50 protein-coding genes and 1 riboswitch (1 of these 51 running past the window's edge) are annotated in these 57,671 nt (G+C 72.3%); of the genes, 38 read left to right on the forward strand and 12 right to left on the reverse strand.

The genetic code is table 11. The features are described 5' to 3' along the window. Positions 1–58 precede the first annotated feature (58 nt). Entirely contained in the window at positions 59–559 is a 501-nt protein-coding gene (gene bldD, locus ABD236_RS28580; protein ID WP_067155757.1) for a transcriptional regulator BldD, read from the reverse strand. A gap of 227 nt (positions 560–786) precedes the next feature. On the opposite strand from bldD, the gene pyrR reads away from it, so the two are divergent. The 14 genes from pyrR to ABD236_RS28650 all read left to right on the forward strand — a co-directional run bounded on the left by pyrR (position 787) and on the right by ABD236_RS28650 (position 17,276). Beyond that, a complete protein-coding gene (pyrR, locus tag ABD236_RS28585) occupies positions 787–1,362 on the forward strand; it encodes a bifunctional pyr operon transcriptional regulator/uracil phosphoribosyltransferase PyrR (protein WP_344078505.1) in 576 nt (191 codons plus the stop codon). Between the two features lie 95 nt (positions 1,363–1,457). Beyond that, positions 1,458–2,444 carry an aspartate carbamoyltransferase catalytic subunit gene (locus ABD236_RS28590; RefSeq protein ID WP_344078507.1) on the forward strand — a complete coding sequence of 329 codons (987 nt, stop codon included), beginning with the start codon at positions 1,458–1,460 and terminating at the stop codon, positions 2,442–2,444. A gap of 2 nt (positions 2,445–2,446) precedes the next feature. Then, positions 2,447–3,733: a dihydroorotase gene (locus ABD236_RS28595; protein WP_344078509.1), complete on the forward strand. Its 1,287-nt coding sequence runs from the start codon at positions 2,447–2,449 to the stop codon at positions 3,731–3,733. After that, the gene (locus ABD236_RS28600) at positions 3,730–4,320 is read left to right on the forward strand and encodes a PH-like domain-containing protein (protein ID WP_344078511.1); all 591 of its coding nucleotides are present in this window, start codon (positions 3,730–3,732) and stop codon (positions 4,318–4,320) included. Before ABD236_RS28595 ends, ABD236_RS28600 begins: the two co-directional genes overlap by 4 nt. Further along, positions 4,317–5,456, forward strand: coding sequence for a glutamine-hydrolyzing carbamoyl-phosphate synthase small subunit (gene carA / locus ABD236_RS28605; protein WP_344078513.1), 1,140 nt, complete (start codon positions 4,317–4,319; stop codon positions 5,454–5,456). The genes ABD236_RS28600 and carA overlap by 4 nt, the downstream gene beginning before the upstream one ends. Then, the gene (gene carB, locus ABD236_RS28610; protein WP_344078515.1) at positions 5,449–8,757 is read left to right on the forward strand and encodes a carbamoyl-phosphate synthase large subunit; all 3,309 of its coding nucleotides are present in this window, start codon (positions 5,449–5,451) and stop codon (positions 8,755–8,757) included. The genes carA and carB overlap by 8 nt, the downstream gene beginning before the upstream one ends. 57 nt (positions 8,758–8,814) lie before the next feature. Further along, on the forward strand, positions 8,815–9,924 hold the full coding sequence (locus ABD236_RS28615; protein ID WP_344078518.1) for a quinone-dependent dihydroorotate dehydrogenase: 1,110 nt from the start codon (positions 8,815–8,817) through the stop codon (positions 9,922–9,924). Beyond that, on the forward strand, positions 9,921–10,760 hold the full coding sequence (gene pyrF, locus ABD236_RS28620) for an orotidine-5'-phosphate decarboxylase (protein ID WP_344078520.1): 840 nt from the start codon (positions 9,921–9,923) through the stop codon (positions 10,758–10,760). The genes ABD236_RS28615 and pyrF overlap by 4 nt, the downstream gene beginning before the upstream one ends. Before the next feature lie 275 nt (positions 10,761–11,035). Continuing rightward, positions 11,036–11,359, forward strand: coding sequence for an integration host factor (locus tag ABD236_RS28625; RefSeq protein ID WP_016638838.1), 324 nt, complete (start codon positions 11,036–11,038; stop codon positions 11,357–11,359). Positions 11,360–11,397: 38 nt separating this feature from the next. Then, complete coding sequence (gene gmk / locus ABD236_RS28630) at positions 11,398–11,991, forward strand: guanylate kinase (RefSeq protein WP_190089523.1); 594 nt, start codon at positions 11,398–11,400, stop codon at positions 11,989–11,991. Positions 11,992–12,017: 26 nt separating this feature from the next. Further along, entirely contained in the window at positions 12,018–12,290 is a 273-nt protein-coding gene (gene rpoZ, locus ABD236_RS28635) for a DNA-directed RNA polymerase subunit omega (protein WP_003970369.1), read from the forward strand. Between the two features lie 78 nt (positions 12,291–12,368). After that, the gene (coaBC, locus tag ABD236_RS28640) at positions 12,369–13,586 is read left to right on the forward strand and encodes a bifunctional phosphopantothenoylcysteine decarboxylase/phosphopantothenate--cysteine ligase CoaBC (protein ID WP_344078526.1); all 1,218 of its coding nucleotides are present in this window, start codon (positions 12,369–12,371) and stop codon (positions 13,584–13,586) included. A gap of 241 nt (positions 13,587–13,827) precedes the next feature. Further along, positions 13,828–15,036 carry a methionine adenosyltransferase gene (metK, locus tag ABD236_RS28645; RefSeq protein ID WP_344078528.1) on the forward strand — a complete coding sequence of 403 codons (1,209 nt, stop codon included), beginning with the start codon at positions 13,828–13,830 and terminating at the stop codon, positions 15,034–15,036. A gap of 98 nt (positions 15,037–15,134) precedes the next feature. Next, on the forward strand, positions 15,135–17,276 hold the full coding sequence (locus ABD236_RS28650; protein ID WP_344078530.1) for a primosomal protein N': 2,142 nt from the start codon (positions 15,135–15,137) through the stop codon (positions 17,274–17,276). 344 nt (positions 17,277–17,620) lie between these two features. Here the strand turns inward: ABD236_RS28650 and ABD236_RS28655 are convergent, their stop codons facing one another. Beyond that, positions 17,621–18,151, reverse strand: a complete 531-nt coding sequence (locus tag ABD236_RS28655; protein ID WP_344078532.1) for a hypothetical protein — start codon at positions 18,149–18,151, stop codon at positions 17,621–17,623. Positions 18,152–18,442: 291 nt separating this feature from the next. Here ABD236_RS28655 and fmt point away from each other — a divergent pair, with 291 nt between their 5' ends. Beyond that, the gene (gene fmt / locus ABD236_RS28660) at positions 18,443–19,372 is read left to right on the forward strand and encodes a methionyl-tRNA formyltransferase (RefSeq protein ID WP_344078534.1); all 930 of its coding nucleotides are present in this window, start codon (positions 18,443–18,445) and stop codon (positions 19,370–19,372) included. Positions 19,373–19,483: 111 nt separating this feature from the next. Further along, the gene (locus tag ABD236_RS28665; RefSeq protein ID WP_344078536.1) at positions 19,484–20,941 is read left to right on the forward strand and encodes an RsmB/NOP family class I SAM-dependent RNA methyltransferase; all 1,458 of its coding nucleotides are present in this window, start codon (positions 19,484–19,486) and stop codon (positions 20,939–20,941) included. Here ABD236_RS28665 and ABD236_RS28670 read toward each other — a convergent pair. Next, a complete protein-coding gene (locus ABD236_RS28670; protein ID WP_344078538.1) occupies positions 20,938–23,121 on the reverse strand; it encodes an MMPL family transporter in 2,184 nt (727 codons plus the stop codon). The two genes, ABD236_RS28665 and ABD236_RS28670, sit on opposite strands and share 4 nt — an antisense overlap. 180 nt (positions 23,122–23,301) lie before the next feature. On the opposite strand from ABD236_RS28670, the gene rpe reads away from it, so the two are divergent. Together rpe and ABD236_RS28680 are read left to right on the forward strand one after the other, a co-directional pair. Beyond that, positions 23,302–23,985, forward strand: coding sequence for a ribulose-phosphate 3-epimerase (gene rpe, locus ABD236_RS28675; protein ID WP_344078540.1), 684 nt, complete (start codon positions 23,302–23,304; stop codon positions 23,983–23,985). A gap of 79 nt (positions 23,986–24,064) precedes the next feature. Next, a complete protein-coding gene (locus ABD236_RS28680; protein WP_079125786.1) occupies positions 24,065–25,117 on the forward strand; it encodes a sugar-binding transcriptional regulator in 1,053 nt (350 codons plus the stop codon). Positions 25,118–25,261: 144 nt separating this feature from the next. Here ABD236_RS28680 and ABD236_RS28685 read toward each other — a convergent pair whose 3' ends face one another. Genes ABD236_RS28685 through ABD236_RS28695 form a run of 3 tightly spaced genes read right to left on the reverse strand, consistent with a single transcriptional unit; the run spans position 25,262 to position 29,340 of the window. Next, entirely contained in the window at positions 25,262–26,461 is a 1,200-nt protein-coding gene (locus tag ABD236_RS28685) for an amidohydrolase family protein (protein WP_344078543.1), read from the reverse strand. Position 26,462: 1 nt separating this feature from the next. Further along, entirely contained in the window at positions 26,463–27,791 is a 1,329-nt protein-coding gene (locus tag ABD236_RS28690) for a type I glutamate--ammonia ligase (protein ID WP_344078545.1), read from the reverse strand. A gap of 4 nt (positions 27,792–27,795) precedes the next feature. Next, complete coding sequence (locus ABD236_RS28695; protein WP_344078547.1) at positions 27,796–29,340, reverse strand: ATP-dependent DNA ligase; 1,545 nt, start codon at positions 29,338–29,340, stop codon at positions 27,796–27,798. Positions 29,341–29,398: 58 nt separating this feature from the next. Here ABD236_RS28695 and ABD236_RS28700 point away from each other — a divergent pair, with 58 nt between their 5' ends. The 3 genes from ABD236_RS28700 (at position 29,399) to ABD236_RS28710 (ending at position 31,781) form a co-directional block, all read left to right on the forward strand. After that, positions 29,399–29,827, forward strand: a complete 429-nt coding sequence (locus tag ABD236_RS28700; RefSeq protein ID WP_344078549.1) for a guanyl-specific ribonuclease — start codon at positions 29,399–29,401, stop codon at positions 29,825–29,827. Next, positions 29,824–30,168, forward strand: coding sequence for a barstar family protein (locus ABD236_RS28705; protein WP_344078551.1), 345 nt, complete (start codon positions 29,824–29,826; stop codon positions 30,166–30,168). The genes ABD236_RS28700 and ABD236_RS28705 overlap by 4 nt, the downstream gene beginning before the upstream one ends. A gap of 131 nt (positions 30,169–30,299) precedes the next feature. Further along, on the forward strand, positions 30,300–31,781 hold the full coding sequence (locus tag ABD236_RS28710) for a GuaB1 family IMP dehydrogenase-related protein (protein WP_344078553.1): 1,482 nt from the start codon (positions 30,300–30,302) through the stop codon (positions 31,779–31,781). A 107-nt stretch (positions 31,782–31,888) separates the two neighbouring features. Here ABD236_RS28710 and ABD236_RS28715 read toward each other — a convergent pair whose 3' ends face one another. Then, entirely contained in the window at positions 31,889–32,872 is a 984-nt protein-coding gene (locus ABD236_RS28715; protein WP_344078556.1) for a GDSL-type esterase/lipase family protein, read from the reverse strand. 357 nt (positions 32,873–33,229) lie between these two features. Between ABD236_RS28715 and ABD236_RS28720 the strand changes: the two genes are divergently transcribed. From ABD236_RS28720 to ABD236_RS28735, 4 genes are all read left to right on the forward strand, one after another. Beyond that, positions 33,230–34,714 carry an amino acid permease gene (locus ABD236_RS28720; protein ID WP_425543983.1) on the forward strand — a complete coding sequence of 495 codons (1,485 nt, stop codon included), beginning with the start codon at positions 33,230–33,232 and terminating at the stop codon, positions 34,712–34,714. 10 nt (positions 34,715–34,724) lie between these two features. After that, positions 34,725–35,180 carry an Lrp/AsnC family transcriptional regulator gene (locus ABD236_RS28725; protein WP_101387350.1) on the forward strand — a complete coding sequence of 152 codons (456 nt, stop codon included), beginning with the start codon at positions 34,725–34,727 and terminating at the stop codon, positions 35,178–35,180. Between the two features lie 183 nt (positions 35,181–35,363). Next, complete coding sequence (locus ABD236_RS28730; protein ID WP_344078559.1) at positions 35,364–36,161, forward strand: carbon-nitrogen hydrolase family protein; 798 nt, start codon at positions 35,364–35,366, stop codon at positions 36,159–36,161. A gap of 59 nt (positions 36,162–36,220) precedes the next feature. Beyond that, a complete protein-coding gene (locus tag ABD236_RS28735) occupies positions 36,221–37,915 on the forward strand; it encodes a flavin monoamine oxidase family protein (RefSeq protein WP_344078561.1) in 1,695 nt (564 codons plus the stop codon). 72 nt (positions 37,916–37,987) lie between these two features. On the opposite strand, the gene ABD236_RS28740 is transcribed toward ABD236_RS28735, so the two are convergent. Together ABD236_RS28740 and ABD236_RS28745 are read right to left on the reverse strand one after the other, a co-directional pair. Continuing rightward, complete coding sequence (locus ABD236_RS28740) at positions 37,988–38,917, reverse strand: LLM class F420-dependent oxidoreductase (RefSeq protein ID WP_344078563.1); 930 nt, start codon at positions 38,915–38,917, stop codon at positions 37,988–37,990. Next, positions 38,881–39,648, reverse strand: a complete 768-nt coding sequence (locus tag ABD236_RS28745) for a DUF5995 family protein (RefSeq protein ID WP_344078565.1) — start codon at positions 39,646–39,648, stop codon at positions 38,881–38,883. Before ABD236_RS28745 ends, ABD236_RS28740 begins: the two co-directional genes overlap by 37 nt. 188 nt (positions 39,649–39,836) lie before the next feature. Here ABD236_RS28745 and ABD236_RS28750 point away from each other — a divergent pair, with 188 nt between their 5' ends. Beyond that, positions 39,837–40,940: a glycoside hydrolase family 6 protein gene (locus ABD236_RS28750; protein ID WP_344078567.1), complete on the forward strand. Its 1,104-nt coding sequence runs from the start codon at positions 39,837–39,839 to the stop codon at positions 40,938–40,940. Here the strand turns inward: ABD236_RS28750 and ABD236_RS28755 are convergent. Then, complete coding sequence (locus ABD236_RS28755; RefSeq protein ID WP_344078569.1) at positions 40,922–42,352, reverse strand: uracil-xanthine permease family protein; 1,431 nt, start codon at positions 42,350–42,352, stop codon at positions 40,922–40,924. The genes ABD236_RS28750 and ABD236_RS28755 overlap by 19 nt on opposite strands. Positions 42,353–42,540: 188 nt before the next feature. Here ABD236_RS28755 and ABD236_RS28760 point away from each other — a divergent pair, with 188 nt between their 5' ends. Then, positions 42,541–43,893, forward strand: a complete 1,353-nt coding sequence (locus ABD236_RS28760; RefSeq protein ID WP_344078571.1) for an alginate lyase family protein — start codon at positions 42,541–42,543, stop codon at positions 43,891–43,893. A 3-nt stretch (positions 43,894–43,896) separates the two neighbouring features. Here ABD236_RS28760 and ABD236_RS28765 read toward each other — a convergent pair whose 3' ends face one another. Next, positions 43,897–45,126, reverse strand: coding sequence for an MFS transporter (locus ABD236_RS28765; protein WP_344078573.1), 1,230 nt, complete (start codon positions 45,124–45,126; stop codon positions 43,897–43,899). A gap of 149 nt (positions 45,127–45,275) precedes the next feature. Here ABD236_RS28765 and ABD236_RS28770 point away from each other — a divergent pair, with 149 nt between their 5' ends. After that, on the forward strand, positions 45,276–46,409 hold the full coding sequence (locus tag ABD236_RS28770; RefSeq protein WP_344078575.1) for an ROK family transcriptional regulator: 1,134 nt from the start codon (positions 45,276–45,278) through the stop codon (positions 46,407–46,409). A gap of 162 nt (positions 46,410–46,571) precedes the next feature. On the opposite strand, the gene ABD236_RS28775 is transcribed toward ABD236_RS28770, so the two are convergent. Beyond that, on the reverse strand, positions 46,572–48,977 hold the full coding sequence (locus tag ABD236_RS28775; protein WP_344078577.1) for a chitinase C-terminal domain-containing protein: 2,406 nt from the start codon (positions 48,975–48,977) through the stop codon (positions 46,572–46,574). Between the two features lie 285 nt (positions 48,978–49,262). Next, positions 49,263–49,393: riboswitch (FMN riboswitch) on the forward strand. 160 nt (positions 49,394–49,553) lie between these two features. Between ABD236_RS28775 and ribD the strand changes: the two genes are divergently transcribed. The 10 genes from ribD to ABD236_RS28825 form a co-directional block, all read left to right on the forward strand. Next, positions 49,554–50,636 carry a bifunctional diaminohydroxyphosphoribosylaminopyrimidine deaminase/5-amino-6-(5-phosphoribosylamino)uracil reductase RibD gene (ribD, locus tag ABD236_RS28780; protein ID WP_344078579.1) on the forward strand — a complete coding sequence of 361 codons (1,083 nt, stop codon included), beginning with the start codon at positions 49,554–49,556 and terminating at the stop codon, positions 50,634–50,636. Positions 50,637–50,638: 2 nt separating this feature from the next. Then, entirely contained in the window at positions 50,639–51,247 is a 609-nt protein-coding gene (locus ABD236_RS28785) for a riboflavin synthase (protein WP_344078649.1), read from the forward strand. After that, positions 51,244–51,888 carry a nicotinamide mononucleotide transporter family protein gene (locus tag ABD236_RS28790; RefSeq protein ID WP_344078581.1) on the forward strand — a complete coding sequence of 215 codons (645 nt, stop codon included), beginning with the start codon at positions 51,244–51,246 and terminating at the stop codon, positions 51,886–51,888. Before ABD236_RS28785 ends, ABD236_RS28790 begins: the two co-directional genes overlap by 4 nt. Beyond that, the gene (locus ABD236_RS28795) at positions 51,885–53,174 is read left to right on the forward strand and encodes a bifunctional 3,4-dihydroxy-2-butanone-4-phosphate synthase/GTP cyclohydrolase II (RefSeq protein ID WP_344078584.1); all 1,290 of its coding nucleotides are present in this window, start codon (positions 51,885–51,887) and stop codon (positions 53,172–53,174) included. The genes ABD236_RS28790 and ABD236_RS28795 overlap by 4 nt, the downstream gene beginning before the upstream one ends. A gap of 52 nt (positions 53,175–53,226) precedes the next feature. After that, a complete protein-coding gene (ribH, locus tag ABD236_RS28800) occupies positions 53,227–53,712 on the forward strand; it encodes a 6,7-dimethyl-8-ribityllumazine synthase (RefSeq protein WP_344078586.1) in 486 nt (161 codons plus the stop codon). Between the two features lie 35 nt (positions 53,713–53,747). Then, positions 53,748–54,029 (forward strand): phosphoribosyl-ATP diphosphatase, encoded by a 282-nt coding sequence (locus tag ABD236_RS28805; RefSeq protein WP_188275085.1) that lies wholly within the window; start codon positions 53,748–53,750, stop codon positions 54,027–54,029. 43 nt (positions 54,030–54,072) lie between these two features. Then, entirely contained in the window at positions 54,073–54,921 is an 849-nt protein-coding gene (gene hisG / locus ABD236_RS28810; protein WP_344078590.1) for an ATP phosphoribosyltransferase, read from the forward strand. A 35-nt stretch (positions 54,922–54,956) separates the two neighbouring features. Continuing rightward, on the forward strand, positions 54,957–55,412 hold the full coding sequence (locus ABD236_RS28815; RefSeq protein WP_344078651.1) for a PH domain-containing protein: 456 nt from the start codon (positions 54,957–54,959) through the stop codon (positions 55,410–55,412). Between the two features lie 202 nt (positions 55,413–55,614). Beyond that, positions 55,615–57,030 carry a hemolysin family protein gene (locus ABD236_RS28820; protein WP_344078592.1) on the forward strand — a complete coding sequence of 472 codons (1,416 nt, stop codon included), beginning with the start codon at positions 55,615–55,617 and terminating at the stop codon, positions 57,028–57,030. Next, positions 57,027–57,671, forward strand: the 5' portion of a protein-coding gene (locus ABD236_RS28825; RefSeq protein ID WP_344078594.1) for a hemolysin family protein. It continues 420 nt past the right edge of the window; only the first 645 of its 1,065 coding nucleotides appear in the window; the start codon lies at positions 57,027–57,029; its stop codon lies off the right edge, out of view. Before ABD236_RS28820 ends, ABD236_RS28825 begins: the two co-directional genes overlap by 4 nt.

Genomic DNA, 57,671 nt, shown 5'->3' on the forward strand with positions numbered 1-57,671 from the left:
CCCCTGAAGGTCCCGGCCGGCCCGGCGGCGGCACGTTTCTGCTGAAGCGCCGAAGGCGTCAGTTGTCCTCGTGGGCGACCGCGCGGCGCGCGTCCGCGTCCAGGACGCCCCAGCTGATCAGCTGCTCGGTGAGGACCGAGGGCGACTGGTCGTAGATCACGGCGAGGGTGCGCAGGTCGTCCTGGCGGATCGACAGCACCTTGCCGTTGTAGTCGCCGCGCTGCGACTGGATCGTCGCCGCGTACCTCTGCAGCGGGCCCGCCTTCTCCGGCGGGACGTGCGCGAGGCGCTCCAGGTCGAGGACGAGCTTCGGCGGCGGCTCGGCGGCGCCGCCGGGCGTGGTGCCGGGCAGCAGCTCCTGCACCGGGACCCCGTAGAAGTCGGCCAGCTCGGCAAGGCGCTGCACGGTCACGGCGCGGTCACCGCGCTCGTACGACCCGACCACGACGGCCTTCCAGCGGCCCTGGGACTTCTCCTCCACACCATGGAGGGACAGACCCTGCTGGGTGCGGATGGCGCGGAGCTTGGCCCCGAGCTGTTTTGCGTATTCGCTGGACATATAGCTCCCCGGACGCTGGCAACGTGCGGACTCCGCCGCGTGGCTGGTAACTCACTGTGAGGTTACGCAGCGTTACTTGGCTGCGTCAAGCCGAATGGTCCATACCCCCACCCCAGACGGGTGACGGCCCCGTGTGGAGACGGCCGAAGGCCCTGGTACCGTGGACGATGTAATTCCGACGTCCTTTAAGGTCCGTCCCGTGAGGCGGAGAAGGAGGTCCGTTTCGTATGGACACGCAACAGCCCGATGCGGCGCGCCCGGTTCTCGAGGGCCCCGACATCGCGCGGGTACTGACCCGCATCGCCCACGAGATCGTCGAACGCGCCAAGGGCGCCGACGACGTGGTGCTCCTCGGCATTCCCACCCGTGGCGTCTTCCTCGCCCGCAGGCTCGCCGACAAGCTCGAAGAGATCACCGCCGGCAAGGTCCCGGTCGGCTCCCTCGACATCACCATGTACCGCGACGACCTGCGCATGCACCCGCCGCGCGCGCTGGCCCGCACCGAGATCCCCGGTGACGGCCTGGACGGCAAGCTGGTCGTCCTCGTCGACGACGTGCTCTTCTCCGGGCGCACCATCCGCGCCGCGCTCGACGCGCTGAACGACATCGGCCGCCCGCGCGCCGTACAGCTCGCGGTCCTGGTCGACCGCGGCCACCGCGAACTCCCGATCCGCGCCGACTACGTCGGCAAGAACCTCCCGACGTCGCTGCGGGAGACGGTCAAGGTCCTGCTCGCCGAGGAGGACGGCCGCGACGCCGTGCTGCTCGGTGCCAAGCGGACCGTCCCGGCCGGCGAGCAGTAAGTACACCTCCGTACGGGGCACGGGCCGCACCGGCCCGTGCGGTACTTCCGCGCGCCCGCACGCCCGAACCTCCACCCTCCTGGAGAAGAAACCAGATGAAGCGTCACCTCATCTCGGCCGCCGACCTCACCCGCGACGACGCCGTGCTCATCCTCGACACCGCCGAAGAGATGGCCCGGGTCGCCGACCGGCCGATCAAGAAGCTGCCCACCCTGCGCGGCCGTACCGTCGTCAACCTCTTCTTCGAGGACTCGACGCGCACTCGGATCTCCTTCGAGGCCGCCGAGAAGCGGCTGTCCGCGGACGTCATCAACTTCACCGCCAAGGGATCGAGCGTCTCCAAGGGCGAGTCCCTGAAGGACACCGCCCAGACCCTCGAAGCCATGGGCGTGGACGCCGTCGTCATCCGGCACGGCGCCTCCGGCGCGCCCTACCGGCTCGCCACCTCCGACTGGATCGACGCGGCCGTCATCAACGCCGGTGACGGCACCCACCAGCACCCCACCCAGGCCCTGCTCGACGCCTTCACCATGCGCCGCCGGCTGGTCGGCAAGGACGCGGGCCTGGGCCAGGACCTGGCCGGCAAGCGCATCACCCTGGTGGGCGACGTGCTGCACAGCCGGGTGGCCCGCTCCAACGTCGACCTGCTGCACACGCTGGGCGCCGAGGTCACCCTGGTGGCCCCGCCCACCCTGCTGCCGGTCGGCGTCGACCACTGGACCTGCGACGTCTCCTACGACCTCGACAGCGTGCTGCCGAAGTCGGACGCGGTGATGATGCTGCGTGTGCAGCGCGAGCGGATGAACGCCGCCTTCTTCCCGACCGAGCGCGAGTACTCGCGGCGGTACGGCCTGGACGGCGAGCGGATGGCGAGGATGCCCGAGCACGGCATCGTGATGCACCCCGGCCCGATGGTCCGGGGCATGGAGATCACCGCCGAGGTCGCCGACTCCGACCGCTGCACCGTCGTCGAGCAGGTCGCCAACGGCGTCCACACCCGTATGGCGGTCCTCTATCTGCTTCTGGGCGGCAACGAGCCCGCCGTCAGCCACGCCCGCCCCGTCGATTCGGAGACCAAGTAATCATGAGCAAGATCCTCATCCGTGGTGCGAAGGTGCTGGGCGGCGAGGTCCAGGACGTCCTGATCGACGGCGAGACGATCGCGGCCGTCGCCGCCGGGCTCTCCGCCGAGGGCGCCCGGGTGATCGAGGCCGACGGGCAGATCCTGCTCCCCGGCCTGGTCGACCTGCACACCCATCTGCGCGAGCCGGGCCGCGAGGACTCCGAGACGGTCCTCACCGGCACCCAGGCCGCCGCCCGCGGCGGCTACACCTCGGTGTTCGCCATGGCCAACACCTTCCCGGTGGCCGACACCGCAGGCGTCGTCGAGCAGGTCTGGCGGCTCGGCCGCGAGCACGGCTACTGCGACGTGCAGCCCATCGGCGCCGTCACCGTCGGCCTGGAGGGCAAGCAGCTCGCCGAGCTCGGCGCGATGCACGACTCGGCCGCGGGCGTCACCGTCTTCTCCGACGACGGCAAGTGCGTCGACGACGCGGTGATCATGCGCCGCGCCCTGGAGTACGTGAAGGCCTTCGGCGGCGTCGTCGCCCAGCACGCCCAGGAGCCCCGCCTGACCGAGGGCGCCCAGATGAACGAGGGCGTCGTCTCCGCGGAGCTGGGCCTCGGCGGCTGGCCCGCCGTCGCCGAGGAGTCGATCATCGCGCGCGATGTGCTGCTCGCCGAGCACGTCGGCTCCCGGGTGCACATCTGCCACCTCTCCACGGCCGGCTCGGTCGAGATCGTCCGCTGGGCCAAGTCGCGCGGCATCGACGTGACCGCCGAGGTCACCCCGCACCACCTGCTCCTCACCGACGAGCTGGTCCGCTCGTACAACCCGGTCTACAAGGTGAACCCGCCGCTGCGCACCGAGGCCGACGTGCTGGCGCTGCGCGAGGCGCTGGCGGACGGCACGATCGACATCGTCGCCACCGACCACGCCCCGCACCCGCACGAGGACAAGGACTGCGAGTGGGCCGCGGCCGCCATGGGCATGGTGGGCCTGGAGACCGCGCTCTCCGTCGTCCAGCACACCATGGTCGACTCCGGCCTGATGAACTGGGCGGACGTCGCCGAGCGGATGTCGTTCAAGCCCGCGCGGATCGGCGGCGCCGACGACCACGGCCGCCCCGTCTCGGCAGGCGAGCCCGCCAACCTGACGCTGGTGGATCCGGCATACCGTGGTCCCGTGAACCCCGCGGGCTTCGCCTCCCGCAGCCGCAACACCCCCTACGAGGGCCGCGAGCTGCCGGGTCGCGTCACCCACACCTTCCTGCGGGGCAGGGCGACGGTCGCGGACGGGAAGCTGGCATGACACCTGCACTCATCGATCTCGGCGGGGCGGCACTGGCCGCCGAGCAGAAGTCGGCCGAAGTGACGCACTGGGGGGCCCGGATCGCCTGGGTCGTCGGCGTGCTGATCTTCGTCGGGTTCGTCTACTGGCTGATGCGCCAGGGCTGGAAGTGGCGCGGCACCCTCCAGTCGGACCTGCCCGAGCTGCCCGCCGTGCCCAAGGCGACCGGCCCGGCGACACTGAGCATGAGCGGCCGCTACCACGGCTCCACCACCGCCGGGCAGTGGCTCGACCGGATCGTCGCGCACGGTCTGGGTGTGCGCAGCAAGGCCGAGCTCACCCTGACGGCCGAGGGAGTGAACGTCGTACGCCCCGGGGCGGACGACTTCTTCATCCCGGCCGCCGCACTGCGCGAGGCCCGGTCCGAGAAGGCCCTCGCCGGAAAGGTGCTCCCGGAGGGCGGCCTGCTGGTCGTCACCTGGGCCCACGGCGACAAGCTGATCGACTCCGGCTTCCGCTCCGACCGGGCGTCCGAGCACGCCGCCTGGATCGAGGCCATCAACTCCATGAACCACCCCACCACCACGACGGAAGGCGCCGCACGATGACGACCTCCACCAGAGGAGCCAAGGCTCCCGCAGTACTCGTCCTGGAGGACGGCCGTACGTTCCACGGCCGCGCCTACGGGGCCGTGGGGGTGACCTTCGGCGAGGCCGTGTTCTCCACCGGTATGACCGGCTACCAGGAGACCCTCACCGACCCGTCGTACCACCGCCAGGTCGTCGTGATGACCGCGCCGCACGTCGGCAACACGGGCGTCAACGACGAGGACCCCGAGTCCCAGCGGATCTGGGTCGCCGGCTACGTCGTGCGCGACCCCGCACGCGTGTCCTCCAACTGGCGCGCGAAGCGCTCCCTCGACGAGGAGCTGCGCGAGCAGGGCGTCGTCGGTATCTCCGGCATCGACACCCGCGCGCTCACCCGCCATCTGCGCGAGCGCGGCGCGATGCGCGTCGGCATCTTCTCCGGCAACGCGCTGCCCGACGCGGGCACCATGCTCGCCGAGGTCCGCCAGGCCCCCGAGATGTCGGGCGCCGACCTGTCCGCCGAGGTCGCCACCAAGGAGGCGTACGTCGTCCCCGCGATCGGTGAGAAGAAGTTCACCGTGGCCGCCGTCGACCTCGGCATCAAGGGCATGACCCCGCACCGGATGGCCGAGCGCGGCATCGAGGTGCATGTGCTGCCCGCGACCGCCACGGCCGAGGACGTCTACGCGGTCGACCCCGACGGCGTCTTCTTCTCCAACGGCCCCGGCGACCCGTCCACCGCCGACGGCCCGGTCTCCGTGATGAAGAGCGTCCTGGAGCGCAAGACCCCGCTGTTCGGCATCTGCTTCGGCAACCAGATCCTGGGCCGCGCGCTCGGCTTCGGCACGTACAAGCTGAAGTACGGCCACCGCGGCATCAACCAGCCCGTGCAGGACCGTACGACCGGCAAGGTCGAGGTCACCGCGCACAACCACGGATTCGCCGTCGACGCCCCCCTCGACAGGGTCTCCGACACCCCCTTCGGCCGCGCCGAGGTCTCCCACGTCTGCCTCAACGACGACGTGGTGGAGGGCCTCCAGCTGCTCGACCAGCCGGCCTTCAGCGTCCAGTACCACCCCGAAGCCGCCGCGGGTCCGCACGACGCCGCCTACCTCTTCGACCGCTTCGTCCAGCTCATGGAGGGCCAGCGTGCCTAAGCGCACCGATATCCAGTCCGTCCTGGTCATCGGCTCCGGCCCGATCGTCATCGGCCAGGCCGCGGAGTTCGACTACTCCGGCACCCAGGCCTGCCGTGTCCTGAAGGCCGAGGGCCTGCGGGTCATCCTGGTCAACTCCAACCCGGCCACGATCATGACCGACCCGGAGATCGCCGACGCCACGTACGTCGAGCCGATCACCCCGGAGTTCGTCGAGAAGATCATCGCCAAGGAGCGCCCGGACGCGCTGCTGCCCACCCTGGGCGGGCAGACCGCGCTCAACACCGCGATCTCCATGCACGAGCAGGGTGTGCTGGAGAAGTACGGCGTCGAGCTGATCGGCGCCAACGTCGAGGCGATCAACAAGGGCGAGGACCGCGACCTGTTCAAGGGCGTGGTGGAGGCCGTCAAGGCCAAGATCGGGTACGGCGAGTCCGCCCGCTCGGTGATCTGCCACTCCATGGACGACGTCCTCAAGGGTGTCGACACGCTGGGCGGCTACCCCGTCGTGGTGCGCCCCTCGTTCACGATGGGCGGCGCCGGTTCCGGCTTCGCGCACGACGAGGAGGAGCTGCGCCGTATCGCGGGGCAGGGCCTCACCCTCTCGCCGACCACCGAGGTGCTCCTGGAGGAGTCCATCCTGGGCTGGAAGGAGTACGAGCTGGAGCTGATGCGCGACAAGAACGACAACGTCGTGGTCGTCTGCTCCATCGAGAACTTCGACCCGATGGGTGTGCACACCGGTGACTCGATCACGGTGGCCCCGGCGATGACGCTGACCGACCGCGAGTACCAGCGCCTGCGGGACATCGGCATCGCGATCATCCGCGAGGTCGGGGTGGACACCGGCGGCTGCAACATCCAGTTCGCGATCGACCCGGACGACGGCCGGGTGATCGTCATCGAGATGAACCCGCGGGTCTCCCGCTCCTCCGCGCTGGCGTCGAAGGCCACCGGCTTCCCGATCGCGAAGATCGCCGCGAAGCTGGCCATCGGCTACACGCTGGACGAGGTCCCCAACGACATCACCGAGAAGACGCCGGCCTCCTTCGAGCCGACCCTCGACTACGTGGTGGTGAAGGCCCCCCGGTTCGCCTTCGAGAAGTTCCCCTCCGCCGACTCCACGCTGACGACCACCATGAAGTCGGTCGGCGAGGCCATGGCGATCGGCCGCAACTTCACCGAGGCCCTCCAGAAGGCGCTGCGCTCGCTGGAGAAGAAGGGCTCGCAGTTCACCTTCGTGGGCGAGCCCGGCGACAAGGACGTGCTGCTGCGCGAGGCGGTGCGCCCGACCGACGGCCGGATCAACACGGTCATGCAGGCCATCCGCGCGGGCGCCACGCCCGAGGAGGTCTTCGACGCCACCAGGATCGACCCGTGGTTCGTGGACCAGCTCTTCCTGATCAAGGAGATCGCGGACGAGCTCGCCGCCGCCGACAAGCTGGAGCCCCAGCTGCTCGCCGAGGCCAAGCGGCACGGCTTCTCGGACGCCCAGATCGCCGGGATCCGGGGCCTGCGCGAGGACGTGGTGCGCGAGGTGCGGCACGCGCTCGGCGTGCGCCCGGTCTACAAGACGGTCGACACCTGCGCGGCCGAGTTCGCCGCGAAGACCCCGTACTTCTACTCCTCCTACGACGAGGAGTCGGAGGTCGCGCCGCGCGAGAAGCCCGCGGTGATCATCCTGGGATCGGGTCCGAACCGTATCGGCCAGGGCATCGAGTTCGACTACTCCTGTGTCCACGCCTCCTTCGCGCTGAGCGACGCGGGCTACGAGACGGTGATGGTCAACTGCAACCCGGAGACCGTCTCCACCGACTACGACACCTCCGACCGCCTCTACTTCGAGCCGCTCACGCTCGAAGACGTACTGGAGATCGTCCACGCCGAGACGCTGGCCGGTCCGGTGGCCGGTGTGGTGGTGCAGCTCGGCGGTCAGACCCCGCTGGGTCTGTCGCAGGCGCTCAAGGACAACGGCGTCCCGGTCGTCGGCACCCCGCCGGAGGCCATTCACGCCGCCGAGGACCGCGGCGCCTTCGGCCAGGTGCTCGCCGAGGCCGGGCTGCCCGCGCCCAAGCACGGCACCGCCACCACCTTCGCGGGTGCGAAGGCGATCGCGGACGAGATCGGCTATCCGGTCCTGGTGCGCCCCTCGTACGTGCTGGGCGGGCGCGGGATGGAGATCGTCTACGACGAGGCCCGCCTCCAGTCGTACATCGCGGAGTCCACCGAGATCTCCCCGACCCGTCCGGTCCTGGTCGACCGCTTCCTCGACGACGCCATCGAGATCGACGTGGACGCGCTCTACGACGGCACCGAGCTCTACCTCGGCGGTGTCATGGAGCACATCGAGGAGGCCGGCATCCACTCCGGCGACTCGGCGTGCGCGCTGCCCCCGATCACGCTCGGCGGCTTCGACATCAAGCGTCTGCGCGCCTCCACCGAGGCCATCGCCAAGGGCGTCGGGGTGCGCGGCCTGATCAACATCCAGTTCGCGATGGCGGGTGACATCCTCTACGTCCTGGAGGCCAACCCGCGCGCCTCGCGTACCGTCCCCTTCACCTCGAAGGCGACCGCGGTGCCGCTCGCCAAGGCGGCCGCCCGTATCTCGCTGGGCGCCACCGTCGCCGAGCTGCGCGAGGAGGGCCTGCTGCCGAGGAACGGTGACGGCGGCACGCTGCCGCTGGACGCGCCGATCTCCGTCAAGGAGGCCGTGATGCCGTGGTCGCGCTTCCGCGACATCCACGGCCGCGGCGTCGACACCGTGCTGGGCCCGGAGATGCGCTCCACCGGCGAGGTCATGGGCATCGACTCGGTCTTCGGCACCGCCTACGCCAAGTCGCAGGCCGGTGCCTACGGCCCGCTGCCGACCAAGGGACGGGCGTTCATCTCGGTCGCCAACCGCGACAAGCGCTCGATGATCTTCCCGGCCCGCGAGCTCGTCGCCCACGGCTTCGAACTCCTCGCCACCTCCGGCACCGCCGAGGTCCTCAAGCGCAACGGCATCAACGCCACCGTCGTGCGCAAGCAGTCCGAGGGCGAGGGCCCGAACGGTGAGAAGACCATCGTCCAGCTCATCCACGACGGCCAGGTCGACCTCATCGTCAACACCCCGTACGGCACCGGCGGCCGCCTCGACGGCTACGAGATCCGTACGGCGGCGGTGGCGCGCAGCGTCCCCTGCCTGACCACGGTCCAGGCCCTGGCGGCCGCCGTACAGGGCATCGACGCGCTCAACCACGGCGACGTGGGCGTCCGTTCGCTCCAGGAACACGCGGAACACCTGACCGCGGCCCGCGACTAGCAAACGCCCGAGGGGGACACCGGAATCCGGTGTCCCCCTCCGCATGAGGACTCCGACATGTACAAGCTCTTCTTCCACCTGGTCTTCAAGCGCATGGACCCGGAGCAGGCCCACTACCTGGCCTTCCGCTGGATCCGCCTCGCCGCCCGCGTCCCCGTGCTGCGCACCTTCGTCGCGGCGGCCCTCGCGCCCCGCTACGAGGAGCTGCGCACCGAGGCCTTCGGCCTGCGGATGCACGGCCCGTTCGGCCTCGCCGCGGGCTTCGACAAGAACGCCGTGGCCATCGACGGCATGTCGATGCTCGGCTTCGACCACATCGAGATCGGCACGGTCACCGGCGAGGCCCAGCCCGGCAACCCCAAGAAGCGGCTGTTCCGGCTGGTCCAGGACCGCGCGCTGATCAACCGCATGGGCTTCAACAACGAGGGCTCGGCCGCCGTCGCCGAGCGCCTGGCGGCCCGCAAGGCCGTCTTCCGTACGACCGTCGGCGTCAACATCGGCAAGACCAAGGTCGTCGCCGAGGCGGACGCCGCCGCCGACTACGTGAAGTCGACCGAGCGGCTCGCCGCGCACGCCGACTACCTCGTGGTCAACGTGTCCTCGCCGAACACCCCCGGGCTGCGCAACCTCCAGGCGACCGAGTCGCTGCGGCCGCTGCTCACCGCGGTGCGCGAGGCCGCCGACCGCACGGTGACCTCCCGGCGGGTGCCGCTGCTCGTCAAGATCGCCCCGGACCTCGCGGACGAGGACGTCGACGCCGTCGCCGACCTCGCCGTAGAGCTCGGCCTGGACGGCATCATCGCCACCAACACCACCATCGCGCGCGAGGGCCTCGGCCTGAAGTCGGACCCGGCGCTGGTCAAGGAGACCGGCGGCCTCTCCGGCGCCCCCCTCAAGGAGCGCTCCCTGGAGGTCCTGAGCCGCCTCTACGCGCGCGTGGGCGACTCCCTCACCCTGGTGGGCGTCGGCGGCATCGAGACGGCCGAGGACGCCTGGCAGCGGATCCTGGCCGGGGCCACCCTGGTCCAGGGCTACAGCGCCTTCATCTACGAGGGCCCGTGCTACGCCCGCGCGATCCACAAGGGCCTCGCGGCCCGGCTCGCCGCCTCCCCGTACGCCACCCTCGCCGAGGCCGTCGGCGCCGAGACCCGAAAGGCCACCCAGTGACGCTTCCCTTCGGCGCCCGACTGCGCCACGCCATGGACGAGCGCGGGCCGCTCTGCGTCGGCATCGACCCGCACGCCTCGCTGCTCGCGGACTGGGGCCTGAACGACGACGTCGCGGGCGTGGAGCGGTTCTCCCGCTCGGTCGTGGAGGCGCTGGCCGAGCGGGTGGCCGTCTTCAAGCCGCAGGCGGCGTTCTTCGAGCGCTTCGGCTCGCGCGGCATCGCGGTCCTGGAGCGGACCGTCGCGGACGCCCGCGCGGCCGGCACGCTGGTCCTGATGGACGCCAAGCGCGGCGACATCGGCTCCACCATGGCCGCGTACGCCGAGACCTTCCTGCACAAGGACGCGCCGCTGTTCTCCGACGCGCTCACCGTCTCGCCCTACCTCGGCTACGGCTCCCTCAAGCCCGCCGTCGAGCTGGCCCGTGAGAGCGGCGCAGGTCTCTTCGTGCTCGCCCTGACCTCCAACCCGGAGGGCGCGGAGGTGCAGCGCGCGGTGCGCGAGGACGGCCGCACGATCGGCGCGACCATGCTGGCGCACCTGGCGGACGAGAACGCGGACGCGGCCCCGATGGGCTCCTTCGGCGCCGTGGTCGGTGCCACGCTCGGCGATCTGTCGGCCTTCGACCTCGACATCAACGGCCCGCTGCTCGCCCCGGGCATCGGGGCGCAGGGCGCGACGGCCGCGGATCTGCCCGCGGTGTTCGGCGCGGCCGTGCGCAACGTGGTCCCCAATGTGAGCCGGGGTGTTCTGCGTCACGGTCCCGATCTGACCGGACTGCGTGATTCCGCGACCCGTTTCGCGGACGAGATCCGTACGGCGGTGGCCTCGGCCTAGTCGGCCGCGGGTATTTCCCGGGAGTCCCTCGCGAGGAAGTTGACGCATTCCTTACCCAAAACCGGGGTGTTATGTCGCGAATGTCCTGGTCGGCAGAGGCTGACCAGGACTTTTCGTCTGTTCTCGCTGACTGGAGCGGTCTAGGCCGCTAGTCTCCGACGAGAGCAGAGACGAGCGAACGGGCATTGTGCGTCGCTCGTTGCTCGCCTGGTGTGGGGCGACTAGGTTCCTCACCGGTCCGTATCCGACAGTTCGACATCCGAGGTGACGTAGGCGTGGCTCTTCCGCCCCTTACCCCTGAACAGCGCGCAGCCGCGCTCGAAAAGGCCGCCGCGGCTCGCCGGGAGCGGGCCGAGGTCAAGAATCGACTCAAGCACTCCGGCGCCTCCCTCCACGAGGTCATCAAGCAGGGCCAGGAGAACGACGTCATCGGCAAGATGAAGGTCTCCGCCCTCCTTGAGTCCCTGCCCGGCGTGGGCAAGGTCCGGGCCAAGCAGATCATGGAGCGGCTGGGGATCTCCGAGAGCCGCCGAGTGCGGGGTCTCGGCTCCAACCAGATCGCATCCCTGGAGCGCGAGTTCGGCGGCTCCGGGGCCTGACGTCCCGGGCACCCCCGGGAAGCTGGAATAATCGGTGCATGGCAGCTTCACCCCGGGGGTCATCCCCCGTACCCCCGGACGCACGTCCGCGGCTGACCGTGCTCTCCGGCCCCTCCGGGGTCGGCAAGAGCACGGTCGTCGCTCATATGCGCAAGGTCCACCCCGAGGTCTGGCTCTCGGTGTCGGCGACGACCCGCAAGCCGCGCCCCGGCGAACGCCACGGCGTCCACTACTTCTTCGTGGACGACGAGGAGTTCGACAAGCTGGTCGCCAATGGCGAACTGCTGGAGTGGGCCGAGTTCGCGGGCAACCGCTACGGCACGCCGCGCCGCGCCGTCCTGGACCGCCTGGAGGCCGGTGAGCCGGTCCTCCTGGAGATCGACCTCCAGGGCGCCCGGCTGGTCCGCGAGTCGATGCCGGAGGCCCAGCTGGTCTTCCTGGCCCCGCCGAGCTGGGACGAGCTGGTCCGCCGGCTCACCGGCCGCGGCACCGAGGCGCCCGAGGTCATCGAGCGCCGGCTCGCCGCCGCGAAGATCGAACTGGCCGCCGAGGCGGAGTTCGATACGACCCTGGTCAACACCTCCGTCGAGGACGTAGCACGCGAGCTGCTAGCCTTGATGAAAGTTGCTTGATCTTTATCCCCCTTCGGAAGGCAGACGTGTCCTCTTCCATCACCACGCCCGAGGGCATCATCAACCCGCCGATTGATGAGCTGCTCGAAGCGACCGACTCGAAGTACAGCCTCGTGATCTACGCGGCCAAGCGCGCCCGCCAGATCAACGCGTACTACTCGCAGCTCGGTGAGGGCCTGCTGGAGTACGTCGGCCCGCTGGTGGACACCCACGTCCACGAGAAGCCGCTCTCCATCGCGCTTCGCGAGATCAACGCGGGTCTGCTGACCTCCGAGGCCATCGAGGGCCCGGCCCAGTAAGGCCTCCGTTCGTGTGACCACAGGCCCGGCAGAGCGACTGCCGGGCCTGTGGTGTGTCATAGGGGAGTACGTATCCGAATGCGGGGAGACGCGGTGGACAGGCCGAAGGTCGTTCTGGGGGTCAGCGGCGGGATCGCCGCCTACAAGGCGTGTGAGCTGCTGCGCAGGCTGACCGAGTCCGGGCACGACACCCGTGTGGTGCCGACCGCGTCCGCGCTGCACTTCGTGGGCGCGGCCACCTGGTCCGCGCTCTCCGGGCACCCGGTCTCCACCGAGGTCTGGAACGACGTCCACGAGGTGCCGCATGTGCGCATCGGCCAGCAGGCCGACCTCGTGGTGGTGGCCCCCGCCACCGCCGACATGCTCGCCAAGGCGGCCCACGGCCTCGCCGACGACCTGCTCACCAACACCCTGCTCACCGCGCGATGTCCGGTGGTCTTCGCCCCCGCGATGCACACCGAGATGTGGGAGCACCCCGCCACCCAGGAGAACGTGGCCACCCTGCGCCGCCGCGGCGCGGTCGTCATCGAGCCCGCGGTCGGCCGTCTGACCGGCGTCGACACGGGCAAGGGGCGGCTGCCCGACCCCGCCGAGATCTTCGAGGTCTGCCGCCGGGTGCTCGCGCGGGGCACCGCCGAGCGGGATCTCCAGGGCCGCCACGTGGTGGTCAGCGCGGGCGGCACGCGCGAGCCGCTGGACCCGGTCCGCTATCTGGGGAACCGTTCCTCCGGGAAGCAGGGGTACGCCCTGGCGCGCACCGCCGTGGCCCGCGGGGCCCGGGTCACCCTGATCGAGGCCAACACCGGGCTGCCCGACCCGGCCGGGGTGGACGTGGTCCGGGTGGGTACCGCTGTGCAACTGCGGGAGGCCGTTCTGAAGGCCGCCTCCGAGGCGGACGCGGTGGTCATGGCGGCCGCCGTCGCCGATTTCCGGCCGGAGTCGTACGCCGCCGGAAAGATCAAGAAGAAGGACGGCCAGGAGCCCGCGCCGCTCGCGCTGGTCCGCAATCCCGACATCCTCGCCGAGCTCTCCGCCGACCGGCCGCGCCCGGGCCAGGTGGTCGTCGGGTTCGCCGCCGAGACCGACGACGTCCTCGCCAACGGCCGTCAGAAGTTGCGGCGAAAGGGCTGTGACCTGCTGGTCGTCAATGAGGTGGGGGAGCGCAAGACCTTCGGCTCGGAGGAGAACGAGGCGGTCGTGCTGGCCGCCGACGGAGCCGAGACGCCGGTTCCGTACGGGCCCAAGGAAGCACTCGCGGACGTGGTGTGGGATCTCGTCGTTCCGCGTTTCGCATAAATTCACGTTCGCTCCGACGGCGGCTTCAAACCCGCCAAATTCCGGTCCACAAGCCTCTGGTGGAGCCAGATCTTCGTACCGCAGAATGCGGTGTCGCAGGTCACAGAGCTTTCAATGTGCGAGACAAGTGGCCCGGTGACCGGTGCCGACCGATAAACTGGTGGTGGAACGACGCCGGGCGCAGCCCCCGGCCCGTCCCACCCATGATCAGCCAGCAGCCGCTGCAACCCCAGGGAGCGTTGTGTCCCGTCGTCTGTTCACCTCGGAGTCCGTGACCGAGGGTCACCCCGACAAGATCGCTGACCAGATCAGCGACACGATCCTCGACGCGCTCCTGCGCGAGGACCCGACGTCCCGTGTCGCCGTGGAGACCCTGATCACCACGGGTCTGGTCCACGTCGCGGGCGAGGTCACGACCAAGGCGTATGCGCCGATCGCCCAGCTCGTCCGGGACAAGATCCTGGAGATCGGGTACGACTCGTCCAAGAAGGGCTTCGACGGCGCCTCCTGCGGCGTCTCGGTCTCCATCGGCGCGCAGTCCCCGGACATCGCGCAGGGCGTCGACACCGCGTACGAGAAGCGGGTCGAGGGCGACGAGGACGAGCTCGACAAGCAGGGCGCCGGCGACCAGGGCCTGATGTTCGGCTACGCGTGCGACGAGACGCCCGAGCTGATGCCGCTCCCGATCCACCTGGCGCACCGCCTCTCGCGGCGCCTGTCCGAGGTGCGCAAGAACGGGACCATCCCCTACCTGCGCCCCGACGGCAAGACCCAGGTCACCATCGAGTACGACGGCGACAAGGCCGTCCGCCTCGACACGGTCGTCGTCTCCTCGCAGCACGCGTCCGACATCGACCTGGACTCGCTGCTCGCGCCGGACATCCGCGAGTTCGTCGTCGAGCACGTGCTCAAGCAGCTCGTCGAGGACGGCATCAAGCTGGACACCGACGGCTACCGCCTGCTGGTCAACCCGACCGGCCGCTTCGAGATCGGCGGCCCGATGGGCGACGCCGGCCTCACCGGCCGCAAGATCATCATCGACACCTACGGCGGCATGGCCCGCCACGGCGGCGGCGCCTTCTCGGGCAAGGACCCGTCCAAGGTCGACCGCTCCGCCGCGTACGCGATGCGCTGGGTGGCCAAGAACGTCGTCGCCGCCGGCCTCGCGGCCCGCTGCGAGGTCCAGGTCGCGTACGCGATCGGCAAGGCCGAGCCGGTCGGCCTCTTCGTCGAGACCTTCGGCACCGCCACGATCGACACGGACAAGATCGAGCACGCCATCGCCGAGGTCTTCGACCTCCGCCCGGCCGCGATCATCCGCGACCTCGACCTGCTCCGCCCGATCTACGCCCAGACCGCCGCGTACGGCCACTTCGGCCGCGAACTCCCCGACTTCACGTGGGAGCGCACGGACCGGGTGGACGCGCTGCGGGCGGCGGCGGGTCTGTAACCGACCCGGCTTCCCGACGGCCCCGGACCTCTGCGGTCCGGGGCCGCCGTGCGTCCTGGCCCGCGCCGCTGTCAGTCCCGTCTGGTAGGAATTTGGCTGTGAGCAGCGAGAACGAGAAGTCGGGCGGGGGTGCCGAGGGGGGCGAGCAGCTCGCGCTGATTCGGGAGACCGTGCGGAAGGCCAAGGTGCCCAAGGCCAAGCCGCGGACCTGGCGGGGGGCCGCGCTGGCCAAGGGGCTGCCCGTGGCGCGGGTCGTGGTGGACAAAGGTGGCGTCCACCTCGACCGGTACTTCGACTACGCCGTGCCGGAGGAGCTGGACGCGGACGCGCAGCCGGGCGTGCGGGTGCGGGTGCGGTTCGGGGCCGGGGCGCGCAATGTCCAGGGCGGGCGCCGGGAGGGCGGCGGCCTGATCGACGGGTTCCTGGTCGAGCGGCTCGCCGCGTCCGACTACACGGGACCCCTCGCCGCGCTCGCTGACGTCGTCTCGCCGGAGCGGGTGCTCAGCCCCGAGATGCTGGCCCTGGCCCGCGCGGTCGCCGACCGGTACGCGGGGAGCCTGGCGGACGTCCTCCAGCTCGCGGTGCCGCCCAGGAACGCGCGGGCCGAGGCCAAGCCCTCGCCCGAGCCCGCGTCCCCGCCGCCGGTGCCGGACGCGGGGAGCTGGGTGCGGTACGGGAACGGGGGCGCGTTCCTGCGGGCGCTCGCCTCGGGCAGCGCGCCGCGCGCGGTGTGGACCGCGCTGCCCGGCCCGTCCTGGGCCGACGAGATCGCCCGGGCCGTCGCGGCCACGCTCGCGGGCGGGCGCGGCGCGCTGGTCGTGGTGCCCGACGGGCGCAGCGCCGGGCGGGTCGACGCCGCCCTCACCGCACTGCTCGGCGAGGGGCGGCACGCGCTGCTCACCGCCGAGTCCGGCCCCGAGAAGCGGTACCGGCAGTGGCTCGCCGTGCGGCGCGGCTCGGTGCGGGCCGTGGTCGGGACCCGGGCCGCGATGTTCGCGCCCGTCGAGAAGCTCGGCCTGGTGGTCGTCTGGGAGGACGGCGACTCCAGCCACAGCGACGACCACGCGCCCTTCCCCCATGTCCGCGAGGTCCTCGAACTGCGCGCCACCCACGACAAGTGCGCGTTCCTGCTGGGGAGTACGAGCTGTACGGTCGAGGCCGCGCAGCTCGTCGAGAGCGGCTGGGCGGCGCCGCTGGTGGCGGATCGCGCCACCGTACGGGCGGCGGCGCCGCTGGTGCGTACCGTCGGCGACGGCGAGCTCGCCCGCGACGAGGCCGCCCGGGCCGCCCGGCTGCCCAGCCTCGCCTGGCAGGCCGTCCGGGACGGGCTCAAGAGCGGCCCCGTCCTGGTCCAGGTGCCCCGGCGGGGCTATGTGCCCCGGCTCTCCTGCGAGCGGTGCCGTACGCCCGCCCGGTGCCGGCACTGCTCGGGCCCCCTGGAGGCACCGGACGAGCGGGACCTGCGGTGCGGGTGGTGCGGGCGGGGCGAGCCGCAATGGCACTGCGCGGAGTGCGGCGGCGTCCGGCTCAGGGCGCGGGTGGTGGGGGCGCGCCGGACCGCCGAGGAGCTGGGCCGGGCCTTCCCGGCCGTGCCGGTGCGGACCTCCGGGCGCGACCATGTGCTGGACAGCGTGCCCGGCCGGCCCGCGCTCGTCGTCTCCACCCCCGGCGCCGAGCCGGTCGCCGAGGGCGGTTACGCGGCGGCGCTGCTCCTGGACGGCTGGGCGATGCTGGGGCGGCCCGATCTGCGGGCCGGTGAGGAGGCGCTGCGGCGCTGGATCGGCGCGGCCTCGCTGGTGCGCGGCCAGGACGAGGGCGGCACGGTGGTGGTGGTCGCCGAGCCGACCCTGCGGCCGGTCCAGGCCCTGGTCCGCTGGGACCCGGTGGGCCACGCCCTGCGCGAGCTGGCCGAGCGGGCCGAGCTGGGCTTCCCGCCGGTGTCCCGGATGGCCGAGGTCATCGGCCGGGCGGAGGCCGTGGAGACGTTCCTGACGAACGCTCAGCTACCGCCCGACGCCCAGGTTCTGGGCCCGGTCCTGATGCGCCCCAGCGAGCCGGGCCGGGCCCGGCGCCCCGGTGACCCGCCGGTGGGGGAGACCTGGGAGCGGGCCCTGCTGAGGGTTCCCCCGGGCAGCGGCGCGGCCCTGGCCGCCGCACTGAAGACCGCCCAGGCGGGGCGGCTGGCGCGCGGGGGCGGCGATCCGGTGCGGATCAGGGTGGATCCGCCGGAGATCGGCTGACGGAACGCTGCGCGGCGCGGGTGCGGGGAGGGGCTGCCAGGGCGGTGCCCCCCGGCGCCCCGCAGGCGGGCGCCCTCGATGGCGGCCCGGGGTGGCACGCCGTGTACGCGCGGGGGCCGTGGCTCGTTCATGCGAGGCGCTGCGGCCCCGCAGGTCCGGGGCCGCCCCCGGCGAGCGCGGGTACCGGGCCTACGCGGCACCGGCCGCGCCGACGGCCTCGGCGCCCCCGGCACGCGCGAGCCGCCAGGCCCGCGAACGCGGGGCGCCCGACCCGTACACCCGCCCAGAAAGGTGCCCCCGGCGCACCACCAGCTGCGGCGAGGGCACGGAAGAGGAGCGGGCCGTCAGCCGTTGCGTGGGCCCGGGAACGCCGTTGTGCGGGCCTCCTCGCGCAGCGACTGCGAGGTCGCCGTCGGCTGGGGCGGCATCGAGCGCGCGGCCGGCACCGCGGGGATCCCGGCGGGCACCGGCAGGGTGCGCGTCACGGCCGCCTCGGCCGGGCGCTCGGCCTCGGCGGTCTGCGCGGCGGCCCGCCGCGCCCCGTAACGCCGGTGCACGGCCTGCTTGGTGACCCCGAGCGCCGAACCCACCGCGTCCCACGAGAAGCCCAGGGAGCGGTCGAAGTCCACCGCGGCGGTGACCAGGGTCTCCACGCTGTCCCGCAGCTCCTGGGCGAGCCGGACGGTGGGGGCGGGCGCCCTGCCGTAGACGACGAAGCCCGTGGACGGGCCGGAGCGGCGCGGACGGTAGACGTTGCCGAGCTGGGCGGTGAGGGTGCGCAGCGCGTCCACCTGCCGGCGGACCCGCTCGATGTCCCGCACCAACAGGTGCAGACTGGCCCGTGCCTGGGCGTCGTGGGTTGCGTGGTCGGCCATGAACAAGCCTCTCGGACCGGCGTTGTTGAAAAGGGATCGGGCCGCAGACGCGGCCCGTACGGTCAATCTCTCTTGACCAACGCGCCACCTGCTGTTGTGGTCACGCTGCGGGGGCGTATGGGCATATGCGCAGGGCGCGCGAGGTGGCGTACGCCCCTGTCCCCGTACCGCGAACGCAAACCCGAACAGCGCAATCGAACAGCGCGCGGCGGTACGGCCAGGACGGCCAACCGGCGGGCCAGGACACCCAATAGACTGGGCGTCGCTCTCTACAAAGCGAGGTACTCCCCAGTGAAGCTCGTCTTCGCAGGCACCCCCGAGGTCGCCGTTCCCGCCCTGGACGCCCTGATCGCCTCCGGCCGGCACGAGGTCGCCGCCGTGGTGACCCGGCCCGACGCGCCCGCCGGACGCGGCCGCCGGCTGGTGGCCAGCCCCGTCGCCCAGCGCGCCGAGGAGGCCGGCATCGAGGTGCTGAAGCCGGTGAAGCCGCGCGACGAGGACTTCCTGGCGCGGCTGCGCGAGATCGCCCCCGACTGCTGCCCGGTCGTCGCCTACGGCGCGCTGCTCCCGCAGGTGGCGCTGGACATCCCGGTGCACGGCTGGGTGAACCTGCACTTCTCGCTGCTGCCCGCCTGGCGCGGCGCGGCCCCCGTCCAGCACGCGCTGATGGCGGGCGACGAGATCACCGGCGCCTCGACGTTCCAGATCGAGCGGGGCCTGGACTCCGGCCCGCTGTACGGGACGGTGACCGAGGTCGTCCGCCCCACCGACACCAGCGGCGACCTGCTGACCCGGCTCGCCTTCGCCGGTTCCGGGCTGCTCGCCGCGACCATGGACGGCATCGAGGACGGCACCCTCAAGGCCGTCCCGCAGCCCGCTGAGGGGATCACCCTCGCCCCGAAGATCACCGTCGAGGACGCGCAGATCGACTGGTCCGCCCCGGCGCTCCGGGTCGACCGCGTGGTGCGCGGCTGTACGCCCGCCCCGGGCGCCTGGACCGTCTTCCGCGGCGAGCGGCTCAAGCTGGTCCAGGCGGTGCCGGTCCCGGACCGCACCGACCTGGCGCCGGGCGAGCTGTCCGCGGGCAAGAACAACGTGTACGTGGGCACCGGCTCGCACGCCGTCGAGCTGCTCTGGGTCCAGCCCCAGGGCAAGAAGCCGATGAAGGGCGCGGACTGGGCGCGGGGCGTGCGCATCGCCCCGGACGAGCACGTCGGCTGACCACGGGGGCGCACGAGGGCCGGCCGGGGCGCGCGACCCGGGTGGGGGCGCGCGGCGAACAGCCGTAGGCTGGTCGGGTTAGCACCATCTGACCAGCGGAGCACCTTCCACGTGAACGATCAGCCGCACGGCCGTCCCCGCAGCAGCGACGGCAAGGGCGGTGGCAAGCCGTACCGCCGCCCCAAGAAGGACCCCGTCCGCATCCTCGCCTTCGAGGCGCTGCGCGCCGTCGACGAGCGGGACGCGTACGCCAACCTCGTCCTGCCGCCGCTGCTGCGCAAGGCCCGCGAGGGCGGGAACTTCGACGGGCGCGACGCGGCGCTCGCCACCGAGCTCGTCTACGGCACGCTGCGCCGCCAGGGCACCTACGACGCGATCATCGCGGCCTGTATCGACCGGCCGCTGCGCGAGGTGGACCCGCCGGTCCTCGATGTGCTGGCGCTCGGCGCGCACCAGCTGCTCGGCACCCGCATCCCCAGCCACGCGGCGGTCTCCGCCAGCGTCGAGCTCGCCCGGGTGGTGCTCGGCGACGGCCGGGCCCGGTTCGTCAACGCCGTCCTGCGCAAGATCGCGGCGGACGACCTGGACGGCTGGCTGGAGAAGGTGGCGCCCCCGTACGACGAGGACGCCGAGGACCATCTGGCCATCGTCCATTCGCATCCGCGATGGGTCGTCTCGGCGCTCTGGGATGCGCTGGGCGGCGGCCGCGCGGGCATCGAGGACCTGCTGGAGGCCGACAACGAGCGGCCCGAGGTGACCCTGGTCGCCCGCCCCGGCCGGTCCACCACCGAGGAGCTCATGGCGGCGCTCGGCGAGGAGGGCGCGCTGCCCGGCCGCTGGTCGCCGTACGCGGTACGGATGGCCGAGGGCGGCGAGCCCGGCGCGCTCGACGCCGTGAAGGACGCCCGGGCCGGCGTGCAGGACGAGGGCAGCCAGCTGGTGGCCGTCGCACTCGCGAACGCGCCGATCGAGGGCCGGGACGAGCGCTGGCTGGACGGCTGCGCGGGTCCCGGCGGCAAGGCCGCGCTGCTCGGCGCGCTCGCCGCCGAGCGCGGGGCGGCGCTGCTCGCCTCCGAGAAGCAGCCCCACCGGGCCCGGCTGGTGGAGCGCGCGCTCGCCGGCAACCCCGGCCCGTACCAGGTGATCGCGGCCGACGGCACCCGGCCGCCGTGGCGCGAGGGCTCCTTCGACCGGGTCCTGATGGACGTGCCGTGCTCCGGGCTCGGCGCGCTGCGCCGCCGCCCCGAGGCCCGCTGGCGCCGCCGCCCCGAGGACCTGGAGGGCTTCGCGCCGCTCCAGCGCGGCCTGCTGCGCGAGGCCCTCTCGGCGGTCCGGGTCGGCGGTGTGGTCGGCTACGCGACCTGCTCGCCGCACCTCGCCGAGACGCGGATCGTGGTGGAGGACGTGCTCAAGGGCCGGGGCGGCGCTCCGGTCGAGGCCGAGTGGATCGACGTACGGCCGCTGATGCCCGGGGTCGCGGGCCTGGGCGAGGGCCCCGACGTACAGCTGTGGCCGCATCTGCACGGGACGGACGCGATGTATCTGGCGCTGCTGCGGCGTACGGCCTAGGAGGCCCTCGGGGTGTCGGTGGCCGGTCGCGGCTCCTCGGGGCGCGAGAGCCGGTGCGGCCACCACACCCGTCGGCCCACGTCCAAGAACAGCGACGTCACCAGGATCGAGCGGACGACGAAGGTGTCCAGCAGGACGCCCAGCGCCACCGCGAAGCCGATCTCGGCGAACGCCGTCATCGGCAGGGTGCCCAGCACCGCGAAGGTGCCCGCGAGCACCAGCCCCGCCGAGGTGATCACCGCGCCGGTCGCGGCCAGCGCGGTGAGGACACCGCGCCGGGTGCCCTGGTGGGTGGCCTCCTCGCGGATCCGGGTGGACAGGAAGATGTTGTAGTCGATGCCCAGGGCCACCAGGAAGACGAAGACGAACAGCGGGAAGTCGGTGGACTCGCCCGCGTAGTCGAAGAGATGGCGGAAGGCGAGCGCGCTGATGCCGAGCGCCGCCGCGAAGGAGAGCACGACCGTCGCGATGAGCAGCAGCGGCGCGACCAGGGCCCGCAGCAGGATCCCCAGGACACACAGCACCACCAGCAGCACCAGCGGGATGACCAGCTTGTTGTCGTGGGTGGTGGCCTTCTCCATGTCCAGGACCGCGGCTGTGCCGCCACCTACCTGGGCGTGGGCGCCGGGCACCGCGTGCACGGCGTCACGCACCCGCTCCACGGTCGCGTGCGCGGCCGCGCTGTCCGGGCTCGCGGTCATGGTGGCTTCCAGCAGGACCCGGCCGTCGTGCTCGGCTGCGGTGCCCGGTGGCACCCCGATCGACGCGGGCACCACGCCCTCGGTGGCGGCGACGGCCCGGCGCACCTGCGGCGCCCTGTCCGCCGCCGTGATGATCACCAGGGGGTCGCCGCTGCCCGCCGGGAAGTGCTTCGCCTGCACCTCGGCGCCGACGATCGAGTCCGGCCTCCCGGTGAACGCGTCCGCGTTGCTCAGACCATCCGCCTTCAGCTGGAACAGCCCGAACGAGAGCGCCGCGAGCACCACGGCGGTCGTCACCCAGACCGCACGGGGGCGGGTGGCGATACGGCGGCCGGTGTGCGCCCACACCCCCCGCGCGGTGGGGTCGGGGGAACCGAAGACGGGTCTGGCCGGCCAGAAGATCCACCGGCCGAAGATCACCAGGAGCGCCGGGAACAGGGTGAGCATGGCGAGCAGGGCGACCGCGACGCCGATGGCCGCGACCGGACCGAGGCCCTTGGTGGAGTTCATCTCGGCCACCAGCAGCACCAGCATGCCGAGGATGACTGTGGCGCCGCTGGCGAGCACCGCGGGCCCGGCCCGGTGCAGGGCGCGCGCCATCGCCTCGTGGCGGTCCTCGTGCCGGCGCAGCTCCTCGCGGTAGCGGGAGACGAGCAGCAGGGCGTAGTCCGTGCCCGCGCCGAAGACCAGCACGGTGAGGATGCCCGCGCTCTGTCCGTTCACGGTCAGGCCCGCGTGCCGGGCCAGCAGATAGATCACCGCCTGCGCGGCGGCCAGCGCCCAGACCACGGAGACCACCGGCACCAGGAGCAGCGTGGGACTGCGGTACGTGATCAGCAGCATCACCACGACCACCGCGAGCGCCGAGAACAGCAGGGTCGAGTCGATGCCGGAGAACGCCTTGGCGAAGTCGGCCGAGGTGCCGCCGGGGCCGGTGATGTGCGTCTGGAGCCCGCCGCGCGAGGCGCCGGACCGGTCGCGCAGCCTGTCGACCGCGTCCGCGATGTGGTTCCAGCCGTTCTTGTCCATCTTGATCGGCACGAGGATCTGCGCGGCCGTGTTCGCCGGGTCGAACAGCGGGCCCCGGACGCGGGCGCCCTGGATGCCGTCCGCGCTCAGCGCGCGCATCGCCGTCGCGTCGGCGTCGATCTTCTGCCGGTCGGCGGCGGTGAGGCCGCCCTCGCGCGCGTAGACGACGATCGCCGGGACCTCTTCGGGCCTGAACGCCTTGGCGGAGTCGAAGACTTGGGTGGACTCGGCGCTGCCGGGCAGCCACGAGGTCGCGTCGTTGTCCTGGGCGTCGGTGAGCTTCGAGGCGAGCGGAAAGGCGACCGCGACCACGATCAGCCAGAGGACCAGCACCAGCCACTTGGTGCGGCGGCCGCAGACCAGCCACGCGACCCCGCGGGGGCCCGGTCCCTGCCCGGTCGCCGCGGGGTGCTCCTGATGCGGGTTCCGGTGCGTGTGCGCGTCGGACATCACGTCCCCCAGGGGCCCGCGGTCGGCGCGGGATGCCGCTTCCGAAATGGCCTGAAACATTAGAATTACACGGAGCGTCCCGGTCCGGCGAGTCGTAGGAGAGACGTAGGTCTCGCCTCCCGGGGCACCGGAGTCCGCACCGTGGCAGGCAAGTGGTGCGAGGCATGGCAGGCTTGGGGCATGGCTCAGATCAACCCCAGCATTCTCTCCGCCGACTTCGCGCGGCTCGCCGAAGAGGCCAAGGCCGTCGAGGGCGCCGACTGGCTGCACGTGGACGTCATGGACAACCACTTCGTGCCCAACCTCACGCTCGGCGTGCCGGTCGTGGAGTCGCTGCGCCGGGCGACGGGGACCCCGCTGGACTGCCATCTGATGATCGAGGACCCGGACCGCTGGGCCCCGCAGTACGTCGAGGCCGGGGCCGGGTCCGTCACCTTCCACGCGGAGGCCGCCGCCGCGCCGGTGCGGCTCGCGCGGGAGATCCGGGCCAAGGGGGCGCGGGCGTCGATGGCGCTCAAGCCCGCGACGCCCATCGAGCCGTACGAGGACCTGCTGCCCGAGCTGGACATGCTGCTCATCATGACCGTCGAGCCGGGCTTCGGCGGCCAGCCGTTCCTGGACGTGATGCTGCCCAAGATCCGCCGCACCCGGGAGCTGATCTCCAAGCACGGCCTCGAACTGTGGCTCCAGGTGGACGGCGGGGTCTCCGCGACCACCATCGAGCGGTGCGCGGAGGCGGGCGCGGACGTCTTCGTGGCCGGGTCGGCCGTGTACGGGGCGAAGGACCCCGCCGACGCGGTGCGTACCCTGCGCTCGATGGCGGAACGGAGCACGGCGAGCGCCCCATGGGCATGCGGCCACTGAGCCACGGCTCGGTGAACGCGGCCCTACGGGGCTGATCAAGGACCGTTGGATCTGACAGGATGAACAGCGAGTCCAGAGTGTGAACAGCAGTGAGGAGATCGCGGTGTCTGCAATGTCGGCGGGTCGGTCAGCCCTGCGGATGGGACCCGCGGAGCTGGTGCAGGCGGCGGCGATGGCCCGCCGCTTCTATCTGGAGGGCAAGTCCAAGATCCAGATCGCCGAGGAGTTCGGCGTCAGCCGCTTCAAGGTGGCCCGGGTCCTGGAGACCGCCCTCGAACGCGACCTGGTGCGGATCGAGATCCGCGTCCCGGCGGAGCTGGACGCGGAGCGCTCGGACGCGCTGCGCGCCCGGTACGGGCTGCGGCACGCCGTCGTCGTCGAGTCCCCCGAGGCGGGCGAGGACGAGTCGTCGCCCGACCCGGAGAACCTGGGCGAGGTCGCCGCCGACCTGCTCGGCGAGCTGGTCAGCGAGGGCGATGTACTGGGCCTGGCCTGGGGCCGGTCCACCATCCACATGGCGGCGGCCCTCGACCGGCTGCCGCCGTGCACGGTCGTCCAGCTCACCGGGGTGTACGACGCGGGCACGGCCGAGCGCGGCTCGGTGGAGGCGGTCCGGCGCGCGGCCCAGGTCTCCGGCGGCGACGCCCACCCCATCTACGCGCCGATGCTGCTGCCGGACGCCGCCACCGCGGCGGCCCTGCGCAACCAGACCGGGATCGCGCGGGCCTTCGAGTACTTCGACAAGGTGACCGTCGCGGCCGTCTCCATCGGTTCGTGGGAGCCGGGCATCTCGACGGTGCACGACATGCTGACCGACGAGGAGCGCGCGCACTACGCCTCGCTCGGCGTCGCCGCGGAGATGTCCGCGCACCTCTTCGACGCGGAGGGGCGGCGGGTCGGGCGGGACCTCGGCGAGCGGTGCATCACGGTCGAGGCGGACCGGCTGCGGCGGATTCCGGAGGTCGTCGCGATCGCCGGGGGCGCGCGCAAGGCTTCCGCGATCGACGCGGTGCTGCGGTCGGGGCTGGTCACCAGCCTGGTGACGGACACCGCCGCGGCGGACTTCCTGCTGCATGAGACCGGGGTGCAGCCCCGGCCCGCGCTCGACCGGGCCGACCCGGACGGGGACTGACCCCGGCCCCGTTTTGGGCTGCGCCCGGGTTTGCTTTCGGCTGCGAGCCGGCGGTCGGCTGGTCGCGCAGTTCCCCGCGCCCCTTTGCGGCCCGGTGTCTGTCTGCGGGCCGGTGGTCTCTTCTCGCGCAGTTCCCCGCGCCCCCTAGCGGGGGCGGGGCTCAGGGGACGGGGGCGTTCTGTAAACGCGTTCCGCGTTCTGGCTGGACAGCAGGTTCGTCACTCTGTGCGCGTCCGCGGGGGACCACGCCCCTGAGCTCGTCCAGGTCTCCAGGAGTTCGGCCAGGCCCTCCTTGAAGAGGCGGGCGCCGACCACGTACAGCTCGGGCAGGCCGTAGGCGTCGGTGGAGAAGAGCAGCTTGCCGAACGGGGTGAGCTCCAGCATCTCGGCCAGGACCGCGCCCGCCCGGGCGCCCGTGTGGCTCAGGGTGAGACCCATGTCCGCGTACACATGCGGATACACATGGGCGAGATAGGCCGCGTTGCGGTGGTACGGGTAGCCGTGCAGCAGGATCAGCGGGGTGCCGGGGCGGCGGGTGGCCCGGATGAAGTCCGTCAGGAGCAGTGGGTCGCAGCGGTGCAGCCGGAGGTCCGGGTCGCCGAAGCCGGTGTGCAGCTGGAGCGGCAGCCGGGTGGCCACCGCCGACCACAGCAGATGGCGCAGCAGTACCGGATCTCTGAGACGGTCGTCGTTCGGCCGTTTTTTCAGCCAATTCGCGGCCGCGTCCCGCACCTCGTGGAGCGCGGGCGGCTCGGGGGCGAGATCGAGTCCGTACCGGTAGGCGGCCACCGACTTGAAGCCCACCGCCGTGGTCGCCGCCGAGCGGATGCGCGCCGCCAGCTCCGCCAGGAACGCGTCCGCGTCCCGTGTGGTGTCGGCGACGAGCTCGGCCAGCCGCTCCAGGCGCACGATCTCGTGGACCGGCGCGCCGCTCAGCTCGGCGAGCTCGTCGGGCCCGGTGATGTCGCCGGGCAGACCGGTGTCCATGACGTACGCGCCGATCCCGCTGCCCCGCAGCAGCAGGCGGGTCGCCTCGCGCGCGCCGAGCTCCGCGCGCCGGGCCAGATAGCGCTCCGGGGCGCAGTGCGGCTCCAGGCCGAGCAGCGGCGGGCACCAGCGGCGCACCGCGAAGCCGAGCTGGGTGTCGAAGAAGCTGGTCCCGGGCGCGGCGGGCCACTCCGCCTCGGTGAGGAACGCCTCGAAGGCCGCCGGGCCGGGGTCGGTGCGCAGCACGCCGTGGCAGTGGTGGTCGAGCAGCGTGCCGGCGGGGACCTCGACGGGGGTGCGCCGGGGCGCTTCCGAGGCGGTCTCCCGCAGCTCCGCCGCCCCCTCCTGACCCGTCATCTCAGTACCGCCCCCGCGTCGCGTCCGCGATCTCCTGGGGGGACTTGCCGTCGAACAGGGCCGCCTCCGCCTGGCGGACCGCCGCGAACGACTCGAAGAGCGGGTCGCCCATCGCCTCGCGCAGGACGTCGGAGGCGGTGAAGTGGCGCAGCGCCTCGGGCAGGGAGGCGGGCAGCCGGGGTGCGGCGCCGACCACCGCCGGGTCGCCCGAGAGCGGCTCGGGCAGCATCGCCTTCGCGTCGAGGCCCGCGAGACCGGCCGCGATCACCGCGCCCACCACGAGGTACGGGTTGGCGGCCGGGTCGAAGCACTTGACCTCGGCGTTGGCGGCGTCCGGGTCGTCGGGGGCGCCGGTGATGAACCGGAGGGCGGCCTCCCGGTTCTCGTGCCCCCAGCACTGGAACGCGCCGGCCCAGCGGGAGGGTTCCAGGCGGAGGTAGCTGGCGGGGGAGGGGGCGCCCACGGCGAGGAGGGCGGGCAGGGCGGCGAGGACGCCCGCGAGGAAGGACTCGCCGTCGGCCGTCATGGCGAGGCGGCCGTCGCCGCCGGCGCACAGGTTGCGGCCGTCCTGCCAGAGGCTGAGGTGGAGGTGGGCGCCGTTGGCGACGCCGCCCGGGGTGACGACCGGGCCGAAGTAGGCGGTGAGACCGTGCTGTACCGAGACCGCGCGGATCGTCTCGCGCACCAGCACCGCCAGATCCGCCGCCCCCACCGGATCGGTGGGGGCCACCGACACCTCGAACTGGCCCTCCGTGTACTCGGGGTGGATCTGGAGCACATCCACACCCTGGTCCAGGAGTGCGCCGAGCACATCACCGACGTACGCGGACCGCTCCACGACCCGTGCCATCCCGTACGCCGGGCCTTCGAGGGAGGGCGAGAGGGTCCACTCGGTCTCGAAGCCCATCCGCAGGGACAGACCGCGCTCGGCGGCCCGGCCGGTCATCCGGCGGGCGAACAGGCGCTGGCAGCCCGGGTGTTCACCGCCCCGCTGGTCGTAGCGGTCCACCGGAGCCCAGGCCCAGCCCGGCTGCCCGGCGAGCACGGTCAGCCGGTCCAGATCCGGGAAGAGCCGCAGATCTCCGTCCGGGCCGCCGCTGAAGCGGCTGGAGGTGGCCGAGTCGTCCACCAGGAAGGCGTCGAAGCACGGCGACATGCCGACCCCGCGCTCCACGACCGAGGGCAGCCGGGCCGCGGGCACCGCCTTCACCCGGGCGACGCCCGCGTTGTCCACATGGGTCAGCGCCACCGCGCGCACCCCCTCGGAGGTCAGCCGCGCCGCCTCCTGCCGTGCCCGCTGTACCCGCTCCCGCACCTGCTCCGACCGCACTTGTTCATTCCCTCCCGCCGCCCAGCCGCTTCACCGTGGCGACCGTGTCCGCCTCCGAGGCGCTCTTGTCCTCGCGGTAGCGCACTACCCGCGCGAACCTCAGTGTCACCCCCTCCGGGTAGCGCGACGATCTCTGCACGCCGTCGAAGGCGATCTCTACGACGAGTTCCGGCCGTACCCGCACACCCCACGGCTCCTCGGCCACCGCCAGCTCCCGCAGCCGCTCGGTCTGCCAGGCCAGCAGGACGTCGGTGAGCCCCTTGAAGGTCTTGCCCAGCATGGCGAACGAGCCGTCCGGGCGGCGGGCGCCCAGATGCAGATTGGAGAGCGTGCCGGTGCGCCGGCCGTGCCCCCACTCGGCCGCGAGCACCACCAGGTCCAGGGTGTGCACCGGTTTCACCTTCAGCCACGAGGCGCCCCTGCGGCCCGCGCTGTACGCCGAGTCCAGCGCCTTCACCACCACGCCCTCGTGGCCGCGCTCCAGCGTCAGCGCCGCGAACTCCCGTGCCGCCGCGCGCTGTTCGGGGTCCGCCGCATCCTCCACCACCACCCGCCGCACCCGGCGCGGCTCGGGCGCCACCCGCACCAGCTCGGCGGCGCGCTCCCGTACGGACAGGTCGAGCAGATCGCGGCCGTCCACCGAGAGCAGATCGAAAAAGACCGGAAACAGTGGCAACCGGTCCTGTGCGCCGGCCACATCCAGCCGTGAGCCGACCCGGCCCGCGATGTCCTGGAACTGCCGGGGACGCCCCTCCCGGTCGAGCGCGATGACCTCGCCGTCCAGGATCGCCCGCCCGGCCGTCAACTCACGGGCGGCGGCCACCACTTCGGGCAGCCGCGCGGTGATCTCGTCGAGCGTACGGGTGAAGACCCGCACCTCGTCACCGTCGCGGTGGACCTGCACCCGGATGCCGTCGAGCTTCTCCTCCACCGCGCACGGGCCCAGCCGGTCCAGCGCCTCGTCCACGTCCTTGGCGGTGTGCGCAAGCATCGGCAGCACGGGCCGCCCCACATCCAGGCGGAAGGCGGCCAGCGCGTCGGTGCCGCCGCCGAGGAGGGCCTGGGCCACCGTCCCCAGCGAGCCGCCGAGCATGACCGCGCGCCGCACGTCCGCCGCCGGGGCGCCGGTCGCCTCCGCGAGCCCCTCCACGGCGGCGGCGTCCAGCGCGCCCTGCCGGACCTCGCCGGTGATCAGACCGATGAGGAAACGCTGCTCCTCCTCGGTCGCGGCGCCCATCAGCTCCCCGGCCAGCCGCTTGCGCTCACCTCCGGCGCCCTTGCCCGACAGGGCGCCGATCCGGTCGAGCGCCGCGTCGACCTCCTGGACCGTCAGGCTCGGGCTCACGGCGGGCGGCGGGCGGTCCTTGAGCGTGCTCCAGCCCAGGCCCGTACGGCGCTGCGGCAGCCGCCCCGCCAGATAGGTGACCACCAGCGGTGCCTCATCCGGCGCGGTCTCGCGGAACAGCGCGGCGAGCAGGGCGGACTTCTTCGTACGGGAGGAGGTCTCCGCGATCTGACGGGAGGTGGTGGCCACATCGGCGAGGAGCATGGGCCCATCGTCACCCGGCGCGTTCGCGCCCGCAGGTCCGGGATGACAGCATCGGTCCATGCTCACCAGGTCCGCCCGAACCACCGTCTCCGTCCTGCTGGCGTGTCTGGCGCTGCTGCTCACGGGGTGCGGGGGCGAGTCGAAGAAGGACGTGAGGCCGTCCGGCGCCACCGCCTCCGGCGCCGCCGCCACACCCGGCTGGGCCAAGGGCATGGCGACCGTGCGCGCCGACCGGCTGCCGCCCGAGGCGCGGCAGACCCTCGCGCTCATCGACCGGGGCGGCCCCTACCCGTACAGCAAGGACGGCACGGTCTTCGGGAACTTCGAGAAGGCCCTGCCGCAGCAGAAGCGCGGCTACTACCACGAGTACACGGTGAACACCCCGAAGTCGCGCGACCGCGGCGCCCGGCGGCTGGTCACCGGGCAGAGCGGCGAGATCTACTACACCGGCGACCACTACAAGAGCTTCAAGGCGGTGCTGCGATGACGGCCGACCCGTTCGACGCCGTACGGGCCACCGGCTGGCAGGTCGACGTGCTCGACCTCGCCGGCGTCACCGACAAGGCCGCCTTCATGGACCGCTGCGCCCGCGCGCTGCGGCTGCCGGAGTGGTTCGGCCGCAACTGGGACGCGCTCGCCGACTGCCTGGGCGACCCGGACTGGGGGCCGGCCGACCCCGGCCGGCTGCTGGTGGTGCGCCGCTGGCAGGGGTACGCGGCGGCGCGGCCGGACGAGTGGGAGACCGCCCGGGAGGTGCTGGACGAGGCGGCGGGCAGCGGCGACCACGGCACCCTCGCCGTGGTGCTCGCGCTCGGCGCCTCCGTCTGAGCGGCGCCTTCGTGCCACCGGTCCTTCGTGTGATCGCACGAGGGCCCTCTCCCACCCCTGGATGATCGGCCCGGGCGGCGCAATCATACGAACATGGGACAATGAAGTACGTGCGTTTAGCCCCGGCTGAAATGCCTGGGGTCACTCCGATCGACTGGGATGTTCTGCACGTGCGTTTCCTCAATGACATCAAGCCGCCGTACGACCTGACGTACGACGATGTGTTCATGGTCCCCAGCCGCTCCGCGGTGGGTTCCCGCCAGGGCGTCGACCTGTCCTCGCCCGACGGCACGGGCACCACGATCCCGCTCGTCGTCGCCAACATGACGGCGATCGCGGGCCGCCGGATGGCCGAGACCGTGGCGCGCCGCGGCGGCATCGTCGTCATCCCGCAGGACATTCCGATCGAGGTTGTCACCGACGTCATCACCTGGGTCAAGACGCGGCACCACGTGCTCGACACCCCCATCGTCCTCGCCCCGACGCAGACCGTCGCCGACGCGCTGGCGCTGCTGCCCAAGCGCGCCCACAACGCCGGTGTCGTCGTCGACGCCGAGCAGCGCCCGGTCGGCGTCGTCACCGACGAGGACCTGACCGGCGTCGACCGCTTCACGCAGCTCTCCGAGGTCATGTCCAAGGACCTGCTGCTGCTCGACGCGGACATCGACCCGCGCGAGGCGTTCAACAAGCTCGACCACGCCAACCGCCGCTACGCCCCGGCCGTGGACAAGGACGGCCGGCTGGCCGGCATCCTCACCCGCAAGGGCGCCCTGCGCGCGACCCTGTACAGCCCGGCCACCGACGCCCGGGGCAAGCTGCGCATCGCCGCCGCCGTCGGCATCAACGGCGACGTGGCGGGCAAGGCCAAGCAGCTCCTGGACGCCGGCGCGGACACCATCGTCGTGGACACCGCGCACGGGCACCAGGAGTCGATGATCGCCGCGATCAAGGCCGTCCGAGGCCTGGACCCGCAGGTCCCGATCGTCGCGGGCAACATCGTCGCCGCCGAGGGCGTGCGCGACCTCATCGAGGCCGGCGCCGACATCATCAAGGTCGGTGTGGGCCCCGGCGCCATGTGCACCACCCGGATGATGACCGGTGTGGGGCGTCCGCAGTTCTCCGCCGTCCTGGAGTGCGCGGCCGAGGCGAAGAAGTACGGCAAGCACGTGTGGGCCGACGGCGGTGTGCGCCACCCGCGCGACGTCGCCATGGCGCTCGCGGCCGGTGCCTCCAACGTCATGATCGGCTCCTGGTTCGCCGGTACGTACGAGTCCCCGGGCGACCTCCAGCAGACCGCCGACGGGCGGCTGTACAAGGAGTCCTTCGGCATGGCCTCGGCGCGTGCCGTGCGCAACCGCACCAGCGACGAGTCCGCGTACGACCGCGCCCGCAAGGCGCTCTTCGAGGAGGGCATCTCCACCTCGCGGATGTTCCTCGACCCGACCCGGCCGGGCGTCGAGGACCTGATCGACTCGATCATCGCGGGCGTCCGCTCCTCCTGCACGTACGCGGGCGCGAGCTCGCTGGCGGAGTTCGAGGAGAAGGCGGTCGTGGGGATCCAGTCGGCGGCGGGGTACGCGGAGGGCAAGCCGCTGCACGCCAGCTGGAGCTAGCGCTCCTGGGCGGGTTCTTGTCTGCGGGCCGGCTGTGGCCGGTCGCGCGGTTCCCCGCGCCCCTGGGTAGGAGGTGGCCCCCCGTGCGTTCGTGCGGGGGGCCGCTTCTATATGTGCGGTGCCAGTGCCTCCGTCACCGCTTGTGCGATCTTCTCGTGGCCCCTGTCGTTCGGGTGCAGGCCGTCCGCGAGGTCCTCGGGTCGTAGCAGGGGGCGGCCAGGAAGCACGTGGAGGTGGCTGTCGCCGTCTTTCACGCGGTCCCGGGCCGCCGCCTCCATCGCTTCGCGCAGGGCGCTCAGCGTGGCGCCCAGGGCGTTCGGGGTGTGTTCGGCCTCCGGGTGCAGGAGCGGGGAGAGCAGGAGCAGCGGGGTGCGCGGGTGGCCCCGGCGCAGCAGGGTCAGGAACGCGCGGGTCGTCTCGTACAGGAGCTCGGGCGAACTCGGCACCCCGGACCAGCAGTTGGTGCCGAACGCGAGGGTCAGTACGTCGGCGGGCCGTGTCGCCATCTGCTCCGCCGTGGCGAGTTCGCCGCGCGCGGCCCCGGCGTAACCGAGGTTGACCGTCTCCAGGCCGAGCGCCCGCCCGGCCACCGCCGGCCAGGCGTGGGCGGGGCGGGTCGACCACCAGCCCTCGGTGATCGAGTCGCCGTGGACCAGCCAGCGCGGCCGGCGCGGCGCGGGTGCGAGCGCGCCGCCGACCCCGCGCACGGCGAGGATCCGGGGCGAGCGGTCCTGCGGCGGATGGACCGTGAACGGGCCGCCGCCCGGCGGGAGTTCGAGCACCGCGACCGCCTCCTCGGCCGGTGTCACGGCCGTCTCGTGGACCCGGCGGCCGTCCGCCCAGAGCGCGAAGGTGTGGGCGAGGGAGCGCATCGACTCGGTGGGCGCCGGTACCTCCGCGCGGTAGTGGATCTCCACGGCCGATGCGCCGGCAGCGGCGAACTCCAGCCTCACCCCTATCGGCAGCCGCGCCCGTTCCGCGATGTCCCACGGCAGTCGGGCCAAGTCGTCCGGATCGGCCCGCACCGGCCTCCCCTTCGCGTCCCGCCAGGCCACTCCGCGCAGAAACGGCTCCGGGTCCAGCCAGGTCATCCATGCCTCCGATCGCGGGTCCCGGGCACCCGGGGGAGGGGTGTCGGGGACCTCACTCCTACCCCGCGCCGAAGAGCCTGATCACACCGTTGACGCACGGATCGAACGCTGATGCGCAACAAACACCCATCCGTCGCCCTTGTGCGCAATGATCATTCACCAATGCGCAAGGTTGCTGCATTACGAGCGGGAAGCGGAACCCTTTACTCTTCTCGCCATACGTGGAGTGGCGGCGACCGCCTGCTCGGCGGTACCGGCCACGGTGTGCTCAGTCATGCCCGGATTGCCCCTTCGTACGGGAGGGCCGGACCGTCGCGGTCGTCGGCTTCCGAAGGCAGCGACAAGGAGCCCACTGAAGTGTTGGACCACGGCACAGCGCCCCCCGCCGCAGCGGCACCGGTCACCGAGGGGAAGCGGCCCGGCAACCCGCTGATGCGGCGCAAGCCGGTAGAACTGCTGGTCGCCGAGGGCGGCAAGGGCGAGGGCGGCACTCTGCGCCGCACCCTCGGCATGTGGCAGCTCACGATGATCAGCATCGGCGCCACCCTGGGCACCGGCATCTTCGTCGTCCTGGGCGACGCCGTCCCCAAGGCCGGACCCGCGGTCACCCTGTCGTTCGTCCTCGCCGGGCTCACCGCGCTCTTCTCCGCGCTCTCCTACGCCGAGCTGGCCGGCTCCATCCCGGTCGCCGGCTCCTCGTACTCGTACGCTTACGCAACGCTCGGCGAACTCGTCGCCTGGGTCTGCGGCTGGTGTCTGATCCTGGAGTACGGCGTCTCCGTCGCGGCCGTGGCCGTCGGCTGGGGGCAGTACCTCAACGAGCTGCTCGACGGGACCATCGGGGTCACCATCCCCGACGCGCTCTCCGCGCCGCCCGGCGACGGCGGGATATTCAACCTGCCCGCGCTGATCGTGGTGCTGCTCGCGATGGTGTTCCTGCTCGGCGGCGCCCGTGAGTCGGCCCGCGCCAACACCATCATGGTCGCGGTGAAGATCGTCACCCTGGTGCTCTTCTGCTCCATCGGCATCATGGGCTTCAAGTCCGGCAACTACTCCGACTTCATGCCGCTGGGCATGGCCGGTGTCAGCGCCGCGGGCTCCTCCCTCTTCTTCTCCTACATCGGCTTCGACGCCGCCTCCACCGCCGGTGAGGAGGCCAAGAACCCGCAGCGCGACCTGCCGCGCGCGATCATGCTCTCGCTGATCATCGTCACCGCGCTGTACGTCCTGGTCGCCGCCGTCGCCGTGGGCGCCCGCCAGTGGAAGACGTTCGAGGGCAGCGAGGCCACGCTGGCCGCGATCATGAACGACGTTAGCGGCCAGACCTTCTGGGGCACGCTGCTCGCCGCCGGCGCCGTCATCTCGATCGCCAGCGTGGTGCTGACCGTGCTCTACGGCCAGACCCGCATCCTCTTCTCGATGTCCCGCGACGGCCTGGTCCCGAAGATCTTCGGCAAGGTCCACCCCAAGACCGGCACCCCCCGCGCCAACACGGTCATCGTGTCGCTCTTCTGCGGTGTGCTCGCCGCGGCCATCCCGCTCGGCGACCTCGTCGACGCCACCAGCATCGGTACGCTCTTCGCCTTCGCGCTGGTCAACATCGCCGTCATCGTGCTGCGCAAGACCCGCCCGGACATGCCGCGCACCTTCCGCGCCCCGCTCGGCTGGCTCTGCCCGATCCTCGGCTTCTTCTTCTGCATCTACATGATGAAGGGCCTCGGCACGTCCACCTGGACCGTGTTCGGAGTCTGGATGGCCGTCGGACTCGTGATCTACTTCGGATACGGCATCCGCCGCTCCCGACTGGCCACGGCCACGGACACCGTATCCGCAGAGAAGTGATCCACCCGCAGTGCGACTCAATGACCTCGACGAGCGCATCGTCCACGCGCTCGCTGAAGACGCCCGCCGCTCCTACGCCGACATCGGCTCGCTGATCGGCCTGTCCGCGCCCGCCGTGAAGCGGCGCGTGGACCGGCTGCGCGCCGAGGGTGCCATCACCGGATTCACCGTCCGGGTGGACCCCGCGGCGCTCGGCTGGGAGACCGAGGGCTTCATTGAGATCTACTGCCGCCGCAACACCTCGCCGGACGCCATCAGGCGCGGCCTGGAGCGCTACCCCGAGGTCGCGTCCGCCTCCACCGTCACCGGTGAGGCGGACGCGATCGTCCAGGTCTTCGCCTCGGACATGCGCCACTTCGAGCGGGTCCTGGAGCGGATCGCGGGTGAGCCCTACGTGGAGCGGACCAAGTCGGTCCTGGTCCTCTCGCCCTTGCTGCGACGCTTCTCGTCGGGCTCTCCCGCATGATCGGCTGATTCCGGGGCACCGGGCGTGTGGGCCGGGTCATGCCGCGCAACGAATCGCCGCCGAGCGGCCAGGACGCGCAACGAATCATCCTCCGGCGCGCAACAGTCGCGCCTTGTCGGGGCCGAACGGCGGAACGTACCTTCTACGTGACCCCTTCAACCACTTTCGCCCTCGAGGTCTGCCATGCCACCGCTGCGCACCGCCCTGCTCCAGAGCTCCGGCCGTCCGGGTGACGTCGCCGCGAACCTGAAGGTGCTGGACGAGGCGGCGGCCCGGGCCGCGGCGACCGGGGCGGGCCTGCTGGTCACCGCGGAGATGTTCCTCACCGGCTACGCCATCGGGGACGACGTGCCCAGGCTGGCCGAGGCCGCCGACGGACCCGGCGCCGAGGCGATCGCCGAGATCGCCGTGCGCCACGGCCTCGCGGTCCTCTACGGCTACCCCGAGCGGGACGGCGAGACGGTCTACAACTCGGCCCAGCTCATCGACGCCCACGGGCAGCGGCTGGCCAACTACCGCAAGACCCACCTCTTCGGCTGCTTCGAGCAGGAGTGGTTCACGCCCGGCGACCAGCAGGTCGTCCAGGCCGAGCTGAACGGGCTCCGGCTGGGCATGATGATCTGCTACGACGTGGAGTTCCCCGAGAACGTCCGGGCGCACGCGCTGGCCGGCACCGACCTCCTCCTGGTGCCCACCGCGCAGATGCACCCCTTCCAGTTCGTCGCCGAGTCCGTGGTGCCGGTGCGCGCCTTCGAGAACCAGATGTACATCGCGTACGTCAACCGGACCGGCCCCGAGGGCGAGTTCGAGTTCGTCGGGCTGAGCTGTCTGGCCGGGCCCGACGGCACCGCCCGGGCCCGCGCGGGCCGCGAGGCCGAGCTGGTCGTCGGTGACGCCGACCCCGAGTTCCTGGCCGCCTCGCGCGCGAACAACCCGTATCTGCGCGACCGCCGCCCCGGCCTCTACACCTCCCTCGTCTGACCCGGACCCTTCCGGCCGCCCCCTACCCCCCTCGTCACAGCGCAAGGAGTCCGTACCCCATGACGTCCACGGTGCCCACCGCCGTCCCGCACACCGACGGCCAGCCGCCGATCACCATGTTCGGTCCGGACTTCCCCTACGCGTACGACGACTTCCTGGCCCACCCGGCCGGGCTCGGTCAGATACCCGCGACCGAGCACGGCACCGAGGTCGCGGTCATCGGCGGCGGTCTGTCCGGCATCATCTCGGCGTACGAGCTGATGAAGATGGGCCTCAAGCCCGTCGTGTACGAGGCCGACCAGATCGGCGGACGGCTGCGCACCGTCGGCTTCGACGGCCCCGGCACGGACGGGCTGACCGCCGAGATGGGCGCGATGCGCTTCCCGCCCTCCTCGACGGCCCTCCAGCACTACATCGACCTGGTCGGACTGGTCACCGAGCCGTTCCCGAACCCGCTCGCCGAGTCCACCCCCTCGACCGTCGTCGACCTCAAGGGCGAGACGCACTACGCCGAGACCATCGCCGACCTGCCGCAGGTCTACCGCGACGTGGCCGCCGCGTGGAACGCCTGTCTGGAGGAGGGCGCCGACTTCTCGGACATGAACACCGCGATGCGCGAGCGCGACGTGCCGCGCATCCGCGAGATCTGGGCCAAGCTCGTCGAGAAGCTCGACAACCAGACCTTCTACGGCTTCCTCTGCGACTCGCAGGCCTTCAAGTCCTTCCGCCACCGTGAGATCTTCGGCCAGGTCGGCTTCGGCACCGGAGGCTGGGACACCGACTTCCCCAACTCCATCCTGGAGATCCTGCGCGTCGTCTACACCGAGGCGGACGACCACCACCGCGGCATCGTCGGCGGCTCCCAGCAGCTGCCGCTGCGGCTGTGGGAGCGCGAGCCGGAGAAGATCGTGCACTGGGCGCAGGGCACCTCGCTCTCCTCGCTGCACGAGGGCGCGCCGCGTCCGGCCGTCACCCGGCTGACCCGCACCGCCGGCAACCGGATCACCGTCACCGACGCGTCCGGCGACATCCGCACCTACCGCGCGGCGATCTTCACCGCGCAGTCCTGGATGCTGCTCTCCAAGATCGAGTGCGATGACTCGCTCTTCCCGATCGACCACTGGACGGCGATCGAGCGCACCCACTACATGGAGTCGAGCAAGCTCTTCGTGCCCGTCGACCGGCCTTTCTGGCTGGACAAGGACGAGCAGACGGGCCGTGACGTCATGTCGATGACGCTCACCGACCGGATGACCCGCGGCACCTATCTGCTGGACGACGGCCCGGACAAGCCCGCCGTGATCTGCCTCTCCTACACCTGGTGCGACGACAGCCTGAAGTGGCTGCCGCTGTCGGCCAAGGAGCGTATGGAGGTCATGCTCAAGTCGCTCGGCGAGATCTACCCGAAGGTCGACATCCGCAAGCACATCATCGGCAACCCGGTGACCGTGTCGTGGGAGAACGAGCCCTACTTCATGGGCGCGTTCAAGGCGAACCTGCCGGGCCACTACCGCTACCAGCGCCGTCTGTTCACGCACTTCATGCAGGACTCGCTGCCCGAGGACAAGCGGGGCATCTTCCTCGCGGGCGACGACATCTCCTGGACGGCCGGCTGGGCCGAGGGCGCGGTGCAGACCGCCCTGAACGCGGTGTGGGGCGTGATGCACCACCTCGGCGGCACGACGGACGGCACCAACCCCGGCCCGGGCGACCTCTACGACGAGATCGCTCCGGTCGAGCTGCCGGAGGACTGACGGCTGCCGGTGACCCATGACGGGCACTGACCGCGAGGGGCTCGGGGGCATGCGTCCCCGGGCCCTTTCCGGTTACAGCCCCGCCGCGCGCGCCAGCCCGTACACCTGCGCCGCCACGTCCTTCAGCTCCTCCGCGTCGCGCGCGGAGCCCTGGAGGTCGAGCAGGAACTCGCCTATGCCCTCGTGGGCGTGGGCCGCCAGGTCCTCGACTATCTGGGCCGCGCTGCCGGCGAACGGCGGGCGGTCCCCGCCCTCGAAGGGCTTGGGGCTGTAGCGCGCGTTCACCCGCACGCACACCTCGATGCCGCGCTCCCGGCCGCGCTCGGCGGCCAGCTCCTGGAGCCCCGACCACCCCTTGGCGAGCTGGTCGGCGCCCTGGGCCACCGGCATCCAGCCGTCCGCCCGGTCCACCACGCGGCGCAGCGCCCTCGGTCCGGCCGCCGCCAGATAGACCGGGATCGGCCGGGCGGGCTTGGGGCCGACCTCGGAGGGGGCGATCGTGGTCAACTCGCCCTCGTACGCGACCGGGTCCGGGCCCCAGACCGCGGCGAAGACGTCCAGCGTCTCGTCGAGCACCCTGCCGCGCTGCTCGAACGGGGCCACGGCCGCCGCCGCGTACTCGTCGAGGGACCAGCCCGTGCCGATGCCCGCCAGCACCCGGCCGCCGCTCGCCGCGTCCAGCGTGGCGAGCGAGCGGGCCAGCTGGAACGGCACGTGCAGCGGCGCCACGAGCACGCTGGTGCCCAGCCGGGCCCGCTCGGTGGCCGCGGCCGCGAGGGTGAGCGAGACCAGCGGGTCGGCCACCGACCGGTAGGCGTCGGGCCAGGGCAGGTCCGGTATCCCGTACAACCCCTGGGTGGCGGGCGTCGGGAAGATCACCCGCTCGAACACCCACAGGCTCTCGTACCCCAGCTCCTCGGCGGCGCGCGCCACATCGGGGATGTCACGGCCGATGTCGTACTGCGTCATCTGAGGGAGGCCGAGTCCGAGCCGGATCGCCATGAGTGAACTCCTCGTGCGGAAGAAGGGCCTGCGTACGGCGTCAGCAGGCACCGCCCCACCAGGCCGACACCCGCGTCCATCCGCTCCCTGAACTCCCGGGACACATCAGGAAGTTCCCGCAGCCTCCACAGCAGCCGGGCCGACGACCAGGCCGCGTCCCGTGCCCGCTCCAGGCTCCACGACGCCAGCAGATGCGTGAGCGGGTCCGCGACCTCCAGCAGGTCGGGCCCCGGCATCAGCTCCTCGCGCACCCGCTCCTCCAGCGCCACCAGGGTGTCGCCGACCCGCTCGAAGTCCCGTTCCAGGCCGTCCGGCCCGCACCCCAGCGCGCGGCAGCTGTCGACGACGGCGAGTGCCAGGTCGTGCCCGATGTGGGCGTTGATGCCGCAGAGCGCGAACTGGAGGGGCCGCACGCCCGGGTGGCGCCGGTACTGGAAGAGCGGACGCCAGCAGGCGGGCGGCTCCAGGCCCGCCGCCACAGCGTCGACCGCCCGCAGATAGCGCCCGGCGAACAGCACGTCCAGTGTCGCCGCGGCCCTGGCGTCGGCGTACCCGCCCCGGGAGAGGGAGCGGCCGATCTCCTCGGTGACCGCCAGATAGACCCGGTTGAAGACGGCCAGTCCGTCCCTGGGCGGCAGGCTCGCGCGCAGCGCCCGCATCCGCGCCGCTACGGTGTCCACCGACGCCCCGGCGAGCCCGCTGGTACCTGCCCGCTGTTCGATCCGCACCATGGGGGCAGCGTCCCAGCCCCGCGCTCTCCCGGGCGTCGCCGTGCCCGGGGCTTCCCCGGAACGGGTGAACACGGGGCCATCGGGGCCCTGGGGAAGGGGAGTTCACGGTGCCGGGAACACCGCCGCCACGCGCGCGTGGGCGTCGCCAGGACCGGGCGGCACGCCGCTCGGCCGCTCGGCGTGCCGCCATGCTGACGCTCGCCTGCGCGGTCGTGGCCGCCGGAGCGGTCTCGGGGGCGGTCGCGGCCCTCGGGGGCGGCGGCGCCGACACGGCCCGGCCGACCGCGACGGCCTCGCCCGTCGTCCCCCTGCCGGCCGTGCCCACCTCCGCGCCCGCGGCCCCCTCGCCCACGCGCGCGGCCCCGCGCCCCGTGCGGCCGTCCACCGCCGCCTCCAAGCCCCCCGCCGCCCCGGCGCCCGCGTGGGCCGCGATATCCGCCGCGCTCTACCGCTCGCCCGACTCGCAGGTCCTGGACTGGATCCGGGCCCACCCCGACGACCCCCGGCGCCCGGTGATCGAGCGGCGGATCGCGGACCGGCCGACGGCCGTGTGGTTCACCGAGTACGACCCCGGCGCGATCACCGCACGGGTGCGGGCGGTGACCTCGGCCGCGGCCGCGCAGGGCCGGGCGCCGGTGCTCGTCCCGTACGCGATCCCGGGCCGGGACTGCGGCGGTGCCTCGCAGGGCGGTGCGCCGGACCTCGCGGCGTACGACACCTGGATGGGGAACTTCGCGGCGGGGCTCGGGCGTTCACCGGTCATCGTGGTCCTGGAGCCGGACGCGATCGCCCAGTCGGACTGCCTCTCCGAGGGCGAGCGCGCCGCCCGGTTTGCCTCGCTGGCCAGAGCGGGGCGGGCGGTCCACGCCGCGGACGCCCGGGCCAGGGTGTACTTCGACGCGGGCCACTCCGGCTGGCGCGACGCGGGGGAGATGGCCGCTCTGCTGCGCGCCGCAGGCGCGGCCACCAGCGGCGACGGCATCTTCACCAACGTCTCGAACTTCCACGCCACGGCGGACGAGGTGGCGTACGCGCGGCGGGTGCTCAAGGCGCTGGGCGGCCCGGCACGGCTCGGCGCGGTGATCGACACCAGCCGCAACGGCAGGGGCGCGCCGCCGGACGGGCAGTGGTGCGACCCGGCCGGGCGGGCGCTCGGGCGCGCCCCGACCACGCGGACGGGCGAGGCGCGCATCGACGCCTATCTGTGGGTGAAGCTGCCCGGCGAGTCCGACGGCTGCCGGGGCGAGGCGGGCAGCTTCACACCCGACTACGCCTACGACTTGGCGCGCTGAGCCCCTTCGGCCGACTCGCCCCCGTCGCCGCCCTCGTCGCCGCTGTCGTCGTACGACGACGTGCCCTCGTCGAGCAGCGGCTCCTGCTCCTTCATATGGGCCGGGGCCAGCGCGCGCAGCACGTGGTAGCCGGTGATGACCACGATGGTGCCGAGCGCGATGCCGCTGAGGCGGAAGTCGTCCGTGAACTTCAGGGTGACGCCGCCGATGCCGATGATGAGGCCCGCGGCCGCCGGGACCAGGTTCAGCGGATTGCGCAGATCCACCTTGGCGTTGATCCAGATCTGGGCGCCGAGCAGGCCGATCATGCCGTACAGGATGACGGTGATGCCGCCGAGGACGCCACCGGGGATGGCCGCGACGACCGCGCCGAACTTGGGGCAGACGCCGAAGAGCAGGGCGAATCCGGCGGCGGCCCAGTAGGCGGCGGTCGAGTAGACGCGGGTGGCGGCCATCACGCCGATGTTCTCGGAGTACGTGGTGTTGGGCGGGCCGCCGACGGCGGTGGAGAGCACGGAGGCGGCGCCGTCGGCGGCGATCGCGGTGCCCAGCTTGTCGTCGAGGTTGTCACCGGTCATCTCGCCGACGGCCTTGACGTGCCCGGCGTTCTCGGCGATCAGCGCGATCACGACCGGGAGGGCGACCAGGATGGCCGACCACTCGAAGTGCGGGGCGTGGAAGGAGGGCAGGCCGATCCAGTCGGCCCGGCCGACGCCGGAGAGGTCCAGGCGCCAGTGGTCGGTGGCCTCGCCCGCGCCCGTGACGGAGTGGATCTTGCCGAAGACGCGGTCGAAGAGCCAGGAGACGCCGTAGCCGAAGAGCAGCCCGAGGAAGATCGCGACGCGGGACCAGAAGCCGCGCAGACACACCACGGCGAGCCCGGTGAAGAGCATGACCAGGAGCGCGGTCCACTGGTCCTGCGGCCAGTAGGTGGCCGCGGTGACCGGTGCCAGGTTGAAGCCGATCAGCATGACCACCGCGCCGGTGACGATCGGCGGCATCGCGGCGTGGATGATCCGCGCGCCGAACCGCTGCACCGCGAGACCCGCCACGAACAGGGCGGCGCCGACCACGAGCACGGCGCCGGTGACGGTGGCGCTGGTGCCGCCGGTGGCCCGGATCGCGGCCGCGACGCCGACGAAGGAGAGGGAGCAGCCCAGATAGCTGGGCACCCGGCCCTTGGTGGCGAGCAGGAAGATGACCGTGGCGACGCCGGACATCATGATCGCGAGGTTGGGGTCCAGGCCCATGAGTACGGGCGCGACGAACGACGCCCCGAACATCGCCACCACGTGCTGGGCGCCGAGGCCGATCGTCCGGGGCCAGGAGAGCCGCTCGTCCGGACGGACGACGGCGCCGGGGGCGGGGGTCCGCCCGTCGCCGTGGAGGGTCCAGCGCACGCCGAGGCCCATGAGTTTGCTCCAGTTCGTTCCGTGCTGAGAAGAATCAGCGCCATGGTAGTGGGGCCCCTGATCTCGGGTCCCATCCGTGAATCCCGCGCGGGGCATTGTCACCCGGAACTGCTGGCCCTACGCTCCAACGGCCTTGTTCGTGAACGCAGTTCAGAAACATGAACTTTCTGGCCGAGGGAGATACCTCTATGGGTGGAATAGCCGGAATAAGCGGCGGAAGATCTGGCAGCGGGCTTGTGGCTCTGCTGGCCGCGGTGGCGGCGATCGCCTCGGCGCTCGTACCGACGGCCTCGCAGGCGGCGCCGCACCCCGGCACCGACGGGGCCCCGTACACGGCCGTCGCGAAGGCCCCGTACACCTCCGCCGTGCAGGCCCCGCACACCGTCGTCGTCGACGGCGCCCGGATGAAGGACGCCCGCCGGCGCCTGGACGCCGGGGACCCCGCGCTGCGCGCCGCCCTGGGGAAGCTGACCGCGGCCGCCGACACCTGGCTCGGCCAGGGCCCGTGGACGGTCGTGGACAAGCCGAAGCCCGCGCCGGGCGGCGACCCCCATGACTACCTCAGCCAGGCCCCGTACTGGTGGCCCTCGAAACCCAGGACCGCGGACAACCCGTGGGGCTGCCCGTACGTGCAGAAGGACGGGCAGCGCAATCCGGAGGTCGACACCGGTACCGACCGGCCGGATCTCGGCAAGGTGGTGGGCTCGGTGACCACGCTCAGCCTCGCCTGGTACTACACCGGCCGCGCCCAGTACGCCGAGCGGGCCTCGACCGTCCTGCGCACCTGGTTCCTGGACCCGGAGACCCGGATGAACCCCAATCTGGACCACGGGCAGTTCATCCCGTGCAAGTACGACGGCCGGGCCATCGGCATCATCGACTTCTCGCAGCAGTACACCAGCGTCCTCGACGCGGTCGCCGTGCTCGACCTCGGGGCGCCGGGCTGGCGGGCGGACGACCGCGCGCGGATGCTCGACTGGAACAAGAAGTACCTGGACTGGCTGGTGAACTCGCCCTTCGGCAAGGAGGAGTCGGCCGCCGGCAACAACCACGGCACCTTCCAGGACATGCAGATCGCCGCGCTGGCGCTCGCCACCGGCGACCGGGCGCTCGCGGCGAGGACCGTCCGGGCCGCCGAGAAGCTGCGGGTCGACCCGCAGATCGCCGCCGACGGCAGCCAGCCCCAGGAGCTCGCCCGCACCCGCAGCTGGCACTACTCGGCCTTCGACCTGGTCGCGTACAGCCGGCTCGCCGCGATCGGCGGACACGTCGGCGTGGACCTGTGGGGCTATCGGGGGCCGCAGGGGCAGAGCCTGTTCAAGGCCGTGGACTATCTGCTGCCCGCGGCGACCGGCGCGGCCGTCTGGCCCCACCCGGAGCTGGAGTTCTACCGGTACGCGGCGAGCGACGTGGTGCACGCCGCGGCCGACGCGGGCGACCGGAAGGCCCGGGCGGCGGTGCCCGGGCTCCAGGAGCCGCCCGGCGGCGACCTCTGGGCGCTGCGGCCCGCCGCCGAGCAGCTTGACTCGATCGCGGGGTGAGGGCTACTGCGTGGCGCCGGTGGACCTCGCCGGCGCCGCCTCCGGCGTGCCGCCCCCGCTCGCGCTCCGGGCGCGCACTCCCGTACGCAACACGTCCGCCCCCGCCACAAGCCCCAGCGCCAACACCGTGACCAGGCCGAACGACGCCACCAGCGAGGTCAGATCGGCGATGCCGCCGATGGTCGAGGGGGCGATGAGGCCGGAGGTGTACGTGATGGTGGCGACACCCGCGATGGCCTGGCTCGGGTGGCGGCCGCTGCGCCCCGCCGCCGCGAAGGCCAGCGGCACCACGACCGCGACCCCCAGTCCGATCAGGGCGAACCCGGCCATCGCCACGGCGGGCGCGGGCGCGAGGACCACCCCGAGCCCGCCCGCCGTGGCCAGCACACCGCCCCAGCGGACCGTCCGCACCGCCCCGAACCGGTCCACGACCTTGTCGCCCGCGATCCGCACCACCGCCATGGTGAGCGTGAACGCGGTGGTCGAGGCGGCGGCCAGACCCGCCGAGGCGTCCATGGTGTCCCGCAGGTACACCGCCGACCAGTCCAGGCTCGCCCCCTCGGCGAACACCGCGCAGAACGCGACCAGCCCGATGACCAGCGCCGCCCGGGGCGGCCGGGCGAAGCGCGGCGGCGGGGCCTCGTCCGGTGCGCTGCGCAGGTCCAGCACCGCGCCGCAGACGAGCGCGCCCAGCGCGGTGAGGACGGCCGCGGCGACCAGGTGGTGCACGCGCGCGTCGACGCCGAGGTGCGCGGCGAGCGTGCCGGCGGTCGAGCCGATCAGGGCGCCCGCGCTCCACATGCCGTGCAGCCCGGACATGATGGACCGGCCGAGCCGGTTCTCGGTCTCCACGCCCAGCGCGTTCATGGCCACGTCGGACATCCCCGAGGTGGCCCCGAACACGAAGAGCGCCGCACAGAGCGTGTAGAGGTTCGGCGCGAGCGCCGGGAGTGCGAGGGCCAGCGTCCACAGGGCGAGCAGCCCGCGCAGCGCCCGGCGCGCCCCGAAGCGGTGGGTGATCGCCCCGGAGAGCGGCATCATCAGCGACGAGCCGATCGCGGGGAAGGCGAGTGCCAGACCGAGCTGGCCGGTGGAGACGCCGGTGTGGTCCTGGATCCAGGGGACGCGGGTGGCGAAGTTGCCGGTGACCGTGCCGTGGACGCAGAACACCGCGGCGATCGCGATCCTGGCCCGCCTCAACTGCCGTACGCCGTCGTCCGCTTCGGTCGCCATCTGCCGAACCCTCCCCTGGATGCCGGTGCCGTACCCGTACGGAACCGGTGTGCCGCCGGTCCGCCACAGTGCGCGATAAACTATCAGGAACCCTGCCTGATAAATACTCCGCCGTCCATCGGGTTTCGGTCGTCTGGAAGGATTCCGGCATGCCCGCATCACCCAGCACCGCCCGGGTCATCAACGACCGCCTCGCCCTGCGGCTGCTCCAGGACGAGGGCCCGTTGACGGCGGGTCAGCTCAAGGAGCTCACCGGTCTGTCCCGGCCCACCGTCGCCGACCTGGTCGAACGGCTCCAGGGCTCGGGACTGGTCGAGGTCGTGGGGGAGTCCGGGGCCGAGCGGCGCGGACCCAACGCCAAGCTGTACGGGATCGTCGCGGACCGGGCCCATCTCGCCGCCCTCGACGTGCGCACCGACAGCGTCACCGTGCTGGTGGCCGACCTCCTCGGCGCGCCCCTGGCCGAGGCGGCGCTCCCGATCGGCGCCGAGGCCGGGACCGGGCCCGCCGTCGAGCGGGCGGTGGCGCTGCTGGAGCGCACCGCGAAGGAGGCGGGCGCCGAGCGGCTGCACAGCATCGGCGTCGGGGCGCCCGGTCTGATCGACCCGGCCACCGGCGAGCTGCGCGACAGCACGGGGCTGCCCGCCTGGCACCGGGAGCTGGTCCCGGCCCTCGGCGGGCGGCTGTCGGCCGCGGTGCTGGTCGAGAACGAGGTGAACCTGGCGGCGATGGCCGAGCACCGGCTCGGGGCCGCGCGCGGCCAGTCCGACTTCGTGCTCTTCTGGCTGGGCCAGGGGGTGGGGGCGGCGGTCTTCCTGGACGGGAAGCTGCGCAGGGGGGCCTCCGGCGGCGCGGGCGAGATCGGCTTCCTGCCCGTGCCGGGCACCGGCGCACTGCCCTCCGCGACCGGCTGCGACGGCGGCTTCCACGCGCTCGCGGGCGCCGACGCGGTGGTGCGGCTCGCCGCCGCGCACGGGTTGGCGGCCGGCGCCGAGACCCTGGTGCGGGAGGCGTCCGGTCCCTTCCTCGACGCGCTGGCCGAGCGGATCGCCATCGGCGCCGCGGCCGTGGTCTCCGTGCTGGACCCGGGCCTGATCGTGCTCGGCGGTGAACTCGGCCACGCGGGCGGCGCGTCGCTCGCCGCCCGGGTGCGGGCCCGGCTCGCCGCTCTCACCCCGCTGGGCGCGGAGGTCCGCCCGAGCGAGCTCGGGGACCGGGCGGTGCTGCGCGGGGCGCTGCTGGCGGCGCGGGACGCGGCGCAGGACGAGCTGTTCGCGCCCTGAGAGCCTGTCGACGCCCGTCGCCCGCCCGGGGGTTCAGCGACAGGATCTGAAGCGCCGCACCCCGGCCGGAGAGGTCCGGCCGGGGTGCGGGCGCTCGGAGCGGGTGCCCGGCGAGGCGGCAAGGGCCTCGAGTCGCGTCGCCGGGCGTTCGGGGGGCGGGGGTCAGCAGGCGCCCAGGTCCTGCCAGACACCCCAGTCGCCGGTGGTTCCGGGCTCCTCGCCCTTCGTCCACCACTTCGACTTCCAGGTGTGGGACTTGTGCGAGACGGTCGTGGAGCCACCGTACTCGGCGGTGGCCGTCCAGGCGGGCGCGGTGCAGGAGCCGCCGCCCGTGGTGCCGCCCGTGGTGCCACCGGTCGACCCACCGGTCGAACCGCCCGTGCTGCCACCCGTCGTACCGCCGGTGGACCCGCCCGTGGAGCCACCCGTGGTGCCGCCCGTCGTGCCGGTGTCCGGCTCGGTGAGGGTGGCGCCCCGGGTGAGGTCACCGGCCACCGCGTAGCTGCGGCCGCCGAAGGTCACCGTCCAGTTGGAGGGCGTCGAGACCGGCAGGTAGTAGACGAAGTCCAGCGTCACCGAGGCGCCCGGGGCCAGCGACTGCCAGGCCGGGAGCTTCAGCGAGACCCGGTTGTAGTCGCCCTTGAGGCCGCCCACGTTGCTGCCGCTGTGGTCGCTGCGCACGACCGTGGTGCCGAAGCCGGACTGGTCCTTGGCGTTCGCCGGGGCCGAGGTCCCGTAGTCGAACTGGAACTCCGTACCGCCCGGCAGCGTCGCCTTGGTGCGGTTGGTGAGCGTCACCTTCGGGCTGATCGGGTAGTTGGAGTCGCCGAGCGGGAACTGCCCGAAGTCCACACCGATGTCCAGCGCCTGGGTCGGCAGGGTCACCGAGGAGCGCTTGGCGCCGTACGGGGCGGCCGACTTGAACTTGTCGTACATCGCGGACGTCAGCGTCGAGCCCGGCTCGTACTGGCCCTTGGCCGCGTTGTACTTGTAGTCGCCCGCGAGCTCCCAGACCATCGTGCCGCCGATGCCCTTGTCGACCACGTAGTCGGCCTTGGCGTTCACCGACTGCTCGTCCTCGGTGGACAGGAACACCTTCTTCTGGTCGTTCCACAGCCAGGGCGCGACCAGCGTCGAGCTGTACTTGCGGGCGTAGGCGCCGGTCAGCTTGGTGTCGGCCGGGAAGCCGTACTTGGTGACGTAGTCCCCGACGACGCCCTTCTCCAGGTTCTTGGCGTGCCACATCGGGTTGGAGCCCGCCGGGGCCTCCTTGCCGTTGTCGTCGAGGTCGTGCCAGAGGTTGTCGATGCCGGTCGCCCCGTCACCGCACTTGGTCAGCCCCGATCCGGCCGGGCAGCTGGTGGAGGCGGCCTTGCCCCACAGCCCGTCCGTGCCGCCGGTCACGTTCTTGAAGCCACGCGTGTAGTACGGCAGGCCCATGTTGATGCGCCCGGCCGGCATCGAGCCGCGGAAGTAGTGGTAGGCCCAGTCCGCGTTCAGATAGCCGATGCCGCCGTACTGGGAGGTCGAATAGACGCCCGCCGCGGCCAGTTCGGCGTCCTTGCCGTCGTCGAAGAGCGAGGCGTTCGGGCCCACGTACTCGTTCCAGGCGCCGTGCAGGTCGTACGACATGATGTTGACGTAGTCCAGGTACTTCTGGACCTGGAAGGTCTCCATGCCGCGCAGCAGATATCCGGAGGAGGGCGCGGCGACGGACAGGAGGTAGTGCTTCCCGTCGGCCGCCCCCGCGCGGTCGAGCTTCTCGCGCAGCGACTTCATCAGCGCCGCATAGCCCTTGACCAGGCCCGCCCGGCGCGCGTTGGAGAGCGTCCAGTCCAGCGGGTTGCCCGCGTCCTTCATCGTGGTCGGGTATTCGTAGTCGATGTCGACGCCGTTGAACCCGTACTTCTTGACGAAGGCGACGGCCGAGTCCGCGAAGGTGTCGATGCCCTGCTGGTTCACCGAGCCGTCGGCGTTGGTGGCGGCCGAGTAGAAGCCGCCCGAGGGGACGCGCTTTCCGTCGTCACCGAAATAGCCGCCGGTCTCGGCCCAGCCGCCCACGGAGATGAGCGTCTTCACACCGGGGTGCTGCTTCTTGAATTTGTTCAGGAGGTTGAAGTGGCCCTTGTAGGGGAGCGCGGGGTCCATCTCCGCCCCGGCGACGCCGGGCCAGGTCATTCCGGTGGCCGCGTTCTTCTCGCTGTCGCTCCCGACGGAGATCTTGTTGTCGGAACCGATGTGCGCGAAGGCGTAGTTGACGTGGGTGACCTTGTCCCACGGGATGTCGGAGGCGAGATAGGCCGGGGTCCCGTCCTGGCCGGTGCGCCAGCCGGTGAAGTACCCGATGACCCGGCGCTGGTGGTCGGCGCCCATCTTCTCGCGGCCGTCCGTGTCGTACACGGAGCAGTAGGGGACGTCGACGCCGGGTGTCTTGTAGAGCCCGTCGGGGCGACAGGTTTCGTTGTCGGCGGCGTGCGAGACGCCCGTGGAGAGGGTCGAGAGCAGCAGCCCGGCGACCGCGGCACCGGTCGCGAGCAGCGTGGCTCTCGTACGAGTGGGGGACAGCACGATCTGTTCCTCCAGGGGAGGTCGGTGGGGCAGCGGACGGCGGGCGGTCGTACGGCGGCCCCGGCGTGCGCACACCGGCGGGCCTCACCTCCGAGGTGACACGGAGATTAAGAGGACTAGACCAGAGCGTCAATAGGTATGGACCAATGCTGGGTGCACGGTGGACGCCCGATGTGGCGGACGGTGAACCTCCGCTACGCGCCGCGACCGCACTGTGACCCAGGCCATAGATGTCCGCCCGTATGGCCGACGATCAGCCGTGGCACACTGGCCCTGTACCAGCAGCAGCGCACTCCGGGGTCGGTGTAATTCCGAACCGGCGGTAATAGTCCGCGACCCGGCCGCATCCAGTGGCCGGTTGACCAGGTGGAATTCCTGGACCGACGGTGAAAGTCCGGATGGGAGGCAGTGCGCGGCGGGCGGGCCCCGAGGGCTCAGGCCGGCCGTCTCGCTGATCGTCGTCCACGGCGATCGGTGTCCTTCGGCCATGCGTGAGCTGTCTGTACGGCCTTGTTCCCGCTCTCTGTCGTTCATCGACAGCCCCGGAGTCCGTGCCCGAAGAGGCAGGAGGACCCGGTGGCCACCGCAGCCGACGCAGACGCCATGCGCCGAGCCGTCGAGCTCGCCGCGCGCGGACTCGGCTCCACCAGCCCCAACCCGGTCGTCGGGTGCGTCATCACCGACGCCTCGGGCGCCGTCGTCGGCGAGGGCTTCCACCAGAAGGCCGGCGGCCCGCACGCCGAGGTCCACGCCCTGTCCGCCGCCGGCGGGAAGGCGCGGGGCGGCACCGCCTACGTCACCCTCGAACCCTGCAACCACACCGGTCGCACCGGCCCCTGCGCCCAGGCGCTGACCGAGGCCGGGATCGCCCGGGTCGTGTACGCGGTCGGCGACCCGAACCCGCAGGCCACCGGGGGTGCGGACACACTGAGGACGGCCGGGGTCGCGGTCGAGCAGGGCCTGCTCGCGAAGGAGGCCGAGGCGGGCAACGCCGCCTGGCTCACCTCCGTACGGCTGGGCCGGCCCTACGTCCTGTGGAAGTACGCGGCGACCCTCGACGGCCGCACCGCGGCCGAGGACGGCAGCAGCCGCTGGATCACCTCCGCCGAGTCCCGCGCGGACGTCCACCGGCTGCGCGCCGAGGCGGACGCCGTGGTCGTCGGCTCCGGCACCGCCCGCACCGACGACCCCCACCTCGCGGTGCGCGGGATCGAGGGCGCGGTCCAGCCGCTGCGGGTCGTCGTCGACACCGAGGCCACGGCCGTGCGGCCCGGCGCCCGGGTGCTCGACGACGCCGCGCCCACCCTGATCGCGGTCGCCGAGGACGCCGACACCGCCCAGCTGGCGGACACCGACGTGGTCCGGCTGCCGCGCGCCGCCACCGGTCTGGACATTCCGGCGCTGCTGGCCGCCCTGGACGCCCGGGGCGTGCGTTCCGTACTCCTCGAAGGCGGCCCGGCGCTCGCCGGGGCCTTCGTCGCCGCGGGCGCGGTCGACAAGGTCGTCGGCTATCTCGCGCCCGTCCTGCTCGGCGCGGGCCCGGCGGCCCTCACCGGCGCCGGAATCTCCACGATCGCCGACGCGTTGCGGCTCGAGCTGACCGAGACCGTACGCATCGGCCCCGATCTCCGTATCAGTGCCACTCCCAAGGAGCGATGAGCGTGTTCACCGGAATCGTCGAAGAGCTGGGTGAGGTCACCGCCGTCGAGAAGCTCGGCGACTCCTCCCGCTTCCGCCTGCGCGGCCCCGTCGTCACCGAGGGAGCCCGGCACGGCGACTCGATCGCCGTCAACGGCGTCTGTCTGACCGTCGTGGAGAGCGGCGACGGCGAGTTCACCGCCGACGTCATGGAGGAGACGCTCAAGCGCTCCAGCCTCGGCGCCCTCGACGTCGGCTCCCGGGTCAACCTGGAGCGGCCGATGGCCGTGGGCGGGCGCCTGGGCGGGCACATCGTCCAGGGCCACGTGGACGGGACCGGCGCCATCGTGGCGCGCACCCCTTCGGAGAACTGGGAGATCGTCAAGGTCTCGCTGCCCGCGGAGCTGTCCCGCTACGTCGTCGAGAAGGGCTCGATCACCGTGGACGGCGTCAGCCTCACGGTCGTCGACGCGGGCCCCGACTACTTCACCATCAGCCTCATCCCCACCACGCTCGCGCTCACCACGCTCGGCCGCAAGCAGCCCGGCGACCCGGTCAACCTGGAGGTCGACGTGATCGCCAAGTACGTCGAGCGGCTGATGGGCGCGCGCGGCCAGGAGGACCCGAAGTGAACTGGCTCAACTCCGAGGCCTTCACCGCCTTCGACCAGCACATCATGTGGTCCGACATGATCGGCAACACCGTCGGTCTGGCGGCCCTCGCGCTCGGCTGGCGGCGCTCCATATGGACCTGGCCCGCCCAGTTCCTCTCCGGCGTCATCCTGCTGGCCGCGTTCAGCACGGCCCATCTGTCCGGCAGCGCCGGCAAGCAGGTCGTCGTCATCGTGGTGGCGCTGTGGGGCTGGTACCAGTGGCAGAGCGGACGGCGCCAGGGCCAGGACGGCTCCATCGCGGTGCGCTTCGCCAGCTGGCGCGAGCGCGGACTGCTCGTCGCGGGCGCGGCGCTCGGCACCCTGGCCGTCGGCGCCCTGTTCACCGCCTTCCCGACGCTGTCGTGGGACCCGTGGCCGGACGCGTACATCTTCGTCGGCACGATCGTCGCCATGTACGCCCAGGCGCGCGGCATGGTCGAGTTCTGGCTCGCCTGGCTCCTCGTCGACGCGGTGGGCGTGCCGCTCAACTTCGCCAACGGCTTCGCCTTCTCCGGCTTCGTCTACGTCATCTACGGCGCAATCGTCCTGTGGGGCCTGCGCGACTGGTGGCTGCGCTCCCGTACGAGCGCGCAGCCCGTCCTGGAAGGAGCGGCGGCATGAGCGCCACCACACCCACCTGGTACTCCACCGACAACCGCGAGGACCTCTCCCTCGACCCCGTCGAGCAGGCGATCCGCGACATCGCGGCCGGCCGGCCGGTCGTGGTCGTGGACGACGAGGACCGCGAGAACGAGGGCGACCTCGTCATCGCCGCCGAGAAGGCGACCCCGGAGATCGTCGCCTTCATGATGAGCGAGTGCCGCGGGCTGATCTGCGCGCCCATGGAGGGCGGGGCGCTGGACCGGCTCCGGCTGCCGCAGATGGTCGACGAGAACACCGAGTCGATGAAGACCGCGTTCACCGTCTCGGTCGACGCGTCCGCCGCCTACGGCGTCTCCACCGGCATCTCCGCCGCCGACCGCGCCACCACCCTGCGCCTGCTCGCCGACGGGCGCTCGGCGCCCGGCGACTTCGTCCGCCCCGGCCACATCTTCCCGCTGCGGGCCAAGCCGGGCGGCGTCCTCGCCCGCAACGGCCACACCGAGGCCGCCGTCGACCTCGCCCGGCTCGCCGGGCTCGCCCCGGCCGGCGCCATCGTGGAGATCGCGGGCGAGGACGGGGTGATGCTGCGGCTGCCCGAGCTCGTCCCGTTCGCCCGCAAGCACGGGCTGACGATCATCTCCATCGAGGACCTGATCGCCTACCGCCGCTCCGCCGAGCCGACCGTGCGCCGTGAGGCCGAGGTCCATCTGCCCACCTCCTTCGGTGAGTTCACCGCCTACGGCTACCGCTCCACCGTCGACGGCGTCGAGCACGTCGCCCTGGTCCACGGCGAGATCGGCGACGGCGAGGACGTGCTGGTGCGCGTCCACTCCGAGTGCCTGACCGGCGACATCTTCCACTCGCTGCGCTGCGACTGCGGCCCCCAGCTCCAGGCCTCCATGGAGCGCATCACCGAGGCGGGCCGCGGCGTCGTCGTCTATCTGCGCGGCCACGAGGGGCGCGGCATCGGGCTGCTCTCCAAGCTGCGCGCCTACGAGCTCCAGGAGCGGGGCCGCGACACGCTCGACGCCAACCTGGAGCTCGGGCTGCCCGCCGACGCCCGCGACTACGCGGCCGGCGCACAGATCCTCCAGGACCTGGGCGTGCGCGGGCTGCGGCTGATGACCAACAACCCGGAGAAGACCGACGCCCTGGTGCGCCACGGTCTGCGGGTCACCGGCCGTGAGCCGATGCCGGTCACGGCGGGCGAGCACAATCTGCGGTATCTGCGCACCAAGCGCGACCGGATGGGACACGACCTGCCGTGGCTGGACGCGACCGCGTCGGCCTGCGGCAACCAGTGACGACACCAGCAGCGACACCCCTACCCAGCAACAGAGCACCGAGGAGTAGCACGTGAGTGGCAAGGGCGCACCCGAACTGTCCGTACGCAACTGCGCGGACCTCCGCGTCGCCGTGATCGCGGCGCAGTGGCACGAGAAGGTCATGGACGGACTCGTCGACGGCGCCCTGCGCGCCCTGCACGAGCTCGGCATCGACGAGCCGACGCTGCTGCGCGTCCCCGGCAGCTTCGAGCTGCCGGTCGTCGCCAAGGTGCTGGCCGGACGCGGGTACGATGCGATCGTCGCGCTGGGCGTCGTCATCAGGGGCGGTACACCGCACTTCGAGTACGTGTGCCAGGGTGTCACCAACGGTCTCACCCAGGTCAGCATCGACACCGGCGTACCCGTCGGGTTCGGCGTGCTGACCTGCGACACCGAGGAGCAGGCCCTGGACCGGGCCGGCCTCGAAGGGTCGAACGAGGACAAGGGCCACGAAGCGGTCACCGCCGCCGTCGCCACGGCCGCCACGCTGCGTACCGTCAGCGAACCCTGGCGCTGAGTGGCAGGGAAGCACCCCTTACCCTAAGAAGCATCATGGCGAACAAACCCTCCAAGAGTTTCGAAGAGCTCTTCACGGAGCTCCAGCTCAAGGCCGCCAACGGCGACCCGTCCACCTCCCGCACCGCCGAGCTGGTGGACAAGGGCGTGCATGCCATCGGCAAGAAGGTCGTCGAGGAGGCCGCCGAGGTCTGGATGGCCGCCGAGTACGAGAGCAAGGACGCCGCCGCCGAGGAGATCTCGCAGCTGCTGTACCACGTCCAGGTGATGATGGTCGCGCGCGGGATCTCCCTCGACGACGTCTACGCGCACCTCTGAGCACCCCGAACTCCCCCTCTCCCACCTGAAGGAAGCTGACCTCATGCTGCGCATCGCCGTCCCCAACAAGGGTTCACTGTCCGGACCTGCGTCGGCGATGCTCCATGAGGCCGGCTACCAGATGCGCAAGGAGTCCAAGGAACTCGTCCTGGTCGACCCCGACAACGAGGTCGAGTTCTTCTATCTGCGCCCCCGCGACATCGCGATCTACGTCAGCTCCGGCCGCCTCGACATCGGCATCACCGGACGTGACCTGCTGCTCGACTCCGAGGCCGACGCCGAGGAGATCCTGGCGCTCGGCTTCGCCCGCTCGACCTTCCGCTACGCCACCAAGCCCGGCACGGCCAAGGGCGTCGGCGACTTCGACGGGATGACGATCGCCACCTCGTACGAGGGGATCGTCGCGCAGCACCTCAAGGACAGCGGCGTCAACGCCTCCGTCGTCCACCTGGACGGCGCCGTGGAGACCGCCATCGAGCTCGGCGTCGCTCATGTCATCGCGGACGTCGTGGAGACCGGCACCTCGCTGCGCAACGCGGGCCTGGAGGTCATCGGCGAGCCGATCATGAAGTCCGAGGCGGTGGTCATCCGGCGCGCCGGCGCGGACGCCGAGGAGCCCAAGGTGCAGCAGTTCCTGCGCCGCCTCCAGGGCGTCCTGGTCGCCCGGACCTACGTGATGATGGACTACGACTGCCGCGCCGAGCACCTGGAGCGGGCCGTCGCCCTCACCCCCGGCCTGGAGTCGCCGACGATCTCGCCGCTCCACAACGAGGGCTGGGTCGCGGTGCGCGCCATGGTCCCGGCCAAGGAGGCGCAGCGGATCATGGACGACCTGTACGAGCTGGGCGCCCGGGCCATCCTCACCACGGCCATCCACGCCTGCCGCCTCTGACCGACCCCTCTCACCGTACGGAAGTGACGTACCCCGTGTCCGCTCCCGCGCCCCGACTCCCCGCTCTCCCGGTCACGTTCCGGCCGACCCGCACCCGGGCCGTGCTGCTGAGCGTGGGCGCCGTGATGTTCGCCGTGATCACCGGCATCGCACTGCTCCTGGAGAACATGAGCGGGGGCGAGCGGGCCAGCTTCGTGTTCACCGCGGCGATGTTCTTCGCGGTCCTCGCGCTGCTGAGCCGCCCCAAGGTAATCGCCGACGACACCGGCGTCACCGTCGTCAACCTCACCCGGACCCGGCGGCTCGCCTGGGCGGAGATCCTGCGCGTGAACCTGCGCCCCGGCGACCCCTGGGTCTTCCTGGACCTCAGCGACGGCACCAGCCTGCCCGCGCTCGGCATCCAGCCCGGCATCGCCAAGGAGCGGGCCATCCGCGACGCCCGGGCGCTGCGCGCCCTCGCCGAGTCGCACGGCACCCGCCAGGACGGCTGACCCGCCCTTTCGGCACCGGGCCAAGCATTGCGGCGACGATCTCAATGGCTACCCTGGTGACGGTGGCGCCCAACGCGCCCGCCCCGCGCAGAAGGCGGCACCATCGGCCTGCGGGGCACCAGCGACCCGAGGAGTGACTCCCTCCAGCAATGGACGGATCGTCCGGTAGTATCTGCGCCGCCCCCTCGCAGGAGGCGGCGGCATGACCATCCCCCTTCTGCTGCTCGCCGCGGCATTCCTTCTCATCCTCGCCAACGGGTTCTTCGTGGCCGCCGAATTCGGCCTGGTCACCGTGGAGCGACCGGACGCCGAACAGGCCGCCGCCGACGGCGACCGCCGGGCCGGCACCGTCGTGAAGGCCCTGCGCGAGCTCTCCTTCCAGCTCTCCGGCACCCAGCTCGGCATCACCATCACCTCGCTCGTCGTCGGCATGCTCGCGGAGCCCGCGCTCGCCGGACTGCTCGACGGGCCGCTCACCGCGACCGGGCTGCCGGCCGGGGTGGCGCCCGGGGTGAGCGTCGTCGTGGGCATGCTGCTCGCCTCCGCCGTCCAGATGGTGATCGGCGAACTCGTCCCCAAGAACTGGGCGGTCTCGCGCCCCCTCCAGGTCGCGCGGTTCGTCGCCGGGCCGCAGAGCCGCTTCTCCACGCTCTTCCGGCCGGTCATCTCGCTCCTGAACACCGTCGCCAACCGGCTGGTCCGGGCGCTCGGTGTGGAGCCCGCCGACGAGCTGGCCTCCGCCCGCACCCCGGGCGAACTGGTCTCGCTGGCCCGCCACTCGGCGCGCGCCGGAGCCATCGAGCAGGACACCGCCGACCTCTTCGTACGGACCCTCGCGCTCGGGCGGCTCACCGCGGAGAACGTGATGACCCCGCGCGTGAAGGTGAGCGCGCTCCAGACCTCCGCGACCGCCGCCGACGTCCTCAACCTCACCCGGGCCACCGGGCTCTCCCGCTTCCCCGTCTACCGGGAGCGGATCGACGAGGTCGTCGGCATGGTCCACCTCAAGGACGCGCTCGCGGTGCCGCCGCAGGAGCGCCACCGCACGCCCGCCGCGCGGATCGCGGTGCCGCCGCTGCTGGTGCCCGAGACCCTGCCCGTGCAGCAGCTCCTGGAGCAGCTGCGCAGCGAGCAGCCGATAGCCGTGGTCGTCGACGAGTACGGCGGCACCGCCGGGGTCGTGACCCTGGAGGACATCGTCGAGGAGCTCGTCGGCGAGGTGCGCGACGAGCACGACGCCGAGGGCGACAGCGGGCCCGAGCTCGCCGCCGTGGCGAGCGACGACGGCCGCCCCGCGTGGGAGGCCGACGGCAGCTGCCGGGTGCTGAGCCTGCGCCGGATAGGCCTGGACGCGCCGGACGGGCCGTACGAGACGGTGGCCGGTCTGGTCGCCGACCTGCTCGGCCGCATCCCGGTCCCCGGCGACCGGGCCGAGCTGCCCGGCTGGCGGATCCAGGTCCGCCGGGTCGAGCGGTACCGGGCGGAGCGGGTGCGCTTCGTCCGTACGGCGGACGCCGGCCGCCTGGACGCCGCCCGCCCGGACGCCAGGTGTGCGGACCCGGGCGGTACGGACCTCGGCGGTACGGACCTCAAGAGTGTGGCGGAGGCCGTGCGATGAGCCTCTTGCAACTCTTCTTCGCCCTGCTCCTCGTGCTGGCGAACGGCTTCTTCGTCGGGGCCGAGTTCGCCCTGGTGTCCGTGCGCCGCAGCCAGATCGAACCGCTCGCGGCCCAGTCGGCGCGGGCCCGGCAGGTGCTGCACGGCCTGGAGAACCTGCCGCAGATGATGGCGGCCGCGCAGTTCGGCATCACCGTCTGCTCGCTGACGCTGGGCGCGGTGGCCGAGCCGACCGTGGCCCACCTCCTGGAGCCCGTCTTCGAGGCGGCGCGGGTTCCGGCGGGTCTGATCCACCCCCTGGGGTACGCGATCGCGCTCGCCCTCGTCGTCTTCCTCCACCTCGTCATCGGCGAGATGGTCCCGAAGAACCTGGCGATGGCGGCGCCCGAGAAGACCGCGCTGTGGTTCAGCCCCGGACTCGTCGCCTTCGCCCGGGTGTGCCGGCCGGTCACGGTGGCGCTGGGCGCGTGCGCGCGGCTGGTGCTGCGGGTGTTCCGGGTGGAGCCCAAGGACGAGGTGGAGGCGGTCTTCACCAGCGAGCAGCTCAACCGCCTGGTGGAGGACTCCGGCCAGGCGGGACTGCTGGACCCGCGGGAGATGGAGCGCCTGGAGGACGCGCTGGAGCTCGGCAGCCGGCCGGTG

The organism is Streptomyces crystallinus (assembly GCF_039521265.1).
GTDB classification, from domain to species: Bacteria; Actinomycetota; Actinomycetes; order Streptomycetales; family Streptomycetaceae; genus Streptomyces; species Streptomyces crystallinus.

Coding starts and splice junctions, on each gene's coding strand:
- bldD (WP_067155757.1), bottom strand. CDS start 559: ATGTCCAGCGAATACGCAAAACAGCTCGGGGCCAAGCTCCGCGCCATC.
- pyrR (WP_344078505.1), top strand. CDS start 787: ATGGACACGCAACAGCCCGATGCGGCGCGCCCGGTTCTCGAGGGCCCC.
- ABD236_RS28590 (WP_344078507.1), top strand. CDS start 1,458: ATGAAGCGTCACCTCATCTCGGCCGCCGACCTCACCCGCGACGACGCC.
- ABD236_RS28595 (WP_344078509.1), top strand. CDS start 2,447: ATGAGCAAGATCCTCATCCGTGGTGCGAAGGTGCTGGGCGGCGAGGTC.
- ABD236_RS28600 (WP_344078511.1), top strand. CDS start 3,730: ATGACACCTGCACTCATCGATCTCGGCGGGGCGGCACTGGCCGCCGAG.
- carA (WP_344078513.1), top strand. CDS start 4,317: ATGACGACCTCCACCAGAGGAGCCAAGGCTCCCGCAGTACTCGTCCTG.
- ABD236_RS28615 (WP_344078518.1), top strand. CDS start 8,815: ATGTACAAGCTCTTCTTCCACCTGGTCTTCAAGCGCATGGACCCGGAG.
- gmk (WP_190089523.1), top strand. CDS start 11,398: ATGGCAGCTTCACCCCGGGGGTCATCCCCCGTACCCCCGGACGCACGT.
- coaBC (WP_344078526.1), top strand. CDS start 12,369: ATGCGGGGAGACGCGGTGGACAGGCCGAAGGTCGTTCTGGGGGTCAGC.
- ABD236_RS28655 (WP_344078532.1), bottom strand. CDS start 18,151: ATGGCCGACCACGCAACCCACGACGCCCAGGCACGGGCCAGTCTGCAC.
- ABD236_RS28670 (WP_344078538.1), bottom strand. CDS start 23,121: ATGTCCGACGCGCACACGCACCGGAACCCGCATCAGGAGCACCCCGCG.
- rpe (WP_344078540.1), top strand. CDS start 23,302: ATGGCTCAGATCAACCCCAGCATTCTCTCCGCCGACTTCGCGCGGCTC.
- ABD236_RS28685 (WP_344078543.1), bottom strand. CDS start 26,461: ATGACGGGTCAGGAGGGGGCGGCGGAGCTGCGGGAGACCGCCTCGGAA.
- ABD236_RS28695 (WP_344078547.1), bottom strand. CDS start 29,340: ATGCTCCTCGCCGATGTGGCCACCACCTCCCGTCAGATCGCGGAGACC.
- ABD236_RS28700 (WP_344078549.1), top strand. CDS start 29,399: ATGCTCACCAGGTCCGCCCGAACCACCGTCTCCGTCCTGCTGGCGTGT.
- ABD236_RS28705 (WP_344078551.1), top strand. CDS start 29,824: ATGACGGCCGACCCGTTCGACGCCGTACGGGCCACCGGCTGGCAGGTC.
- ABD236_RS28710 (WP_344078553.1), top strand. CDS start 30,300: ATGCCTGGGGTCACTCCGATCGACTGGGATGTTCTGCACGTGCGTTTC.
- ABD236_RS28715 (WP_344078556.1), bottom strand. CDS start 32,872: ATGACCTGGCTGGACCCGGAGCCGTTTCTGCGCGGAGTGGCCTGGCGG.
- ABD236_RS28730 (WP_344078559.1), top strand. CDS start 35,364: ATGCCACCGCTGCGCACCGCCCTGCTCCAGAGCTCCGGCCGTCCGGGT.
- ABD236_RS28735 (WP_344078561.1), top strand. CDS start 36,221: ATGACGTCCACGGTGCCCACCGCCGTCCCGCACACCGACGGCCAGCCG.
- ABD236_RS28740 (WP_344078563.1), bottom strand. CDS start 38,917: ATGGCGATCCGGCTCGGACTCGGCCTCCCTCAGATGACGCAGTACGAC.
- ABD236_RS28745 (WP_344078565.1), bottom strand. CDS start 39,648: ATGGTGCGGATCGAACAGCGGGCAGGTACCAGCGGGCTCGCCGGGGCG.
- ABD236_RS28750 (WP_344078567.1), top strand. CDS start 39,837: ATGCTGACGCTCGCCTGCGCGGTCGTGGCCGCCGGAGCGGTCTCGGGG.
- ABD236_RS28755 (WP_344078569.1), bottom strand. CDS start 42,352: ATGGGCCTCGGCGTGCGCTGGACCCTCCACGGCGACGGGCGGACCCCC.
- ABD236_RS28760 (WP_344078571.1), top strand. CDS start 42,541: ATGGGTGGAATAGCCGGAATAAGCGGCGGAAGATCTGGCAGCGGGCTT.
- ABD236_RS28765 (WP_344078573.1), bottom strand. CDS start 45,126: ATGGCGACCGAAGCGGACGACGGCGTACGGCAGTTGAGGCGGGCCAGG.
- ABD236_RS28770 (WP_344078575.1), top strand. CDS start 45,276: ATGCCCGCATCACCCAGCACCGCCCGGGTCATCAACGACCGCCTCGCC.
- ABD236_RS28795 (WP_344078584.1), top strand. CDS start 51,885: ATGAGCGCCACCACACCCACCTGGTACTCCACCGACAACCGCGAGGAC.
- ABD236_RS28805 (WP_188275085.1), top strand. CDS start 53,748: ATGGCGAACAAACCCTCCAAGAGTTTCGAAGAGCTCTTCACGGAGCTC.
- hisG (WP_344078590.1), top strand. CDS start 54,073: ATGCTGCGCATCGCCGTCCCCAACAAGGGTTCACTGTCCGGACCTGCG.
- ABD236_RS28820 (WP_344078592.1), top strand. CDS start 55,615: ATGACCATCCCCCTTCTGCTGCTCGCCGCGGCATTCCTTCTCATCCTC.